Source organism: Achromobacter sp., from assembly GCF_032102605.1.
GTDB lineage: Bacteria > Pseudomonadota > Gammaproteobacteria > Burkholderiales > Burkholderiaceae_B > Achromobacter.
Genome location: NZ_DAMDGT010000009.1, coordinates 225,940 through 281,273, shown reverse-complemented (window position 1 = coordinate 281,273; position 55,334 = coordinate 225,940). Strand labels below are relative to the sequence as shown.

The following is a 55,334-nucleotide window of genomic DNA, read 5'->3' as shown; positions in this document are numbered from 1 at the left end:
CGGATTGGGGGTCGGGTGCGTAGTTGGGGTTGGGGTTGGGGCGGGCGTTGTGAGGTTGCTGGTGGAGGTTGGAGTTCTTCTTGAGACGCCCGGCGCGGGAGTGTCCGGATTTTTGTGTGCAGGCCTATGATGGTTTTCAAGGAGACCGACCATGGCACGCAACCCGAAGTCCGCGAAGCAGTCCAGCAAGCCGGCGCTACCGGCCAGTGCTGAGCAGTTACTCGATGAACTTGTAACGGGGCCGATGACGGCTGAGGCGGTCCAGGACACGTTCATGCTGTTGAAGAAGGCGCTGATCGAGCGCGCGCTAGGCGCCGAGCTGGGCCAGCACCTGGGCTATCCCGCTGGACAGGCCCGGCCCGAGGCGTCCAGCAACCAGCGCAACGGCAAGAGCAGCAAGACGGTGTTGACCGATGACGGCCCGCTCAAGCTCGATATCCCGCGTGATCGGGACGGCAGCTTTGCCCCGATCCTGATCCCCAAGCATGCCAGGCGGTTTACCGGGTTCGATGACAAGATCATCGCGATGTACGCCCGTGGCATGAGCGTGCGCGAGATCCGGGCATTTCTGGACGAGCAGTACGGCACCGACGTGTCGCCGGAGTTCATCAGCTCGGTCACCGATGAGGTCATGGAAGAGGTGCAGGCCTGGCAGAACCGGCCGCTCGATCCGATGTTGCCGGTGGTGTTCTTCGACGCGCTACGGGTCAAGATCCGGGATGAAGGCCTCGTGCAGAACAAGGCGGTCTACCTGGCACTGGGCGTGCTGCCCGATGGCAGCCGCGAGGTTCTGGGCCTGTGGATCGAGACCACCGAAGGCGCCAAGTTCTGGATGCGGGTGTTCAATGACCTTAAAACGCGAGGCGTGCAGGACATCCTGATCGCGGTGACCGACGGCTTAAAAGGGATGCCGCAGGCGCTTGAAATCGTGTTCCCGGCCACTACGCTGCAGACGTGCATCGTGCACCTGATCCGCAACAGTCTGAGCTACGCCGGCTGGAAGGAGCGCCGCGCCGTCGCCGCGGCACTGCGCCCGATCTACGCCGCCTTGAATGCTCAGGCCGCGCAACAGGCGCTCGATGAGTTCGCCGCGAGCCCATGGGGTCTGAAGTACCCCATGATCGTCAAGGCCTGGAAAGACGCGTGGGAGCAGGTCATCCCATTCTTCGTGTTCCCGCCGGCGATCCGACGCGTGATCTACACGACCAATGCGATAGAGAGCGTAAACGCGCAGCTTCGCAAGATCATCAAAACGCGCGGCCACTTCCCCACCGACGATGCAGCCATTAAGCTGCTCTGGCTGGCGCTGCGAAACATCGCCGTCAAATGGGGATCGGCCACACACCATTGGACCGAGGCGATGCAACAGTTCGCCGTCCTCTATGAGGAGCGATTTACCCGGCCCCGTATCGACTCACAGCCGGCTGGCTAGCTAATGAGGCAACGTCAGTGCAAATGCCTAGAACACAAAAATTCTGACACTCCCCCTACGGACTAGTAGGCTATTTCCGCCGCCGCTTCTGGAACACACAGATGCCCACTTCACCCGCTGACGATGTGATTTCGCTGTACCAGAACCATGCCGACGCCTTTGCCCGGCTGCGCGGCACCACCCTGATCGAGCGCGCCTGGCTGACCGAATTCCTGGCGCGGCTTCCCGTTCCGAGTCCGCGGGTGCTGGACATTGGCTGCGGCTTTGGTGTGCCCATAGCCCGCCATCTCATCGAACACGGCTGCCGCACCACCGGCGTGGACACCTCGCTGCCACTGCTGGCCCGGGCGCAAGCGGCCTTTCCCGATCACCAGTGGATCGCTGCGGACATGCGGCGATTGCCGTTGATGGAACCGTTCCACGGCTTGATCGCGTGGCACAGCTTCTTTCATCTGTCGCCGGAAGACCAACGCCCCATGTTCAATGAATTCCGCCGCCTGGCCGCGTCGGGGGCGGTGTTGATATTTACCAGCGGGACGGGGCTGGGGGAGGCGATTGGGGAGTTTGAAGGCAGGCCGCTGTACCACGGGAGTCTGGATGGCGCCGAGTACCGCGATCTGCTGGAGGCGAATGGATTTCAGGTGCTGCGACATGTGAAGGAAGATCCGGCTTGCGGCGGGGCGACGATTTGGCTGGCTAAGCGTGTGGAAAACTAGGTAGGCCTTCGCAAGAAATCGGGCGCTCGAGCGCGCTGATCAGCGACCGACACAGCGTTCGGTGAAAACATCGCAGGGAGACTGTCGAGCTGCGTGTCAGGCTTCGTGCGCTGATGTCTCCATCCAAATTGTCTCTCCGGGGTGATGCTCTCGGATTACGTCTAGCGCGTGCGAAACAGCCTGGGTATCCGTCGGGTGAATTTGCGCCGTAAACACCGACACCGCAGCTCCGGTCGCGCGTAGCGCACTAATTTCTTCCTGCGTCAGTACGGCATTTCCCACCCATAGTTCGAGGCGGTCGATGCGGGGCTGCAGACGCTCATACTCCAGGACACCGCTTTTGGATAACGCGAAGAACACCATGGTGAGTCCCAGAAAAATAGATTGGGTTGATGTGATGGAGGCATCCGGGCCTTGCCTTGTGCTTATGGCAGTGAGATCGCGCAAGTCGGGCGAAGCGGAGCATTATGAACCTGCGTGTACGCAACGGCGGCGACGTGCCTCGTACCAGCCTTGCTGGCACCCAAGACTAGGCTATTCCCGCCCCCGCTTCTGGGGAGAGGTGTCCTATCGTCCGATATCGACGCCTACGAACTCATCAATGAAGAATGGCTCCCACAATGAGCGGCTCATTGCCGCGCGTGGGACCTGAACATGTTTCGCAAGATGGGCTTGCGAGCACTCGGCAGGTCCAAACATGGGGCTAACCTTCTCGCAGTTGCTATTTATACGCAACTTACGTACATTGATGAAAGCCCTGTTCATAGAATTGCCTGCGTTCTCCCGCTACCGAGCCGAGTACTTGGATGACGACGACTATCTCGTCCTGCAGTGCACGATGATGAAGCACCCTGCGGCGGGTGACGTCATTGAGGGCACAGGTGGACTGCGCAAGCTGCGCCACGGCGATTCCCGACGCGGCAAAGGTAAGCGAGGCGGTCTGAGAGTGATTTACTACTGGTGGGACGGCGGGTCCCAGTTTTGGTTGTTTACCCTGTTCGACAAGGACGAAATGAACGATTTGTCGGCTAAAGCGAAGCAGGGGCTTAAGGGCATGCTTGAGCACGAAAGGAAGATTAGGCGATGAAGAAGCGGGATTTATATGCGGAGATTGCCGAAGGGTTTGAGGCGCTGGCGGAGGCGCGGGAAGGCAAACGGACTCTGCGCACCCATAAGGTTGAAATCAAGCCCGCTCCCGAAGTGACTGCAGAAGACCTGTTGGCTTTGCGTGAGCGCTTGAAATTGTCGCGGCAGGTATTTGCGCACTATCTACGAACGAATCCTCGGACCGTCGAGAACTGGGAGCAAGGCCGCGCAAAGCCGAACGCCCAGGCGGCATTGTTAATTCGCTTGGTGGAGAAGTTTCCTGATACGGTTGAGCGATTGGCGGAGGTCTAGTGCCCTGGGGGGGCGTCCAACGCTAAGTGCTTTGGACCAACCGATTCAGGCGAAATGTGGCAACCGATTCTCTCCAATTTAGGTGGCAGCGATTGAGGGTCGAGTGCCTCCACAGATCGGAAACGCGCCCCGATGGGATCTATCCCCATCGTTGAAAAACCTATCATTGTGGTGCGCAGCCCCATGCAATGCATTTGCAGAGCGACCTGTGTTTTTCATCTACTGCTTGGAAATGGATCTTGACGGCGCGTTAGCCTATCGGGGAGAGTCCAAATGTCTTCGACACAGCTGAGGACAACGTTGACAGGAAGTTCGCTCTGAATGACTAGGTGAGCCTTTGAGGGACGAGCAACAGTAATCCGGATGGCGAGGCAAGTCCCGCCTCCTAGCTGCTTCAAAGGGCTTCTTAGATGGTGAAAAGGGGCTTACGTAATGGCACTCTTTATGCTGTATGAACATACAGCTGCCAAATTTGTTTCATTTGTGTAACATCGAATGCTCTACTGAATAGACGGGCAATTCGATGGATCCGCAGCGGCAGAAAGAGGAATTCAACTACGCATATATCTGCGCCCTCGCTGCGCGCGCAGGGGTGAATCGAGGCGAATTCCGAGTGGATGACGACAGCATCGACGTAACCTTTCAGGCCAAAGGAAATTTTGGCCCGGGGCGGCGGCGCAGCCCGATTATTCAATTGCAGTTGAAGTGCACGAGTCGGGATCTGATTGTTGACGACAGTATTAGATTTCCTCTGCCGGTCAAGAACTACAACGACTTACGTGGCGATGATTTCGTGGCACCGCGTTACCTTGCAGTGATGGTGGTGCCCGACAACGTCGAAGAATGGATTGCTCACAATCCGACTCATATAGCGCTTCACCACGTATGCTATTGGGCATCATTGCGATACGCCGAGGCGACGGAGAACGAAAGGACCGTTACTGTCCCAGTACCGCTAGCGCAGCGTCTGACACATGAAACCCTTCTTCAAATGATGGAACGCGCGAGCGCAGGAGACTCGTTGTGATCTCGGACAACAACGTGGGTACCCGCGTCGTCCGAGTCACGGCCGAACAACTGCGGTCGTACCTAGAGCTGAAGGACTGGTTCGAAGACGGCAAGATAAAAAGTGTGGCGACAATTTGGCATCGGCACGATGATTTAGATGCAGAGGTCGTACTTCCGTTTCCCTCCGCGAAGGATCACGAGCAACGCCTTAAAGAAGCGATTGCCGCCATCGCGGCCGCTGAAAACAGGTTCGCTCAACAGGTGGAAGAGGACGTAGGACGCATCTTCGCAAATGTGGTGAGCGTGCGCGTCATTCATCCGGACACGTGTGACGGCAATATTCCGATCAACGACGGCGTCCTCTTGATTGAAAATGCCAAGGAACTGCTTCTTTCTGCCGCCCAGTCCCTACGCGCGAAGCGTAAGCAGTTCATCGGTAAGGTGGCTGCGGATGCTAAAGCGTACATCGATACTCTGCTTCTCGGGCAGACAGAGATCGGAAGCTATGTAGTCAACGTGATTGCGCCTATTAATGAGAATCCGGAGCCTGATAACCAGACCGCGGAGTCCGTGCCACATGCACAAGCCGTCACGCAAAGTTTGGTTGCTGGGCTCGAAGCGCTTGAAAAAGCTAGTACAGAGTTTGAAGGAAATCAGAATCTCCGTGTGTTCGACAATGCAATTCTCAGCGGAGTAAGCGCCAACATGTGTGATGCGCTGTTGGGTCTGAGTGGAATAAATCGGAACCGTAGCTTCGAGATTAAGATTACGTTCCAAGTAGGAAGGCTGTTTGCGACCGAGCCTCGGACCTTCGCGTACGACGCAAATCAGGTAGAGACTCTGAAGAAGGCCTCAGCCTACTATAAGGAAGACTACGTTCTTGAGAACCGGAAAATTACGGGTTTCGTCAAAAATCTCAGCAGGCTTCAGGGCGAAAGGCTTGGTACAGCAACCATCCAGTGCAAGGTCGACGATATCGATAGGTTGGTTAAAGTCGACCTTGAGGGCGACGACTATCACAATGCCGTTCGAGCTCATGACCAGGAGCTATACGTTCGCGTAAGTGGAGACGTTCATATCATGAGCCGCAGCGCTCGACTATTGCGTCCCCACGAGTTCATGGTAATAGATCAGCCCGACCTGCTTTAAGCATCATGCGTAGCACCAAGAACGGCTCGTTTGGCATTCCGCGTCAGAAGTAATTTGAAGTTTGTGTGAACAATTGGGCGCCATGCCCGAGCCGTCAGCTTTCGACGAACACGCACGCGTCCCGAACGCCTTCAAAACCACCCGTCACGATTCACCCACCGGCACCGCCTGACCACTCCCTTCCCCCGTCGTCACCAACGCATAGTTGTACCCCTGCCCCGACCAATACCTTGCCAGCAGCTCCCCATCACGCCGGCTCCCTTGCGCCAGAAACTGCCCGCCCGGCCCCGGCGGCCGGATATAAAACGTCGCACGCCGTCCGTCGTTCTCATAAATGACGAGCGCAGCGGGCCCCTGGTCGGTAGCCAACAGACGCGCAGCCACCGGCTTGAACCCACTGTCACTCAAATTGGGCAAGCGCTCGGCATGAGCAAAGTACTCATCCAGCCAGCCTTGCAGATCGTTGGCGCTGGCGCGCACGTCTGGTTGCGGTGCGTCCGCGGACGCGAAGAGGCGGTAGGCTTGCATCGCGTCCTGCATGGGCAGCACACGGCTTGCCAGGGTTGTGTCGCGCGCGCTCCAGCCCGTGGCGCCGCCTATCGCCAGCGCCACGACCAGGCTGGCCGCCATCGCCATGCGGCGCCTTGAGCGCGTGCGTAGGCCGGCGCGTACCGCGGTGGGGTCCAGCGCGGGATTGCCGGGCAGGCTGTCCCGGCCGGCTTGTTCGCGCAGGCGCTGGGCGTCGCGCTGCCAGGCGTCAAGCTCCTTTGCCTCGTCGGGATGCTCGCGCAGATAGGCCTGAATCTCTTGCAGTTGCGACGGGTCGAGCTGTCCGTCCACGAACGCGTTGCGCGCCAGGTCGTCCATAGAGCGTTTATTCATTTCAGTATCCTCAGGCGGGCCTCGCCGGCCTGGCCCTCATGCAATTCGCGCAGGGCGCTGCGCGCGCGGGACAGGCGTGACATTACGGTGCCCAGCGGAACGTCGAAGAGATCGGCGACGGCCTTGTAGCTCATGCCTTCCACGCTGACGAGCCACAGCAGCGTGCGCTGGGCCTCGGGCAGGCGTTCGAAGACATCCAGCGAGGATCGGGCGATTACCTCGCGCTCGGCCGACGGCGCGGCCGCGTCGGATCCGGCGAACCAGGAAAGGAGTCGCGCGTAGCGGCGCGACCGGCGTTGGGAATCCAGAAACTGGCGATACAGGATGGTGAACAGCCAGGCGCGAACGTCGCCCTGCGGGCGCCGGCCGGGCCAGCGCGTCAGCGCCCTTTCCAGGGTGGACTGCACCAGGTCGTCGGCCGATACCGGGTCGCGCGCGAGGCGCAAAGCGAATCGCCGCAGGCGCGGCAATAGCAGGCGCAGCACGGCGTCGGACAATTCTTCCGCGTGGATCGCGTCGTCGTCGGGGATTTCCGGACCTTCTGTCGGCAAGCGTACCGGTTGAATCATGTCGGGGTTCCTGTACAGACCTGCACCCGTGTTGTCCCCAGCTTACAGGGCAATCCAGTAAGACGCCGCCCGGACGAAGTTATTCCCTGCCGGAATAACTTTTTTTGCCCGGCGTCCTACAGGGGTATTCATCTCCCCATGGGCAAGGAGCCTTATGCAACAGGGACCTGACCGCAACCGCCGGCCTTCCGACAGGCCGCCATTCAATCCCCGCCCGCTGGATGCCCGGCAAATCGCCCTGCGCCTGGCTGCGATAGGCGCCATCGTGCTGGTCTCGGGCACCGCTTTCGCGTACGTGGGGGGCTGGCTGGATCCGCAACGGCTGACGCCGGACAGGATCGTGAACGCGTTGGAGGCCAACAGCGGCGTCCACGAGGGCTTTCGCCGCAATCATGCAAAAGGGGTCTGTGTCGTGGGCCGCTTTGAAAGCAGCGGCGCGGCGCACGACTTATCCACCGCCGCGGTGTTCGCGCCGGGCAGCACGCCGGTGGTGGGACGGCTGGCCCTTCCAGGCGGCAATCCTTACGCCCCGGATTCCAGCGTGCCAATCCGGAGCTTTGCCTTGATGTTCACGTCGGCCAACGGCGAACAGTGGCGCACCGGCATGAACAGCATGCCGGTGTTTCCGCTGGCGACGCCTCAGGCGTTCTATGACCAGCAGCTAGCCGGCCGGCCCGATCCCAAGACGGGAAAGCCCGATCCGAAGCGCATGCAGGCGTTCTTCGGGGCGCATCCGGAAGCGTCAGCGTTCCTGGCCTGGGTCAAGACCGCCAAGCCTTCGGCCAGTTACGCGACGGAAAGCTATTACGGCTTGAATGCGTTCTATCTGATCGATGCGAAGGGCGCGCGGCAGCCGGTGCGCTGGCAGTTGGCGCCGCTGGATGCGACGGCGGCCCCGGCCGCGCAGCCGGGACACGATGCCGACTATCTGCAATCCGATCTGCAACAACGTCTGGCGCAAGGGCCGTTGCGTTGGCGCCTGCTGCTGACGCTGGGCCAGCCCGGCGATCCCACGAACGACGCAACCCGCCAGTGGCCGGCGGACCGGCCGACCATCGATGCCGGCACCGTGGTGATATCAAGCAGCGCGCCCCAAAGCGATGGCCCGTGCCGCGACGTGAACTACGACCCGACTGTGCTGCCGCAAGGCATCGCCGTGTCCGACGATCCGCTGCTGGCGGCGCGGTCCGCCGCCTATGCGGCCTCTTATGAACGCCGCACGGGCGAAGGGCCGCCTCAAGGCGTCTCGGCGTCATCCCAATCGACCAAACCGGAGCGCGCCCAATGAACATGCCGTCCCATCAAACCCGTCGGTCTCCCGCTACGTTCAGCTTGCTTGCCCGCGTGCTGCATTGGTCGATGGCGGCCGGCATTATTGCGATGCTCTTCATCGGCGTAGGCATGGTGGCCTCGGTGTCCGAGCGGCATGAGTGGCTGGTGCAGATTCATAAGCCACTGGGCCTCGCATTGCTGGCGCTGGTGTGCATACGCCTGGCCAGGCGCCTGTTCAAGGGCGCGCCCGCCTTGCCGGCTGATCTGCCGGACTGGCAACGCCATGCGGCGTTGGCTTCTCACGTCCTGCTGTACGCGCTGATGTTCGCCATGCCGCTGATCGGCTGGGCCATGCTGTCGGCCGGCGGCTATCCCGTCGTGGCGGCCGGCTGGCAGCTGCCGCCCATCGCGCCCGCCGACGCGTCCTTGTTCGCCTGGCTGCGCGGCGCGCATCGCTATCTGGCCTTTCTGATGTTCGCGACGGTGCTGCTGCATCTGGCCGCCGCACTGTTCCACGGCTGGATACGCCGCGACGGCGTGCTGGAATCGATGACGCGCGGTCGTCCAACTCCAGTGCAGAGCCTGCCGCCAGACTGATCACCCACATCGGATTATCAACATGTGGAATCCGCGTTGCGCAACGCCTTGGCGGTCGATTGGCCGCCGCTTAAGGTGAAGACGCGACGTGACCAAATCCCGGTCCGTACGGAATTACAACCATGATTCTGAGGAGACCGAGATGCGACTGGCAGCACGCTTGGCAGTAATGGGCGTCATCGCCCTGACCTGGGGAGTGGGCCATGCGGAACCGCCGCAATGGCCCACGCGACCCGTACGCTGGATCGTCCCTTTTGGCGCGGGAGGCACCGCCGACGCGGCGGCGCGCCATATCAGCCAGAAGCTGACCGAACGCTGGGGACAGCAGGTCGTCGTCGAAAACAAACCTGGCGCGAACACGACGATTGCGGCATCTGAAGTGGCGCGTTCGGCGCCCGACGGCTATACGCTTTTTCAGCCGTTGAGTTCCACGCTGACCGTGAATCCGTTTGTCTTCGCGAAGCTTTCCTACGATCCGATGAAGGACTTCACGCCGATCGGGCTGATGGCCGTGGCGCCGATGTTGATCGTGGCGAACGACACCTTGCCGGCCAAGACGCTGGTCGATTATGTCGCGCTGGCGAAGCAGTCTCCGAACACGCTGACGCTGGGCGGCGGCGACATCAGCATGCAGCTCATCGCCGGACAGTTCGTGAAGTCCGCGGGCATAGAGCTTCGCTACGTGCCCTACAAATCGGGCCCGGACGTCATGCGCGGCTTGCTGTCGGGCGAGATTCAGACCGGCCTGGATGGCTATCCCGCGTATCCCTCTTTCTTCAAGACGGGCAAGCTGCGCGCCTTGGGGGTGGCCAGCCCGATGCGCCTGGCGGCGCTGCCGGATGTTCCCACGCTCAGCGAGGCCGGCTTCAAGAATTCGGGTTCTCCGGTGTGGCACGGCGTGATGGCGCCCCGCGGCCTGCCCGTCGCGCTGCAGGAGAAGATCAGCGCGGATCTCAAGGCGGTCCTGGAACTGCCCGACTTGCGCGCACGCCTGCAAGAGCTTGGGCTGGAGCCGGCATGGATGTCGAAGGATGATTTCGTTGCGTTGATCCAGCGGGACACGCAGGCCATGGAGCCGCTAGTCAAAGAGCTGGGCATTCGAGTCACGAACTAGGGAGACAGGCATGTACGAAGCACCACCGCGCAGAAAGCTGGAGATCTACGCCTCGATTCCTGAACGTTTCCACGTGTCGAACCGGCGCTCGATATGGAGCGAGGTGCAGCATGGCGGGCAGGACCCGGTCTTTCTGGAGGGACCGTCGTTCGACGCCGCCGGGAATCTTTGGGTTGTGGATATCCCGTGGGGCAGGCTTTTCAAGATCGATGACCGTGGCCAGGTCAGTTGCGAGCTGGAGTACGACGGAGAACCCAACGGGATGGTGTTTCATCCCGACGGCCACGCGATCATCGCGGACAACAAGAACGGCCTGATGCGTTTCGATCCCGCCACGGGCGCGATAACGCCCTTGCTTGAACGCGCGTTGGTCCAGCGCTTCAAGGGGCCCAATGATCTGGTGCTGGCGTCCAATGGCGATCTGTACTTTACCGACCAGGGGCAGACGGGATTGCATGATCCGACCGGACGCCTGTATCGCCTGACTGCGGCGGGGCAGCTCGATTGCCTGCTGTCCAACGTGCCCAGCCCGAATGGGCTGGTGCTGGGGCTGAAGGAAGACGTCGTCTACCTGGCCGTCACGCGGGCCAATGCCGTCTGGCGGGTGCCGCTGGTGAAGCAGCACGGCCTGGTCACGAAGGTGGGCACGTACATCCAGCTCTCGGGAGGAAGCGGGCCCGACGGCATGGCGCTGGATGAACATGGCGGACTCGCGGTCTGCCATGTCGGGGCCGGCATCGTCTGGCTGTTCGATGAGATCGGGCAACCGCTGTTGCGCCTGGATTCGCCGTCGGGCTTGAAGACGACCAACTGCGCCTTTGGCGGCCCAGATGGCAAGCGCCTGTATGTGACGGCCGGCGCCAATGTCCTGGTCGCCCATGTCGACCGTGCGGGCGCGCCGCTCGCGGGCCGGCGCAGCGTAGGCTTATCGTGAGCGCTTCAGTAGGCGGGGCGGCCTTGCCGCTCCCGTTTCAATAGCGGCCCGCAGGCAGGACGTCATCCAGCCAGGCCTCTGCATCGGGCCTGTCCGTCAGCATATGCCGCACCCATGCGTCGCGCTCGTGCGCAATGACGGCCAGTTCCCAGACGCAGGCCAGCGCGGGCTGCGTGACCGGCGTGAACGACTCCGGCTGCGCAAGCGGCGCCGACAACATGCGCTGGCACACGATGCCGCCGGTGATCCACCAGTCCAGCAGCAGCCAGATGGCTTCTTCGCCGACATGCACGATGCAGAAGCCGAGCCCGTGGCAGCGCTCGTTGCCCGCCTCTTTCTCAAGCACCGCACGCGCTGCGGCGCGCGCGGCCGCGACCGCCGCGTCGGTAAGCATGGGACCGGCCAGGTCCGGATCGCGGTGGATGCCATATACCTTGATCGCGTGATCCGCCTCGCGCCAGGTGTCGATGGGAGCGATGCGGCGGGGGAGGTAGGGTTCGGGCGGCTGCGTCATGGAAATGTCTGTGGGTAGCGGCGGTGGAATGTTCAGGGGCGGCGAAGCTGCTGGCGTCGGCGCTCTGTCACGTTCAATGTTCAGGCTCGCGCTGCGCGGCTTGCTCACGCAACCATTGCGCAACCGCCTGGACCTGCGCCGATGGTGCGCGGTCGGCGTGCATGGCCAGGTGATAGGTATACCCGTCGATCACCGGCCCGAAGGGCTGCACGAGATGACCGGCTTCCAGTTCGTCCGTGATCAATGCCAGGCTGACCAACGCGATGCCATGGCCGGCGACGGCCGCCTGGATTGCGTGTCCTTCGTCGGAAAAGCGCAACTGGCTGGCCTGCCGCGGCAAGGGCCGCCGCGCCACGGTGAACCAGCGTTCCCAGGTGGGGTTTTCCGGGCGGGGGCGCTTCCAGTCGAATCGGATCAAGGGTACGCGCGCCAGGTCTTTGGGCGACGTGACGCCCAGGCGCGGATTCGCCACGGGCGCGAACCGGTCGGTGAACAGGGGCTGGGTGACAAGGCCAGGATAGGGTCCACGTCCATAGCGTATGGCGATGTCGACGGCGGTGGATCGCAGGTCGACGAGGTCGTCGGTGGCTTGCAGCTGCAAGTCGATGTCGGGATGCGCACGGCGGAAGTCCGCCATGCGCGGCACCAGCCACTTCACGGTGAAGGCGTTCGTCGCCGATATGCTGACCTGCACGCGCAAGCGTTGTTGCGCCAACCGAACCAGCGTGGTTTCGAACGCATCGAAGCCGTCGCGCAGCACCGGGTAAAGCTGCGCGCCGGCATCGGTCAGCGACACCTTGCGCACCTGGCGGTCGAACAACGCAAGCTCGGTCTGCGCCTCTAGCGCACGGATCTGGTGGCTGACCGCGGTGGGTGTGACACCCAATTCCTGGGCGGCGGCTTTGAAGCTGCCCAGTCGCGCGGCGGCCTCGAATGCGCGTAGCGCGGATAGCGGAAGGGTTCGACGGTCCATGGGCCTGTATTGGCTTATAGATGAATTTATCTCTTCTTATAGCTGACAAATGAACCTTTGTCATGAATGCGGAGAATTCCTACATTGAAGCCATGGATCGGCAACATAACGCCTGATCCACCGACCAACAATAAGTGAAGGAATTCGCACCATGCTTCAACGTGTCATCACCCAGCCCGACAACTACGCGCCCTATCTGCTTTCGCAGGGCATCCAGTTTGGCAACCTGCTTTTCATCTCGGGCCAGGCGGGCGCCAACGACGATGGAAAGATCGTCGACGGCGGCTTTCTTGCGCAAGGCGAGCAAGCGTTTTCGAATCTGCGTCGCGCCCTGGAAGCCGGCGGTTCCAGTTTGAAGGACGTCATCAAGGTCACCATCTTCGTCACGGACATGGGGCATTTCCAGGACGTGGTGACGCTGCGCCGCCGCTTCTTTTCGGAACCCTATCCGGCCGACACCATCGCGGAAATCAAGGCGCTGTATGACCCTGCTGCGATGATCGAGATCGAGGCGATCGCGGCAGTGCGTCAACCGGAGGGCCGCTGACATGGACACGCTCGTTGATCGCCCTGACGTCGACATGCAAAGGTTGTTCGCACCATTGCGGTTGGGAACGACGCTGACCCTGTCCAACCGGCTTTCCGTCGCACCCATGACGCGCGTCAGCGCCACCGCGGACGGCCACGCGACGGAGCAGATGGCGGATTACTACGAGGCCTTTGCCGCCGGCGGATTCGGCCTGGTGATCACCGAAGGCATCTACACGGACAAGGCGCATGCGCAGGGTTACCTGTTTCAGCCGGGTATTGCCGATGACGCGCAGCGCGATGCGTGGCGGACCGTCGTGGATCGCGTCCATGCGAAGGGTGGCCGCATCATCGCGCAACTCATGCACGCGGGTGCGCTGTCGCAAGGCAATCCGCATCGCACCACGACGAAGGGGCCTTCGGCCGTGTTGCCGAAGGGACAGCAGATGGCGTTCTATCGCGGCGACGGGCCGTATCGGATGCCTGAAGCCATGTCGATCGATGACATCGCCGCCGTGGTCGATGGTTTTGCGCAAGCCGCGCGCAGGGCGCAAGAGGCGGGATTCGATGGCGTGGAGATACATGGCGCCAACGGCTATCTGCTGGACCAATTCCTGACCACCCACACCAATCTGCGCGATGACCGCTACGGCGGAAGCCTGGACAACCGGCTGCGTTTGACGGTCGAAGTCATCCAGGCCGTCCGGGCTGCGACGGGGGCAGGCTTTGTCGTGGGGGTTCGCAGTTCACAAGGCAAGGTCAACGACTTCACGCACAAGTGGGAAGGCGGCGAGGCGGACGCGGTGCGTATCTTCGACACGCTGGGCGCGCTGCCCATCGACTACCTGCACACGACGGAGTTCGAGGCTTGGCGCCCGGCCTTCAGCGAGCACGGCCCCAGTCTCGCAGCGCTGGCGCGCCGGCACGTTTCGGTGCCCGTGCTGGCAAATGGGTCGTTGCATGACGCGACCTGCGCAGACGGCATGCTGCGTAGAGAAGAGGCCGACTTCGTTTCGCTGGGTCGAGGTGCGCTCACCCATTCGGACTGGCCCGCAAGACTGTGCGCCGGAACTCCGCACGACTCATTCGACCGCGGGTTGCTGGCGCCGATCGCCGACTTGGACAACGCAGTCCGGCATCGTGCGCAGGTCAACACGCTAGCCGTTGAAGGCGCCAGTGCGGGGGATCGCTGATTTGGGGCCGGCCATGCGTGGCCGGCGTTATTCGCACTGTTGTCAGCGCGGCTTCCAGTTCAGGCCATCGGTGGAGCGGTACTCGGGACTTCCGACGCAGCACCCTCCCGCTCCAAGCGCCTGGCGGCCGATGAACGCCGTCACGTAGCCTTCGCCCGCCGTGAGCGTCTGGCGCACGCACGAGGTCGGCAGCAGATAGGGATCGCCCTCCAGGACCTTTGTCCAGCGCACGTTGTCGCCTTGGTCGGCGTCCACGCGATAGACCTTGCACTCGTGTACCAGCAGGTGAATGGGCTTGCCGGCCAGGATGCCTTTGAACTGCTGCTCTGCGGGCGTTTCGCGTGTCGCCAGGGTTTCGGCGGAGAGGCTGGATCCGGCTGTCGGCTGCGGCAGCGACGGCTCGCATCCTGCCAGCAGAACTGCGGCGCACACAGCGATCGACAGTCGGGCAGGATGCTTCATGCCGAACGAATCCGGTCAGGCCACGTTGGCGAAGCGTTGTTCCAGGTAGGCGATGATGTCGCTGGATTCGTACATCCAGCGCGTGCCGCCCGCTTCCTCGATACGCAGGCAGGGCACCTTCACCTTGCCGCCGCCGGCCAGCAGCGCTTCGCGCGCGGCGGGATCGCCCTTGGCGTCACGCAGCGAGATCGGCACGTTGAGCCGGTGCGCGGCGCGGCGCGTCTTGACGCAAAAGGGGCAGGCGTGAAATTGATAGAGCGAGAGCGCGGCGGCTTCAGCGTTGACGGTGGCCTGGCCTTGCGGCGAACGCTTCTGCGGGCGCGGGCGGGTCAGCGCGTCGCCCAGGACAATCATTTGACCCAAACCGACACGCAGGGCTTTAACGAACATAAATGCGGACTCAAAACGTATGGAGAGGCGGCCAGTCTACCCCGAGTGGGATATGTCCCTCAGGGGCCCTCGACCAGCCGCAGGGTGTTGACCAGCAGGCTGTACAGGCTGTCCACCGCCTTTGATCCGCGAGACCCCTTGCTTCGATAGACGGCAACCTGCATGGGTTCCAGCGGACCCAGCCCATGCTGGCTGCCCAGTATCTGCAAATGCGGGGGGACGCTGCATTGGGTCAACACCGCGACCGCCAGGCCGCTTTCCACCGCGGCGATCTGTCCGGCAAGGCTTGAGCTGTTGTAGACAAGCCTGTGCTTGCGGCCTTGCAGCGCCAATGCGTTCAGTGCGCTGCGACGCGCCAGGCTCGCTTCTTCGTACATGGCGATGGGCAAGGGATCGCGGCGCCACAGCGCAAACTCCTCTGATCCGATCCACACCATGGGTTCATGGAACAGCAAGGTGCCGCGGCGCGCGTGGTCGCGCGACACAAGCGCCAGGTCCAGGTCGCCCGAGGACACGCGCGGAATCAGCGACGTTGACTGCTCGCAGCTCAAGACGATTTCCACGCCGCTGTGGCGCGGCGCAAAGCGCTTCAGCACGGGCGTCAGGTATTTCGCTGCATAGTCGTCGGGAACACCCAGGCGCACGACGCCGCGCAGTTCTTCCCCGCTCAGCGCGACGTGGGCCTCGGCCTGCAGGTCCAGAATGCGGCGGGCGTAGCCCAGCAGTTTCTGACCCTCGGTGGTGAGTTCAAGCGTGCGGGTGTCGCGCTCGATCAGCCTGTGGCCCAGCGCTGCTTCGAGTTTCTTGAGCTGCATGCTGACTGCCGACTGGGAGCGGTTCACTTCACCTGCCGCTCGCGAAAGCGACCCCGCATCGATTACGGCGACAAAGGACCGCAGCCAGTCGATCTGGAGATCACGCGCGGAAAAGCTCATGGAGTTTCGATTTTCGAATGGAAGATAGAAGAATTATGCGCTTTTCGCTTGCGGGCCTGAACGGCAAACTGGCTGCATGAATACCGATCAACCCTTGAACGCCGCCTTCACAGAGAAGGCGGCCCCTGCCCCATCCGCCGGCACATTCACGGGCGCTCTGCCCTTTCTGCTGGGCTCGGGCCTGCTCGGGACCATCGGTGTGTTTGTGCACATGGCGGGCGCCGGCGCGCTGACCACTGCCTGGTTCCGGTGCGCGTTCGGCCTGGCCGGCCTGACGGTGTGGCTGGTGGTGCGCCGGCGAGTGCGAGTCTTGAGGTTGGGGTGGTCGATCGCGCCGATGGTGCTGGGTGCGGGCTCACTGATGGTGTTGAGCTGGGTGCTGTTCTTTGCCGCAATCGAACGTACGTCGGCGGGCATGGCGGTGGTGCTGTTCCACATGCAACCGATGTGGGTGCTGCTGCTGGGCGCAGTGTGGCTGCAAGAGCGCAGCAGCAGGCAGCGTCTTGTATCGGTCTTCGTCGCGATGATCGGGCTGGTGATGGCGACAGGCGTGCTGACGCACGATGCATCGGCGTCGTCGCAGGCCGGCTACTGGTGGGGCGTCGTCTTCTGCCTCCTCGGTTCTGTCTGCACCGCTTGCGCGACCGTCATGACGCGGCGCTTGGGGCCGATGCCGGCGGGTGTCCTGGCGTGGTGGCAATGCGCCTTGGGAACGGCCGTGCTGTGGGTGTGGCCCATGCAGCAGGGTTGGCCCGCGTGGGGATCTTCATGGCTTTGGCTGGCAGGTCTTGGACTGATCCACACCGCCGCCGCCTACACGCTGATTTATGCGGGAATGGCCCGCCTGGCCACGGGCCGGATTGCTGTCTTTCAGTTCGTCTATCCGGGTGTGGCGATCCTGATCGACTGGCTGTACTTCGACCGGCGCTTTGACACGCTGCAACTGGCGGGAATCGCAATCATGGCTGTGGCGATCTGGAGCGCCGAGCGCGGCGGCAGGGCTGGACGCGCGCGGGGCGGCCAGCGGGCAGGCCGGCAATCACGGCAGGAAACGTAGGCGGCGGCTGACAGACCAGGCGCTTCTACGGCTGCGGGACCTCGTTCCCCTGCAGGGTCCGCAGCTTTCTCAATTCCGGGAACCAGCGCATCCACAGTCCGGCCACCGCGATGGTCCCGATGCCGCCGATCACCACGGCCGGCACCGCGCCAAAGAGCTGCGCCGTCAGCCCGGACTCGAATTCGCCCAGCTGGTTGGAAGCCCCGATGAACAGGGTGTTCACTGCGCTGACGCGTCCAAGCATGTGATCCGGCGTATTCAACTGCACCAGCGACGAGCGCACCACCACGCTGACCGCGTCCGCCGCGCCCAGCACGACCAGCGCGGCGACCGACAGCGGGATTGACGTGGACAGGCCGAAGACGGTGGTCGCCAGTCCGAACACGATCAGCGAGCCGAACAGCAGCCGCCCGACGTTTTCGCCCAGGCTCAGGCGGGCCAGCGTCAGCGACATCAGCGCCGCGCCGCAGGCGGGCGCGGCGCGCAGCGCGCCCAGCGCCCAGGGACCGGCGTCAAGGATGTCCTTGGCGAAGATGGGTAGCAAGGCGGTTGCCCCGCCCAGCAGCACGGCAAACAGGTCCAGCGACAGCGTGCCCAGCAGCAGGCGGCGCTGGAAGATGAAGGTGATGCCGCCGAACAGCGTGCGCCACGTCGTGGGTTCCTTGCGCGGCGGCGCGCGGTCGATGACAAGGGTGGCGATGGAGATGAAGGCGGTCAGGTAGAGCGCCGCCGCCACGCAGTAGATCCACCCCGCGCCCAGGCTGTAGCCGACGCCGCCCAGCGCCGGGCCGGCGATCTGCGCGATCTGCCCGCCCGACGATGACAGAGCCGTGGCGCGCGGCAGCCATTCCCGCGGCACGACGGCCGGGATCAGCGTGGACAGGGTCGGCGCTTCGAAGGCGCGCGCGGAACTCATGACGATGATCGTCGCGTAGATCAGCGTCTTGCCGCCCACGCCGTGCAGCGCCGCGATGGCCAGCACCAGCGTGGCCAGGGCCTCCAGCGCCATGCAGGCGGCGACGATCTTGCGGCGGTCATAGCGGTCCGCCACGTGTCCCACCACCAGGGTCAGCGCCGCCATCGGCAGGAACTGCGCCAGGCCGATCAGGCCCAGGTCCATGGCGCTGCCCGACAGCGCGTAGATCTGCCAGCCCACCGCCACGGACACGATCTGGAACGCCAGCGACGCGGCGACGCGGCCACAGAGAAAATGCAGGAATGGGGGACGGGAAAGCGGACTGGCGGAGTCAGGGGCGGACATGGGGGAGTGCGGGCGCGCGGGGGGAGTCCGATTCTAGGGGCCGGGGGCTGACGGACAGCTAAACCTCGGATCCTGGCGCGCTTCGGGCATTCGGGGCCCTGCGATCAGCTATGCGCCCGACAGAGTTGCCTCGCTGGGGCGGCTCCGGGCGAGGATGCCCGGAGCCGCCGGGAAAGCGGCGTTGCGCCGCCTCCCCTATTCGATCGACACCAGCTCGGCGCCTTCCGTCACCTGGTCGCCCACGGCGTAGAACACTTCCGCCACGGTGCCATCCGCGGTGGCGGAGATGGTGTGTTCCATCTTCATCGCTTCCATGACCAGCAGGGGCTGGCCCTTTTCCACGGTGTCGCCCGCCTTGACCGAGATCGAGATGATCTTGCCGGGCATGGGCGCGGCCAGTCCGGCCCCGTGGTCACCCTGCGTGTCCTGCGAGTGCGTCAGCGCGTCGTAGAGGTCCAGGACGTGCGCGCCGTCTTCGCGGAAGACGTAGGCGCGGTCGCCATGCAGAACGACCGTGCCGGCGCTCTCGTGGCCTTCCAGGGTGATGCGCAGGCCGTAGGCGAGGTTCGGGTTGGCGCTGGCGTGGGAGCGCCACAGGAACGGCCGCGGACCGTCGCCGGTGTCCAGCGTCCACGCGCCGCCCTGCCGGGCCACGGTGACGCGGCGGGTCTCGCCGTTGTCGACCCATTGCAGATGGCGCTGGTACTGGCCGCCCAGCCGCCAGCCGTCGCGCGCGTCCCAGGGGTCAGCGGGGCCCTTGCCGGCGCTGGGCGTGCCGGCCGGCTGGGCCAGGCCCTGGCGCACCAGCACGGCGGCCGAGGCCAGCGCCAGGACGGCGCCGTCGGCAGCCGCCGGTTCGGGCAGCAGCGTTGCGCGCTGGCGCTCGAGCAGGCCGGTGTCCAGGTCCGCCGCGGCAAAGGCGCTGTCCTTCATCAGGCGGGACAGGAAGGCCACGTTGGTCTGCACGCCCACCGCCTGCGTCTGCGCCAGGGCTTGCAGCATGCGGGCGCGGGCTTGGTCACGGTCGGCGCCGTGCACGATGAGCTTGGCGATCATCGGGTCATAGAAAGGCGTGATGGTGTCGCCCATGCGCACGCCGCCGTCGACGCGGATATCGCCGTTGGTGAAAGCGGTGTGCGGCGGCAGGCCCAGGTACGCCAGGGTGCCGATGGACGGCAGGAAGCCTTTCTCGGGGTTTTCGGCGTAGATGCGGGCTTCGATGGCATGGCCATTGATGCGCAGGTCTTCCTGGCGCGCCGGCAGCGGCTGGCCCGCGGCGACGCGAAGCTGCCATTCGACCAAGTCGTGTCCCGTGATCATTTCGGTCACCGGATGCTCGACCTGCAGGCGCGTGTTCATTTCCATGAAGTAGAAGCGGCCGTCGGGTTCGGCGATGAATTCCACCGTGCCCGCGCCCACGTAACCGACGGCGCGCGCGGCGGCCACGGCGGCTTCACCCATGGCGCGCCGGCGCTCTTCGGTCATGCCGGGGGCCGGCGCTTCTTCGATGACTTTCTGGTGGCGGCGCTGCACCGAGCAATCGCGCTCGAACAGGTAGACGCAGTTGCCGTGCGTGTCGGCGAACACCTGGATTTCGATGTGACGCGGCTTTTGCAGGTAGCGTTCGATCAGCACGCGGTCGTCGCCGAAGCTGGATGCCGCTTCCCGCTGGCAGGACGCCAGCGCGTCCAGGAAGGCGCCCGTCGATTCGACGATGCGCATGCCCTTGCCGCCGCCGCCGGCGCTGGCCTTGATCAGCACGGGATAGCCGATGGCGTCGGCCTGCGACTTGAGGAATTGCGGATCCTGGTTGTCGCCGTGGTAGCCGGGCACCAGCGGCACGCCGGCTTTTTCCATCAGCGTCTTCGCGGCAGACTTGCTGCCCATCGCGGCGATGGCGGACGCGGGCGGGCCAACGAAGGCGATGCCGGCATCCTGGGCGGCCTGCGCGAAGGCCTCGTTCTCCGACAGGAAGCCGTAACCGGGGTGAATGGCGCCGGCGCCTGTGTCGCGCGCGGCCTGCAGAATGGCATCGGCGCGCAGGTAACTGGCGCGCGGCTCCGAGCCGCCGATATACACGGCCTGGTCGCAGGCGGCGACGTGACGCGCGTTGGCGTCCGCATCCGAATACACCGCGACGGTGCGCAGTCCCATGCGGCGGGCGGTGGCCGCGACGCGGCAGGCGATTTCGCCGCGGTTGGCAATCAGCAAAGTATCGAACATAGCGTTATCCAGGCTGAGGTGTTCGTTGACGCGGTGCCGAACAAGGACACAGCGAATTTATCTCTAACAACTGCCTCTATCAGCGCCGGCCCCATCGGGGGCACCGCGGATCCGGCTCCGCCGGTCCGCCAGTGCCGCCCCCTTGAGGGGGCGCGCGAAGCGCGTAGGGGGTGGGCTCTACATCCGGAACACGCCGAACTTCGTGTCTTCGATCGGCGCGTTCAACGCCGCCGACAGCGCCAGGCCCAGCACGCGGCGCGTGTCGGCCGGCGCGATGATGCCGTCGTCCCACAGCCGCGCGGTCGCGTAATACGGATGGCCTTCGCGCTCGTACTGTTCGCGGATCGGCGCCTTGAAGGCGTTTTCCTCATCGGCGGACCACTGGCCGTCGCGGGCCTCGATGCCGTCGCGCTTGACGGTGGCCAGCACGCTCGCGGCTTGCTCGCCGCCCATCACCGAGATGCGGGCGTTGGGCCACATGAACAGCATGCGCGGCGAATAGGCGCGGCCGCACATCCCGTAGTTGCCGGCGCCGAACGAGCCGCCGATCAGCACGGTGAACTTCGGCACCGCCGCGGTGGCGACAGCCGTGACCATCTTCGCGCCGTGGCGCGCGATGCCTTCGTTTTCGTACTTGCGGCCCACCATGAAGCCGGTGATGTTCTGCAGGAACACCAGCGGGATCTTGCGCTGCGCGCACAGTTCGATGAAGTGCGCGCCCTTCTGCGCGGATTCGGAGAACAGGATGCCGTTGTTCGCGACGATGCCGACGGGCATGCCGTGGATGTGCGCAAAGCCGGTCACCAGCGTGGGGCCGAAGCGGGCCTTGAACTCGTCGAATTCAGAGCCGTCCACGATGCGCGCGATGACTTCGCGCACGTCATAGGGCTTGCGCGTGTCGGCGGGGATGATGCCGTTCAGCTCGTTGGTGTCGTAGCGCGGCTCGCGCACGGGTAGCGTGGCCAGCGGCTGGGGCTTCTTGCGGTTCAGGCGCGCCACGGCGTTGCGCGCCAGTTGCAGCGCGTGCATGTCGTTGGCGGCCAGATGGTCCACCACACCGGACAGGCGCGTGTGCACGTCGCCGCCGCCCAGGTCTTCGGCGCTGACTTCTTCGCCCGTCGCGGCCTTTACCAGCGGGGGGCCGCCCAGGAAGATGGTGCCCTGGTTCTTGACGATGATGGACTCGTCGCTCATGGCGGGCACGTACGCGCCGCCGGCGGTGCAAGACCCCATCACCACGGCGATCTGCGAGATGCCTTGCGACGACATCTGCGCCTGGTTGTAGAAGATGCGGCCGAAGTGCTCGCGGTCGGGAAAGACCTCGTCCTGCTGCGGCAGGTTGGCGCCGCCCGAGTCCACCAGGTACACGCAGGGCAGATGGTTCTGCGCGGCGATCTCCTGGGCGCGCAGGTGCTTCTTGACCGTCATCGGATAGTAGGTGCCGCCCTTGACCGTGGCGTCATTGCACACGATCACGCATTCGGTGCCGGACACGCGGCCGATGCCGGTGATGACGCCCGCGCCGGGCGCATCGCCGTCGTACATGTCGTGCGCCGCCATGGGCGACAGTTCCAGGAACGGCGTACCCGGATCGATCAGGTTTTCCACGCGTTCGCGCGGCAGCAGCTTGCCGCGCGCCACGTGCTTGGCGCGTGCGGATTCGCTGCCGCCCAAAGCGGTTTGCGCCAGTTTCTGATTCAGGTCATCCAGCTGCGCCTGCATGGCGCGAGCGTTGTCGGTGTAGTCCTGCGACCGCGGATTGATGCGGGATTCGATGATGGGCATGGGGTACCACCCGTCCTGCTTGATTGGAATTTGAAGGCGCTCGGAAGAGCGGTTTGTCTCGTTGCCCGGTGGGCCGGGTGTTCTTATCGATCTTGGATCATGGATTTCGTTGCGCCTTTCCTGCATGGCCCGCGACCGACCCGTCGCGGTGGATGCAATGCCGAAAAGGCGCAGCGGAATCCCGCTCGTGCTGCGGGCCGGAGCCCGCTGCACGATCAAGCGCTTAGACCATTTCGATGGCCATCGCGACGGCTTCGCCGCCGCCGATGCACAGCGTGGCCACGCCGCGCTTGCCGCCCGTCTTGCGCAGCGCGCCGATCAGGGTGGCCATCAGGCGGGCGCCCGATGCGCCGATGGGGTGCCCCAGCGCCGTGGCGCCGCCGTGGACGTTGACCTTGTCATGCGGAAGCTTGAAGTCGGTCATGGCGGCCATGGTGACCACCGCGAAGGCTTCGTTGATCTCGTACAGATCCACGTCCTCGGCCTTCCAGCCGGTCTTGTTGAACAGGTTCTTCAACGCGCCGACGGGGGCGGTGGTGAACCAGTTCGGCTCTTGCGAGTGCTGGGTGTGGGCGACGATGCGGGCCAGCGGCTTCACGCCGAGCTTTTCGGCGGTGGACGCGCGCATCAGCACCATGGCGGCCGCGCCATCGGAAATCGACGACGAGTTGGCGGCCGTGACCGTGCCGTCTTTCTTGAAGGCGGGCTTCAGGGTGGGGATCTTTTCCGGCATGGCCTTGGTGGGGGCTTCGTCGGTGTCGATCACGGTGTCGCCCTTGCGGCCAGCGACGGTGACCGGCGCGATTTCCCACTTGAAGCTGCCGTCTTCCGACGCGGCGCGGGCGCGGCGCAGCGATTCCAGCGAGAACTCATCCTGCTGTTCGCGCGTGAACGAATACTTGGAGGCGCAGTCTTCGGCAAACACGCCCATGGCCTTGCCCTTGTCGTAGGCGTCTTCCAGGCCGTCCAGCGCCATGTGGTCGTACACGGTGTTGTGGCCGTAGCGGTAGCCCTGGCGGCCCTTGAGCAGCAGGTAGGGTGCGTTGCTCATGCTTTCCTGGCCGCCGGCGACGACGATGTCGGCGCTGCCGGAGGCCAGCAGGTCATGGCCGAACATGGCGGCCTTCAGGCCCGAACCGCAGACTTTGTGGATCGTCGTGCATGCGACGCCCAGCGGCAGGCCGGCGCCCAGCGCGGCCTGGCGCGCGGGGGCCTGGCCCTGGCCGGCCTGCAGCACGTTGCCCATGATGACTTCGTCGACCTGTTCCGGCTTGATACCGGCGCGCTCGACGGCGGCCTTGATGGCCACCGAGCCGAGTTCGTGCGCGGCCAGGCCGGACAGGTTGCCCAGCATGCCGCCCATGGGCGTGCGGGCGACGGAAACGATAACGATGGGATCTGACATGACTAGCTCCTGTGAGGGTCGGGACAGCGTTTCGGTTACAACACCGCGTTGCCGCTTGAATGGCGTTCTGAGCGCAGGCGTCTGTCCGTATCGTAAGGGAAAAATTCTTCAATCCGGCCCTGCGCCACCTGGGCGCGACAGGCCTGCCACCACTCCGGTTCCAGCAGGTCGGAATGGTGACGCATGAAGGCGCCGCGCACCCGCGCGTCGCCCAGCAGGAAGCGGCCGAACTCTTCGGGAAATACGTCGTTCGGCCCGATGGCGTACCAGGGTTCGGACGCCATTTCGGCCTCTTCGTTCGGGGCCGGCGGAATGCGCCGGAAGTTCATCTCGGTCATGCGCTGGATTTCGTCGTAGTCATAAAAGACGACCCGGCCCAGGCGCGTTACGCCGAAATTCTTGTAAAGCATGTCGCCGGGGAAGATATTGGCCGCGGCAAGCTGCCGGATGGCGTCCCCGTATTCGCGCACCGCGGCATCCAGCAGCGCGTCGGGCGCCTGCTGCAGATACAGGTTCAGCGGCGTCATCCGGCGTTCGATGTAGACATGACGGATGACGACCGTGTCGGCGGTTTCCTCGATGAGGCTGGGCACCCGCCGGCGCAGTTCTTCCAGCAGCGCGGGCGCGAACCGGGCGCGCGGCAGGGCCACCTGCGAATACTCCCAGGTGTCGGCCATGCGGCCCACGCGGTCATGCAGCTTCACCATCTGGTATTTGCGCCGCACGGTGGCGTGGTCCATGCCGTCCTTGTCGATGTGGTCCTTGATGAGCTTGAACACATAGGGATAGGACGGCAGCGTGAAGACGCACATCACCATGCCCTTGATGCCGGGCGCGATGTCGAAGGCATCGCGCGAATGCGCCAGGTGGTGCAGGAAATCGCGGTAGAACAGCGTCTTGCCCTGCTTCTGCAGGCCGATCATGGTGTAGAGCTCGGCCTTGGGCTTGCGCGGCAGCAGGCTGGACAGGAAATTGACCACCGCGGCCGGCGTTTCCATGTCCACCAGGAAATAGGCGCGCGTAAAGCTGAACAGCGTGCTCAGGTCGTCCGCGCCCAGCAGCAGCGCATCCAGGACGACCTGCCCGGCCGGATTGCGCGTCAGCGCCACGGCGAACGGATAGACGGTGGTCTGGTTGATCAGCCGGCCGACGATGTAGGCGCCCTTGTTCCGAAAGAACAGCGAGCCCAGCGCGTGGATCTGGCAGTCGGTGGCGATGCGCCGGCCGACGTGGCGAGGCAGCAGCTTCCTCAGCGTGGATACCGCCGTGCGGGCCAGCAGCCGGGTGTCGCGGGGCAGGTCCTCGAACGGCAGCGCCAGGCCGAAGTCCGCCACCATGCGGATCAGGCTGGGCTCCAGCCCGTCGGTGGCGGGGTAGTAAACGCGGTACGACGGCGTGCTGCTGTCCAGGTAGTCGGTGGCGACAGCCGGCCGGACAAACAGGAAATCGTTGTGGAAGTAGTCCCGGTGCAGCAGCCGGCACGACACCGAATTGAAGAATGTCTCGGCGCATTCGGGCTGGCGGTGGTCGCCCAAGAGGCCGACGAATTCCTGCTTGATGTGTTGCCAGTACGCGGTCTGCGCGTCGGTCAGGGACGGCGCGGCGGCGCGGCTCGTGCCGTTGCCGCCGCCGTCCGTGGCGCCATTTGTCGGGCCGACGGCGCCTTCAGGCCTCCCGCGCAGCACGCCCTCGAGCTGGGCCGCGCATTCGCGCACGCGCATGTCGTAGTACTCGATGCGCTCGCGCGACAGGTGCTGGATGCCGTGCCAGTCGCCCGATTCGAACAGCGCCTTGGCGCGCTGGGCGCTGTAGCGGAACAGCGAATAGTGGCGGTCGAAGCCCGCCAGCATCAGGCGCGCGACGTCCAGCGGCGAGGGTCCCGGCGCGGGAGCCTGCTCGATATGCTGGACGTCGGACATGCGGATCATGGCGCGGCCTGTGGATAACCCGGTCAGGCGGTTTCGTTGAAGAGTTCGCGGCCGATCAGCATGCGGCGGATTTCGCTGGTGCCGGCGCCGATTTCATACAGCTTGGCGTCGCGCCACAGGCGGCCCACCGGATATTCGTTGATGTAGCCGTTGCCGCCCAGGATCTGCACGCCCTCGCCCGCCATCCACGTGGCCTTTTCGGCCGTGTAGAGGATTAGCGCCGCGCAGTCCTTGCGCACCTGGCGCACGTGGTCCGAGCCCAGCTTGTCCAGGTTCTTGCCCACCTGGTAGCAGAAGGCGCGGCTGGCCTGCAGCGTCGTGTACAGGTCGGCGACCTTGCCCTGGATGAGCTGGAATTCGCCGATGGCCTGGCCGAACTGCTTGCGGTCGTGGATGTAGGGCACCACGACGTCCATGACGGCCTGCATGATGCCCAGGGGGCCGCCGGACAGCACGGCGCGTTCGTAGTCCAGGCCGCTCATCAGCACCTTCACGCCGCCGTTGACCTGGCCCAGCACGTTTTCCTCGGGGATTTCGCAGTCCTGGAACACCAGTTCGCCGGTGTGGCTGCCGCGCATGCCCAGCTTGTCCAGCTTCTGTGCGACCGAAAAGCCCTTGAAGCCCTTTTCCACCAGGAAGGCGGTGATGCCGCGCTGATGGGCTTCGGGGTCGGTCTTGGCGTAGACGACAAGCGTGTCGGCGTCGGGGCCGTTGGTGATCCACATCTTGGTGCCGTTCAGCACGTAGCGGTCGCCCTTTTTGTCCGCGCGCAGCTTCATGCTGACGACGTCGGAACCCGCGCCCGGTTCGCTCATGGCCAGGGCGCCCACGTGTTCGCCGGAGATCAGCTTGGGCAGGTACTTGGCCTTCTGGGCCGCCGTGCCGTTGCGGTTGATCTGGTTCACGCACAGGTTGGAGTGCGCGCCGTAGGACAGGCCGATGGAGGCGCTGGCGCGGGAGATTTCCTCCATCACGACCATGTGGGCCAGGTAGCCCATGTTGGCGCCGCCGTATTCCTCGTCGGCGGTCATGCCCAGCACGCCGAGATCACCGAATTTGCGCCAGAGGTCCATGGGGAACTGGTCGCTGCGATCGACTTCCGCGGCGCGCGGCGCGATCTCGGCCTGCGCGAAGTTGCGTACGGCATCGCGCAGCATGTCCAGGTCTTCGCCCAAGTCGAAGTTCAGGCCGGGAAGATTCATCGAGGTCTCCGTGATAGTAGGTACTTACATTCTTATGGGCGCCCCGCGATCGCGGCGTGCTGCCCCTCGCGGGGTCATGATGCGCCGATCGATCACCGCCACGCAATGATGCAGTGCAAATATTACGTTTACGTAAACGTAAATTGGATTCGGGTTATCCCTAGCGCGTTGTCGCCATCCCGCTAGGTAACGGTGAGTAAGATTTCAACCGATCCTTGAACCCTGAATTACCGAGACTGGAGTTGCCGTGCTTGAACTATCCAACCTGGACGAAATTGTTGCGCTGCGCCGCGACATCCACATGCATCCGGAGCTTTGCTACGAAGAGCACCGGACGGCCCAGGTGGTGGCGGACGCGCTGCGCAACTGGGGCATCGAAACGCATACCGGCATCGCCAAGACCGGCGTGGTCGGCGTGATCAAGCGCGGGACGTCGGACCGGGCCATCATGCTGCGCGCCGACATGGACGCGCTGCCCATGCAGGAGGAAAACCAGTTCGAGCACCGCTCGCGCCACGACGGCAAGATGCACGGCTGCGGCCATGACGGCCACACCGCGATGCTGCTGGCTGCGGCGCAGCATCTGCAGACCGCGGGCGGGTTCGACGGCACGGTGTACCTGTGCTTCCAGCCGGCCGAGGAAGGCGGCGCCGGCGGCCGCGCCATGATCCAGGACGGCCTGTTCACGCGCTTCCCGTGCGAAGCCGTCTTCGGCATGCACAACTGGCCGGGCCTGCCCGCCGGCTCGTTCGGCGTCTGTTCCGGCCCCATGATGGCGGCGGCGAACGGCTTCAAGATCACCGTCAAGGGCAAGGGCGGCCACGCCGCCGCGCCCCAGGACTGCAACGACCCCGTGCCCGCGCTGTTCGCCATCGGCCAGTCGCTGCAGACCATCCTGACCCGCAGCAAGCGTCCCCTGGACGCCGCCGTGCTGTCGATCACCCAGGTGCAGGCCGGCGGCAGCGTCATCAACGTGATCCCGAACACGGCGTGGCTGGGCGGATCGGTGCGCGCCTACAGCACCGACGTGGTCGACCTGATCGAGCGGCGCATGAAGGAAATCGCCGGCAATATCGCCGCCGCGCACGGCTGCGAGGCCGACGTGTTCTTCGAACGCCGCTACCCGGCGCTGGTCAACACCGTGGCCGAGACCGAGTTCTGCATGAACGTCATGCGCGACGTCGTGGGCGAGGACCGCGCCCTGACGATCGAACCGGCGATGGCGTCGGAAGACTTTGCCTTCCTGCTGCAGGAAAAGCCGGGCTGCTACGTGTTCCTGGGCAATGGCGACGGCGAGCACCGCATGGCGGGCCACGGGCTGGGCCCCTGCATGCTGCACAACGCCAGCTATGACTTCAACGATTCTTTGATTCCGGCGGGCGCGTCGTACTGGGTTCGCCTGGCGCAACGCTACCTCGCCTGATGTGCTTTACCGCAGTTCGTTTCACCAACGCAGTGCTACGCAACATCACTAGGACGATATGAAAAAGAAGACATTGCTGATCAAGGCCGCGGGGGCGGCCCTGGCAATCATGGCAAGCGGCGCGATGGCCCAGACCTGGCCGGCCAAGCCGGTCACCGTGGTCGTGCCGTATACCGCGGGCGGCAGCGCCGACGCGATCGGCCGCCGCCTTGGCGACGCGCTGCGCAAGGAAGCCAACGTGACGGTCATCGTTGAAAACAAGCCCGGCGCGGGCGCTTCCGTCGGCACCGATTACGTGGCGCGCGCGCAGCCGGACGGCACCACCCTGCTGCTGGCCTCGACCAGCCCGCTGACGATCTTCCCGCACCTGGCCAAGACCAACTACGACCCGATGAAGGACCTGACGCCGGTCGCCAGCGTTGCCGTGGCGCCCGTCGCCATCGTGGCGACGAAGGCGCTGCCCGTGAAGGATTTTGCAGGCCTCATCGACTACGCGAAGTCGCATCCGGAAGGCGTGCGCTACGGCACGCCGGGCCAGGGCACCGTGGCCCACATCGGCATGGCGGCCGTGACCACGCAGACCGGCACCAAGATGCTGCACGTGCCCTACCGCGGCAACAGCCAGGCATTGACCGACGGCCTGGGCGGCGTGGTGGAACTGCTGGTGGTGAATAGCGATGTCGTGTTGCCGCACGTGGCCAACGGCGCGCTCAAGCCGCTGGCCGTGATGGCGCCGCAACGCCTGGCCGCCTGGCCCGACGTGCCGACGATGGCGGAGCTGAAGCTGCCGCAGGCGCAGTATTACTCGAACTTCGGCATCTTCGCGCCGGCGAACCTGCCGCCGACGGTGTCGCAGCCGCTGCAGGCCGCGCTGGCCAAGGCGGTCGCCAGCGCCGAGTTCCAGGAACTGCTGGCCAAGTCGTTCCTGCAGCCGGGCACGGCGACGGGCGATGCGTTCGCCAAGCAGGTGCAGGCGGAATTCACGAACAACGCCCGCATCATCAAGGAAGGCAACATCAAGGCCGAGTAATCCGCGGCATATGAAAAAGCGCGCGGCCCCTGGGGCTCGCGCGCTTTTTTTTTTGATGGGGCGGGGTGGACGCTACGAGCCGCGCGGCCCGAACATGATCACCAGCATGCCGGCCAGGCACAGGCCCACGCCGATCCAGTCGCTGGAGCTGGGCCGCACGCCGTCCACGGCCCACAGCCACAGCAACGCCATGCCGATATAGACGCCGCCGTAGGCGGCATAGACGCGGCCCGAGGCGGTGGGATGCAACGTCAGCAGCCACGCGAACAACGCCAGGCTGAGCGCCGCTGGCGCCAGCAGCCAGATGGAATGGCCCTTGCGCAGCCACAGGTAGGGCAGATAGCAGCCGACGATTTCGGCCAGCGCGGTCAGGATGAAGAGCGCGACGGTTTGCAGGGCAGCCATGCGCGCGGCCTACGGCTTTTGCGCCAGCAGCGCCTGGCACTGGCGCTCTTGTTCGGCGATTTCCTGCAGCGTGTCGTCGATGTCGCGACGCTGTTGTTCCAGCGTGACGCGGTGTTGTTCCAGCACGGTCAGGTACTGGCGCAGCTGGACCGTGGTGTCGCCCGGACCGTCGTACATGTCGATCAGGGTGAGGATCTCGGACAGCTGCAGGCCCAGCCGCTTGCCGCGCAGGGCCAGTTTCAGGCGCGTGCGGTCGCGCGGGCCGAAGATGCGGTTGCGGCCCTCGCGCGCCGGGCTGACGATACCCTGGTCTTCATAGAAGCGGATCGTGCGGGGCGTGACATCGAACTCGCGGGCGAGTTCGGAGATGGTCCAGGTTGACGAGGGCATGCGACGTGTGGCAGTTTACGTAAACGTAAATTATGATGACTTGACCAGATCGTCAAGCGTGGAGCAAGAGGCAATGAACCCCAACGAACAGAAGCTGCAGTACCCCTGGGCTGATTTTCAGCCGGAAGCCGGCCACGCGCATGTCGTGGCGGAAGGCGTCAAATGGATCCGCATGCCGCTGCCGTTCGCGCTGGATCATATCAACCTCTGGCTGCTGCGCGACAACATCGACGGCCAGGACGGCTGGACCATCGTCGACTGCGGCATCTCGCGCGACGAAGTGAAGACGCTGTGGGAAGAGGTGTTCAAGAACGAACTTGAGGGCCTGCCCGTGCTGCGTGTGCTGGTCACGCACATGCATCCGGATCACATCGGCCTGGCGTACTGGCTGTGCGAACGCTGGAACGCGCGCCTGTGGATGACGATGACCGACTTCATGGTGGCCTCGCTATGGTCGTCGCGTCGCAACGATGCCGGCGCGGGTCCGGGGGGACAGTCGGCGGTCGAACACTTCGCCCGCCACGGCCTGACCGATCCGGACGCGCAGGAACAGATCCGCCAGCGCGCCAGCTACTACCCCAACCTGGTCCCCGCCGTACCGTCCCGCTACACCCGCATCATGGACGGCGACCAGATCCGCATCGGCGGCCGCGACTGGCGCGTCATCGTGGGCTACGGCCACGCGCCGGAACACGCGTCGCTGTTTTCGCCCGACCTGGGCGTGCTGATTTCCGGCGACATGGTGCTGCCGCGCATCTCCACCAACGTCAGCGTGTTCGACTACGAACCCGACGCCAATTCCCTGCCCCTGTATCTGCGGTCGCTGGATGGCTACGACGGCCTGCCGGATGACACGCTGGTGCTGCCGTCGCACGGCCGCCCCTTCAAGGGTCTGCACGAACGCATCGCGCAGCAGCACGAGCATCACCGCGACCGGCTGGCCGAAGTACTCGAAGCCTGTGCCGTCCGCCCGCAATCTACCTCCGACATCGTGCCCGTGCTCTTCAAGCGCAAGCTGGACCTGCACCAGCTGACCTTCGCCATGGGCGAAGCGCTGGCGCATCTGCATGCGCTGTACTTTGAAGGAAAGCTGACGCGCGCCCAGGACGCCGACGGCATCGTGCGGTTCAAGGCCGCCTGATCGGCGCCTTGGTGCAGACGGCGCCGTGCGTCAGCGCGTCGCCGTCGCCAGTCTTACCGCCAGCCCCACGAACACCAGCGCGGCGATGCGATTCAGCCAGCGCTTGGCCGTCACCGATCGCTGCAGCAGTTCGCCGAACGCGCCGGAGAAGAACGCGATCGCGCCGAACACCAGCAGGGTCGACACCATGAAGACCGCGCCCAGCTGCATGGTCTGCAAGCCCACCGGGCCCAGCCGCGGGGACGTGAACTGTGGCAGGAACGCGAAGAAGAACAGCAGCACCTTGGGGTTGGTCAGGTTCATCACGATGCCCCGGCGGTACAGGGCGCCGGGCCGCATGGGCTCGGGCGGCTTGCCGGTGTCGCCGCCGACCGGCGCGCGCAAAATCTGCCACGCCAGCCAGGTCAGATAGGCCGCGCCCGCCAGCTTCAGCACCGTGAACGCCATGGGCGACGCGGCGAAGACCGCGGCCAGTCCAACCGCCACCGCGGCAGTGTGCCCCAGCAGGCCCGTGCACAGTCCCAGCACCACGAACATGCCGGCCTTGCGGCCCCAGATGGCGGACTGCATCAGGACGAACAGGTTGTCCGGCCCCGGCGTAAGAGCCAGCAGCACGGCAATGCCGAAGAACGCGATCAGGGTGTCGAAGGGCAGCATGGGATCTCTTCAGAGGCGGGCGGGCCGGACGGTGGCATCCGGTCAGTGGCATCATAAAGGCAAAGCCGACCACGACAGGAGACAGACCGACCATGACCGCCGCACCCCTTGACGTCACGGAAACCGGAAGCGCGCGCGACGACGCCAGCCTCGAAGCCTGGCTGCTGGCGCGGCACAGCTGCCGCGCCTTTTTGTCCGACCCCGTGCCGCGCGCCACCATCGAGCGCATCCTGACCCTGGCGCAGCGCACGGCGTCCTGGTGCAACTGCCAGCCCTGGCAAGTCGCCATCACCGAAGGCGCGGGCACGCGCCGGCTGCGCGACGCCTTGCAGCACCGGGCGCAGATCGAGGGATTCGAGCCGGACTTTCCGTTTCCGCGCGAATACCGCGGCGATTACCTCGCCCGCCGCCGCGAATCCGGATTCCAGCTCTACGGCGCGGTGGGCGTTCCTCGCGGGGACCGCGACGCCTACCGCCGCCAGGAAATGCGCAACTTCGCGCTGTTCGACGCGCCGCATGTCGCCATCGTCACGACGGACGAGGCGCTTGGCGAATATGGCGCCATGGACTGCGGCGGCTATGTCGCCAATTTCCTGCTGGCGGCCCAGGCCAATGGCGTGGCTACCGTGGCGCAGGCGTCGCTGGCGATGTACCCGGAAGTGCTGCGCGACGTGCTGGGCATCGGCCCCGACCGGCGCGTGGTCTGCGGCATCTCTTTCGGCTATGCGGACACGGCGCATCCGGCCAACAGTTACCGCACCCGGCGAGCGGATTTGGCGGAGACGGTCAGCTGGATAGGCTGAAATTCTTGCCGCCTCCTGATATGGTTTGATTTTCCCGGTTTTGTCGCACCCCAAGAAGATGCCTACCAAACACATCGATACGGTTCTCCAGCACGCGGGCACGGCCCCGTTCAATCCCGAGACCGGCACGGCCCCGGTGCCGCTGCCGCCCATGCGGGCCAGCACGGTGCGCTTCGCCAACATCGCCGCCCTGGAAAATGCCCAGCGCAGCAAGGCGGCCGGCGGTCGCGCCACCACCTACGGTCGCATGGGCATGGATACCCACGCCGCGCTCGAAGAGGTGTTCACGCAGCTGGAAGGCGGCACGCATTGCTACCTGGCGTCTTCGGGCCTGTCGGCGATGACGATGGTCATGATGGCCCTGTGTTCGGCGGGCGACCACGCGTTGATCTCCGACTGCGTGTATGGCCCGATGCGCGAGCTGGACGATGCCGTGCTCAAGCGCATGAACATCGAGATCACGTACTTCGCCGCGGGCGAAGACCTCGAAGCGCTGGTGCGTCCCAACACCAGGCTGCTGTACGTCGAATCCCCCGGATCCCTGTTGTTCGAAATGCTGGACATGGGCGCCATGGCCGCGTTCGCCAAGCGCCACGGCCTGGTGCTGGCCACCGACAACACCTGGGGCTCGGGCTACATCTATCGCCCGCTGACGCTGGGCGCGCAGGTCTCCGTCATCGCCGGCACCAAATACGTGGGCGGCCATTCCGACCTGATGCTGGGCGCGGTGGTCACCAACGACGAAGCCATCGCGCGCAAGCTGAACCGCACCCAGTACGCGATGGGCTATTCCGTTAGCGCGGACGATGCCTGGCTGGCCTTGCGCGGCGTGCGGACCATGCCGATCCGCATGGCCCAGCATGCGCGCCATGCCCTGCAGGTGTGCGAATTCCTCAAGGGCCGCGCCGAGACCGTGCGCCTGTTCCATCCCGCGTGGCCCGAGGATCCCGGCCACGCGCTGTGGCAACGCGATTGCACCGGCTCCAACGGCATGCTGTCCGTGGAACTGCGACTGTCGCCGGATGCGGCGCGCACCTTCGTGGATGCGCTGACCCTCTTCGGCATCGGCTTTTCATGGGGCGGCTATGAAAGCCTGGTGCAGCTCGTGTCGCCCAAGGACCTGTCCAAGCACAAGTATTGGGGCGAAGGCGACAATGCGCTGGTCCGCCTGCATATCGGGCTGGAATCGCCGGAAGACATCATTGCCGACTTGACCCAGGCGCTGGACAAGGCCGCGGCGTTCCAGAAGCAGGCGCAAGTCCAGGCCCAGCCCTGAGGCCATTGCGGCGCGGCGTCTTCAGGCTGCCGCGCCGCGTATCCAGGCGCCGATGCGCGCGGCGATGTCATCGCTGTTGTCGTCCATCATCGGCATATGGGAATTGCCCATGACGCCCATGTCGGCCAGGCGCCACGTTTCCACGCGGGCGCCATGGCGCGTCAATTCATCGGCGTAGGCGGCGCCGCTTGCGCACAGCTTCTGCCATAGCGGCGTGGCGTCCAGGTAGTCGCCATACACGAACAGGAACGGCTTGCCCGCCACGCTGGCCGTCGCGACCTCGTTCGTGAACCCCGACGGTTCCACGCCGATCACTCCTCGCACCAGATCCGGACGCGCATGCAGCGCGCGGTAGGCCACCTCTCCGCCATGGCTGTGCGCCAGCACCAGGCAAGGGCCCACGCGGTCCAGCACCGCGCAGAAGCCCTGCAAGGCCGCGTCGTTGTTGCCCAGCCAGCGCGGCACCGCGTGGCGGATGAAGGCGTCGAAGGCGGACACCGGGAAGCGCTGGCCCGCGAAGGCGCGCCGCGCCGCGAAATCCTCGGCCCGTCCGAAGCGGAACAACGACCAGCTTTCCTCGGCGTTGCGGATGATGGGCGGTTCCGGCCAGACCTGCTCGAACGGCGCCCACCCGGCGCGTCCGCGCTCGACGTTGTCCACGACGTACACCGCATGCCCCTGGCGCAGGAAATGCTGCACCCAGCCCGACCGGCCGTCCGGCGTCTGTTCCCACATCGCGCCCGTCATCCCGCCGCCGTGCAGCAGCACGATGGGCAGCGGATGCGACCGCCGCGCCGGAATGAAATACTGCACGTAGGCCTGCTCGAAGTGATACAGGCCATTGGGGTCGTAGGCCAGCGAAGCCGTCTGCGTGAAGGCGATGTCGCGCTTGGGCAGGCCTTCCACGCGCACGGCCCTGCCGCCCGCGTAGAAGCTGCCGAAGTCCGCCAGGGCGATTTCCTGCGTCATTGCTTGACCAGCGGGCACTGGCTGTCGGACAGCGGCCAGGCCAGCGTGTCGCCGGGGATGGTGCGCACGATGTTGTAGTAGTCCCAGGGCGCCTTGGATTGCTCGGGCGTCTTCACCTGCGCCAGCATCATGTCGCGCACCACCAGGCCGTCTGCGCGGATGTGCGCGTTCAGGCTGAAGGGGTCGTCGATGGGCAGCGATTTCATCTTGGTCATCACCGCGTCGGAATCCACCGTGCCCGCCGCCTTCACCGCCTGCAGGTAATGGCGCACCGAACTGTAGACGCCGGCCTGCAGGAAGGTGGGCGGCCGGCCCACGCGGGCTTCGAACTTCTTGGTGAACGCGCGCGTGCCGTCGTTCATGTCCCAGTACGAGGGCACGGTCAGGTAGGTTTTCTGCGCAGCCGCAAGGCCCAGGCTGTGCACGTCGGTCAGGAGCAGCAGCATGGCCGCCAGCTGCTGCGTGCCGCCGATGCCGAATTCGGCCGCCTGCTTGATGGCCGATATGGTGTCGCCGCCGGCATTGGCGATGGCGATGATCTGCGCCTTGGAACCCTGCGCCTGCAGCAGGAAGGACGCAAAGTCCGACGCATTCAGCGGATGGAAAACGGTGCCGGCCACTTCGCCGCCGTTCGCCTTGACGACGGTCTCGGTGTCTGCGGCAAGCTGCTTGCCGAAGGCGTAGTCGGACGCCAGGATGAACCAGCGCTTGCCGCCTTCTTTGACCACGGCGGTGGCGGTGCCGCGCGACAGCGCATAAGTGGTGTAGGTCCATTGCACGCCATACGGCGAGCATTGCGCCTGCGTCAGCGCCGTCGTGCCGGGGCTGGAGAACAGCACCAGCTTTTTCTTTTCCCGCGCGATGCCCTGCACCGCCAGCGCGACCGACGAGTTCGGCACGTCCACCACGACGTCCACGCCGTCCGTGTCGTACCACTTGCGGACCATGCTGCTGCCGATGTCGGGGCGATGCTGGTGATCGCCGGAGACCAGCGTGATGGGCTTGCCCAGCACGGAGCCGCCCATTTCCTCGATGGCCAGCCGGGCGGCTTCCACCGAGCCCTTGCCGGTGGCGTCGGCGGTGACGCCCGCCATGTCCGTCAGCACGCCGATCTTCACGCCGTCGGCGGCGTTCGCGTGGGCCAGGCCGGCGGCCAGCGACAGGCACAAGCCCAGCGCTGCGCGGCTGCGCAGGAGTTGATTCTTCATTTGTCTTCCACCCTTTTGGCGCCGCGGGCGCGGCGAATTTTTATGGCGAAAGTGTATCGCGGCGCATCGGACTCGCACCTGAATGATCGACTCAAAACAAGGCCACAAAACTAAACGCCCCGGCCTTGCGGCTCGGGGCGTTTGGAATCAGCCTGGCGTGGCTTACTTGGCGCGCGCCATGGGGATGAGCTGGTTCACTTCCTTCAGGGCGCCTTCGTAGCTGTTGCCCGCCATGACCGGCGAGGTCATGAACTTGCCGCCCACGGCGAACGAGGGCGTGCCTTCGATGCGGTAGGCGTCGGCCAACTGGTTGGCGCGCTGCACCTGGGCCTGGACGCTGAACGAGTCGAACACGGAATCGAACTTGGCGCGGTCCACGCCCTGGGTGGCGATCCATTCGCCCATCGCCTTCTTGTCGAACAGGCGCTTGTGCTCGCCGTGGATGGCCGTGAAGACCTTCGGGTGCAGGTCCGGACGGTCCAGGGCCAGCAGCGTGTAGTAAAGCTGCTGAAGGGGCTTCATGCCGGCGTTGAAGGCGATAGGCACCTGCTTCAGCACCACATCCGACGGCGCGGTCTTGGCCCAGTCTTCGACCATGGGCTCCATGGCGGCGCAGTGCGGGCAGGTGTAGGCGAAGAATTCCAGGACCTCGACCTTGCCCGGGGTGTCCGAAGGCAGCGGCGGATTGATCGGCACGTACTGCTGGGCGCCTTGCGCGTGGCTGACCGGGCTGAAGAACGCCGTGGCGGTCAGCGCGGCGGCTGCCAGGATGCGAATGAGCTTGGGGGACAGCATGGATGAGGTTCCTGAATAAAAGGCTACAGACAGGCCCGGGGCCGGATTAGTTCAATGCAAAACCACCCGCCGGGCGCCCTTACTGGCGCACCACGGCGGTTTCGATCTTGTTCTCGCCCAGCCGGCCGCGCGCCCGGTTCATGTCGTCCAGACGGGCGAAAGGCCCCACGCGAACGCGGTTGATGGGCTTGCCGTTGAGTTCGGCCTTCTGCACCGCCACCGGCAGCCCCAGCAGGATGATGCGGGCTTTCAGCGATTCCGCGTCGTTTTCGCCGCGGAACGCGCCTGCTTGCAGGTAATACGTTCCGTTGGCGGCGGGGGCGGACTTGGCGGGGGCCGTGGCCGCCGGCGCAGGCTTCGATATGGGGGTCGGCGCCGTCCCGGGGGCGGCCGCGGCCGGCGTGGACGGAGCAGCGGCGGGCGCCCGGGTGGTGGGCAGCGTGGCGATCAGCGCGCCCAGATCGTCCATCCGGGAGGGCGTTTCGTCGCCCTTCGGCGGCGTGCCGGCGCCCGGCAGCGGAGCCGGCGCGGTGGCAGTGGGGCCGGTGGGCGGAGCCCCCGCCGCGCCGTCCCGGCCGTAGAGGCCCGCGTTGGGATCCGGCGCCTGGCGGGGATCGGGCAGCTTGCCCGAATCACCCTGGCGGCTGGCCCGGTCCACGAATGGCACGGGGGCCTTGGTGACGTAAAACGCGACGACGGCGGCGACGATCAGCCCGAGGAGCAGACCGGCCAGCGCCCCGTACAGGGTGCTGCCGCTTTCGCCGGAGGAACGGCTGGTAGGTTTGCGCTTTGTTGCCATGAACCGATGTTACATCCGCTCGGGCGCGGAAACGCCCAAGAGTTGCAGGCCGTTGGCCAGCACCTGGCGGGTCGTCGCGGCAAGGCGCAGGCGGGCCAGTTTCAGGGCCGTGTCGTCGACCAGGACGCGTTCGGCGTTGTACCAGGCGTGGAAGTCCGAGGCGCAATCGCGCAGCCAGAACGCGATATGGTGCGGCGACAGATCCTGGGCGGCCAGCGCCACCACTTGCGGAAACTCGGCCAGGCGCTGCATCAGCGCGAATTCGGTCGGCGCGGTCAGCTGCGCGGCGTCGGCCTTGGCCACGTCGTCGGCCGGCATGCCGGCGTTGTTGATGACCGAGCAGATGCGCGCGTGCGCGTACTGGATGTAATAGACGGGGTTTTCGTCGCTCTTGGACAGGGCCAGGTCCACGTCGAACACGAATTCCGTGTCGGCGCGGCGCTGGATCAGGAAGTAGCGCACGGCGTCGCGGCCGACCCAGTCGATCAGGTCGCGCATGGTGACGTAGCTGCCGGCGCGCTTGGAGATCTTGACCTCCTCGCCGCCGCGCATCACCTTGACCATCTTGTGCAGCACGTAGGACGGATAGTCCTTCGGGATGCCCTCTTCCAGCGCCTGCAGGCCGGCGCGCACACGCGCCACGGTGCCGTGGTGGTCGCTGCCCTGGATGTTCACGGCGCGGTGAAAGCCGCGCTCCCATTTGGCCTTGTGGTAGGCCACGTCCGGCACGAAATAGGTGTAGCCGCCTTCGCTCTTGCGCATGACGCGGTCTTTGTCGTCGCCCGTGCCGAGTTCGGTGGTGCGCAGCCACAGCGCGCCGCCTTCTTCGTAGGTGTGGCCGCCGGCGATCAGCGCCTTGACCGTGGCTTCGACGCGCCCGGACGTGTAGAGCGAGCTTTCGAGGTAATAGTTGTCGAACGCCAGGCCGAAGGCTTGCAGGTCCAGGTCCTGTTCGCGGCGCAGGTAGGCCACGGCGAAGACGCGGATGTCGTCCAGGCTGTCGATGTTGCCCGTGGCGGTGACGGGTTCGCCGTCGGAGGCCTGCAGCGTCTTGCCGGCCTGGAAGTCGCGGGCGATGTCGGCGATGTAGTCGCCCTTGTAGCCGTCGGCGGGCCAGTCGGGGGATTCGGTGGTCAGGCCGCGGGCGCGGGCTTGCACGCTGATGGCCAGGTTATGGATCTGGTTGCCCGCGTCGTTGTAATAGAACTCGCGGGTCACGTCCCAGCCGCTGGCGTCGTAGAGCCGGCACAGGGCGTCGCCCAGGGCGGCCTGGCGGGCATGGCCCACGTGCAGCGGGCCCGTGGGGTTGGCCGACACGAATTCGACCAGGATCTTCTCGCCGGTGCGGGCCGCGCGGCCGAAGTCGGCGCCTTGCTCGGACACCGCGGCGATCACGGCCTGGCGGGCAGCCGGGGTGATGCGCAGGTTGATGAACCCGGGGCCCGCCACTTCGGCGCTTTCGACCAGCGCGGCGGCATCGGGATTCGCCATCACGGCGTCGACGATGGCCTGCGCCAGTTCACGGGGATTGCGGCGCGCGGGCTTGGCGAGCTGCATGGCCACGTTGGTGGCGACGTCGCCGTGGGCGGCAACCTTGGGGCGCTCCAGCAGCACGTTGGCTTGAGCGTCGGGCAGGCTTTGCGCAACGGCGGCCTGGATCAGGGAGATAAGCTGTTTCTGTTGCTCGAGGAGCATGGGCGTCTGGCGTAGTTCTGAGTGAGTGACTTAGGCGGCGGCTTGCCGGCGATGCGCGCCGCGTCCGCAGGCTGGTCGCGTGGACCGGGCCGGGCGGGCCCCAGGGGGGGCTGGCGCGGTCATGCAGGATTCAGGGCCGCCGCAGGTCCGGCTGTCACGGGAATCCCCTGAATCATAGTTGATTTGAGGGCGCCAGTTGGCATCCCCGGGGCGTTGCGGTAGTGTATGTAAGTAAGGTAATCAATGTCGGAGACCCAAATATGCTGATCACTTTTCACTCAAAGGTCGTTGCTGAAGTCCTGATGCTGACCGACCACGCGGGCGCCCTGCTGCAGGCGGCTGGCAAGCCGATCGGCGACAAGATCCCCGAGCGCGGCGTATTCACCGTGGAACAGCTCGGACCGGCCATCAGCGGTATCGAGCGCGCGATCGACGAGTACCAGCATGCCCATGACGGCGCTGACGACGAAGACGAGGACAAGGCGCCGGCGGCCCCGATGGCGCGCGCGGTCGGCCTGAAGGAACGCGCCTTCCCCTTGCTGGACATGATGCGCCAATCGCAGGCGGCGGGCGCCGAGGTCACCTGGGAAGTGTCGCGGGGCTGGTAGCGATATGTCGCCGGACGGACAATCTGTCCGGCATTTTTTGCCTACCCTACTGGCCTGACGCCATCTGACGGAGCCTTCCCCATGCGCAGCGACATCACCATTGTTTTCGACGCCCGGCGTTCGCTGGACCTTTCCGCCAGCGTCGACCCCTCCCCGCAGCGCCAGGCCGGAGCGCGCGACTGGTTCGACGGCGCCTGGGAAACCCTGGGATGCGAGCCGCTGCGTCCCAGCGGCAAGGTCCTCTTGTTGGACAAGGTGCTTGGCGTGGCAGACGCGCTGGGCTACGACACGTTGTCCACCGACGAAAAAGAAGCCCGCGAATTTGCCGAGCACCTGGCGCTGGCGCTGGAACGGCCGCGCATCACGGTGGATCTGCCTGGGCTCACCGTGGGGTATTGACGCCCTGCCTCGCCTTCGACCATGAATGAAAAACCCCGCCAGAGCGGGGTTTTTTGTGCGCTGCGACAGCCCGGCGGGTGCTTACCGGATGCCCGCCCGCATGAACGACTGCACGAACTGGCGCTGGAACAGCAGGAACGCGATCAGAAGCGGCGCCGCCGACATCAGGGTGGCGGCGGTGATGACGGACCAGTCGATGCCCTGGTCCGTCGACGAGAACACCTGCAGGCCCACCGTCAGCGGACGGGATTCCACCGAGTTGGTGATGATCAGCGGCCACAGGAAGTTGTTCCAGTGGTGACTGACCGACACCAGCCCGTAGGCCACGTAGATCGGCTTGGCGAGCGGCACGTACACCTTCCAGAGCACTTGCAGCGCGTTCGCGCCTTCCATCCGCGCGGCCTCTTCCAGTTCGCGCGGGACCGTCTTGAAGGTCTGGCGCAGCAGGAAGATGCCGAATGCCGACGCGAAATACGGCAGGCCGATGGCGAACACCGTATCGCGCACCCCGAGCATGCTCATCGAACGGTAGTTCTCGACCAGCAGCACGTCCGGCATGATCATCAGCTGCAACAGCACCAGCATGAAGACGAAATCCCGGCCGCGGAACTCGAAGCGGGCGAACGCGTATCCCGCCAGCGTGGACAGCACCAGCTGAGCCGCCAGCACCATCGTGACCAGCACGAACGTGTTCAGGAAGTAGCGCGGAAACGGCGCCGCGTTCCAGGCGCGCGCGAAGTTGTCCAGCGTCAACGGCGCGAACAGGTCAAAGCGGGTCGCGTAGGCGGGCGGATGGAAGGCCGCCCACATGGCATAGGCCAGCGGCAGGATCCACAGAAGGCCCAGCGCCCACGCGCCCAGGGTATCGAGCTTGTCTTTCATTGGTAGTGCGTCCTGCGGTCCAGCCAGCGGAACTTGATCAGCGCCGTCAGCGCCAGCACCACCAGCAACACGACGGTCAGGGTTGCGGCGTACGCCGTGTCCCAGAAACTGAATCCCACCTGGTAGATGTAGTACAGCAGCAATGTGCTGGCGTTGTCCGGCCCGCCGCGCGTCATGACGACCACATGGTCGACCAGCCGGAACGCATTGATCAACGCGTTGATCAGCACGAAGAGCGTCGTGGGCATCAGCAGCGGCCAGAGGATGCGGCGGAAATACTGCCAGCGCGATGCGCCTTCCAGCATGGCTGCTTCACGCAGCGACGGCGACACCGTCTGCAGCGCGGCCAGGTAGAAGATCATGAAGAAGCCCGCTTCCTTCCATACGGTCACCAGCATCAGCGCGGGCAGCGCGGTTTCGCGATTGCCCAGCCAGTTGGGGCCGGGCGAGCCGAACCATCCCATCACCTGCGCGATCAGCCCGTATTGCGGCGTATAGAAGAACAGCCAGATGTTGGCCACCGCCACCATGGGCAGCACGGTAGGCGTGAAGTACGCCATGCGCAGGAACCCGCGCCCGCGCAGGTTGCGGTTCACCCACAGCGCCATGATCAGCGCGATGCCGATGGACGTGGGGATGGTGCCCAGCGCAAACCACAGGTTGTTCCACAACGACTGCCAGAAGACGGGGTCGTCGCGCATGACGGCGTAGTTTTCCAGCCCGACGAATCGGGCCGGGCGCGCGCCCTTGGGTGTGGAAAAGAAGCTGTGCCATAGCGTCGCCACCGCCGGGTAATGCGTGAAGGCGGCGAGCAGCACGATGGCTGGCAGCAGAAGCAGCCAGCCATAAAGCGCATTCAAAGAGCGGCTCATCGTGCTTGGGTCGGTTTACTTGTAGGAACGCAGTATGCGGTCAGACTCGCGCTGCGCGTCGGTCAGGGCCTGCTGCGGCGTCTTCGATCCCGTCAGGGCCGCCTGCAGGGCGTCGTTCAGGGTCTTGGTGACGCGCTGGTTTTCATGCGTGGAGAATTCCGCCACACTGACTTCCAGCTGGTCGCGCGCGACCGCCGCGGCCGGCACTTCCTGCGCGTACTTCTTCATCTTCTCGGTCTGCCAGGCGGCCGGCGTCACGGCCACATAGCCCGTGGCGATGCTCCAGTCGGCAGCGCGCTCCGGCGTGGTGGCCCACTGCGCGAACTTCAGCGCAGCCTGTTGCTGCTCCGGCGTGCCGCTCTTGAAAATATAGAAGTTGCCGCCGCCGGTGGGGCTGCCGCCGCGCTTTTGCTGCGGCATCATGGCCACGCCGAACGGGAAGTCGGCGTTCTTGCGGATGTTGGTCAGGTTGCCCGTGGTGGTCCACACCATGGCGGCCTTCTTTTCCAGGAAGTCCTTCGGCGTGGTGCCCCAGTCGATCGTGCCCGTCGGCATGATCTTGTGCTTGGCCGACAGATCGCGCCAGAACTGGGCGGCTTCCACCACCGCCGGCTTGTCCAGGTAGACCTCGTTGCCGGCTTCGTTCATCAGGATCGCGCCGTTGGGCGTGGTCAGCGCCTGGAACAGCCAGTAGGCGAACGCGCCGCCCGACGGGATCTCGATGCCCCACTGCGTCGTGTTGCCGGAAGCGTCCTGCTTGGTCAGCTTCTTGCCGTACTCGACCAGTTCGGCCCAGGTCTTGGGCGGCTGCTCGGGGTTCAGGCCGGCGGCCTTGAACAGGTCCTTGTTGTAGTACATGACGATGGTCGAACGCTGGAACGGAACGCCCCAGGTGTGGCCGCCGGTGCGGCTGTTCTGCATGAAGGCGTCGTAGAACCCGCCCAGCCACTTCTTGTCGGCGTCGCTCTTGGCCAGGCCGTCGATCGGCACGATGGCGTCTTCGTCGATCAGCGTGAACATGTCGGTGGACAGCAGTACCGCCAGTTGCGGGGGCGTGCCGCCCTTGAGTGCGGTCAGCGCCTTGGCGATCGAGTCCTGGTACGAGCCGGCGTAGATCGGCTTGATCTTGATGTCGGGATTTTCCTTTTGGAAATCCGCCACCATGTCGTCCACGATCTTGGTGATGGGGCCGCCGACCGCGACCGGGTAATAGAACTCCACCTCGACGGGCTTGTTCTGCGCCTGCGCAGGCAAAGAAAGGCAGGCGGCGGCCAGGCTGGCGGCCAGGGTCTTCAGTACGATGCGTCGCATGTTGTGTTTCCTTTCCTGTGGGTAGGGCGTCTTTTAGCGCCCGTCGATGTTGATGACCGCCGAATCGGCGGCAAAAAAATGCTGTTGCCCGTCCGGCCAGGACAGGCGCAGCGATTCGCCCGCGCTCGCGCGCAGATGGCCGCCGACCCGCACGGCGACGCCGCTGGTGTCGCCGATGCGACACACCACGATGGAGTCCGCGCCGAAGTACTCGACGCTTTCCACGGTGGCGGCAATGCCGTCGGCATCGATGCGGATGTGTTCCGGACGCACGCCCAGCTTCACGGCGCCGGCGGGCGCGCCCGCGACGACGGGGCCCTGCGTGCCGGCGATCACCGTGGAGCCCTGTTGCGGCGCAAGGTTGATCAAATTCATTGGGGGCGTGCCGATGAAGCGCGCCGCGAATTCGCTGGCCGGACGCGCATACAGGCCGTCAGGCGTGTCGTGCTGTTCGATCTGGCCGCCGCGCAACAGCACCACCTGGTCAGCCATGCTCATGGCCTCTGTCTGGTCGTGTGTCACGTAGACCATGGTGATGCCCAGGCTCTGCTGCAGCGCGCGGATCTCGCGCCGCATTTCGTGGCGCAACTGCGCGTCCAGGTTGGACAGCGGTTCATCCATCAGGCAGACCGGCGCCTCGGAGATCACGGCGCGGCCCAGCGCCACGCGCTGCTGCTGTCCTCCGGACAGTTGCGACGGCTTGCGGTCCAGCAGGTGGGAGAGTCCCAGCAGGCCGGCCACGCGCTGCAACCGGCGGTCGAAGTCGCGCGCGGGTTCCTTGCGCACCTTCAGGCCGAAGAGGATGTTCTCGCGCACCGACAAGTGCGGAAACAGCGCGTACGACTGGAACACCATGGAGATGCGGCGCTTGGCCGGCGGAAGCTGGGTGACGTCGCGGTCGCCGATGCGGATGGTGCCCGACGTCGGCGTATCCAGGCCGGCGATCATGCGCAGCGTGGTGGACTTGCCGCAACCCGACGGGCCCAACAGCACGGTGAAGCTGCCGGCCGGGACCGTGAAGCTCACGCCTTGGATCGCGGCAGCGCCGGCGTACTGTTTGGTGAGGTTATCCAGAACGATGGATGACATGCTGTCTCGAAGATCTATTTGTTAGATCCGCATTGTTGCCTGTTATGAAAACCTTTTCATTGTGCAGCGCAAACATGACGGATATGTGGCAATGCGGGGTTTCGTAGTCCAGGTTCAACCGAACGGATACGGGCCGGGGTAATCCCCAATGACGGCGTGATGCGTGACCAGGTTGCCATTGTTCCACCAATGAAGCTGATACCCGGGCGGCTCCATGATGTATTGCAGCGTCGGGCGCGGGCCGAGCTCCAGCGCAAGCTGGTGGGCCGTGCCGGGACAGGTCGATGCGATCGTGCCGCCGAAACGCTGGAAGATCGTGCGGTGCAAGTGGCCGCAAAGCACGCGTTCGACGTTCGGGTAGCGCGCCACGATGCTCTCCAGCTGCTGCGCGCCGGCCAACAGGCCGATGTCGTCCATGTGTTCGATGCCCGTCAGGAAAGGCGGATGGTGCATCAGCACCAACGTCGGCCGGCCGGGCTGTTCGGCCAGACGGTCGGCCAGCCAGTCCAGGCGGGTCTGGCACAGTTCGCCGTGGCTGTTCATCGGCACCACCGTGTCCAGCGCCAGCAGGCGCAGCGGGTAGGTGTCGACGGCGTACTGGATGAACGGACCGTCGCCTTGCAGGTACGCATGGTCGGGAAACGCCGCGCGCAATTGGGCGCGGTCGTCATGGTTGCCGGGCAGCAGGAAATACGGAATCTCCAGCGCCTGAAGGTGCTCGCGCAGCGTCTGGTATTCGATGGGCTTGCCCAGATCGGTAAGGTCGCCCGTGATCAGCACGCAGTCGGGCCGCGGCGTCAGGGCATTCAGGGCGCGCACGGCGGGCGCCAGGAAGGCCGCCGGATCGATGATGCCGTAAGCCTTGTCGCCCGGGGTGCGCATGTGCAGGTCGGTGATTTGTGCGATGAGCATGGCGGTGGAAATCTGGAATCGGTTGGAATGAGGAAACGCGCCGGCTACCGGCGCACGGACGCCGCGGTGCCGCCCACGACGATGCAATGCGGCAGGCGGTTCGATTGCGGGGGCTGGCCATGGATCTGCGCCAGCAGGTTGGAGCACGCCGTCTGGCCGATGCCGTCGCTGGGTTGGGCGACGGTCGTCAGGGGCGGGGTCAGCAAGGCGCCGAAGCGCATGCCGTCAAAACCGCACACCGAGATGTCCGCGGGCACGGACAGCCCCAGTCCGACAAGGTCCGCGATGACGGCGGTGGCCAGCAGATCGTTCGAGCAGAACAGCGCGGTGGGCGCCTGTTTGCCGCGCAATGCGGCCTTCAGGGCGTCCACGTCGCTGCCCGTGTGGGAACTCATCGAGATGTGTTGTATGGGTTCCAGGCCCAGCTTCTTGGCGCAGGCCCGGGCGCCTACCAGACGCCGCCGCGCGCGGTCGGATGCCGTCAACGGGCCCGTCACCAAGGCGATGCGCTTATGCCCCATCGCGGCCAGATGAGCCACCATGTCGCTTGCGGCGGCGCGATTGTCGACCGACGCGAAGGGGTGTTCGGATGATTCGTTGTAGACCAGCACGTACGGAATGCCCGAGCGGTCCAGGTCGTCCAGCGTGGCGCTTTTGCTGACGTCCGCCACCGTCAGGATCAGGCCATCGACCTGGTGGTCGATCAAGCCCTGCACGGCCGCGGATTCGACCGCCGGGTCATAACCGGTGGCTGTCAGCATGACGCTGTAGCCGGATTCCCGTGCGCGCCGTTCGGCGCCTTCGAAGCATTCCGCGAATACCGGGTTGGACAACGTGGGCAGGATCAGCCCGATGGTGCGCGTGCTGCCGGACCGCAGACTGCGACCCACGCGATTCGGACGGAAGCCCGCCCGCTTGGCAATGTTGCGGATGTGCGCCAGGGTGTCTGGATGCACGATCTCCGGCTGGTTGAACGCGCGCGACACCGTCGCCGGCGACACTCCCGCCTTGCGAGCCACTTCGATGATGGAAAAGCGGGGCGACGGGCGCGTAGCCATGAATGAATCGCTGCAAATTTGCTGAAAACGATTTCATCTTACTGTACGAATATGACCTTTGTATTGCACGGGTTTGCGCTATGCTGGCAGGGACGCAACAACACGAAGCCATGGCGCGGCTGCGTGCATTCAGGGTAATCCAGGGTTTTCGGTGTTTATCCCAATTGACGCGAAGCGCACAATGGCAAGGATCGGTTTGCTCGGGCACGGCGCTTGCCGCCACGCGCCCGTCAGCAAACCCTCGGTCAAGGGGACCGGGTGCGCATTAGTTACCGCGCTTGGCGCGCGGCACCGGCAAAGAGGAAAGTGAACATGTCTACTGCCTTGAACAGACTTGGCGCGCTTGAAGCCGCGCACAAGCTGCAGCGGCGCGAATTGACCGCAGTGCAGTTGGTGCGCGCCTCGTTCGCGCGCATCGAGCAACGCGAAAACACCGTTCATGCCTGGACCGCCCTGCAAAAGCAGGCCGCGCTTGATCGCGCGGAAGAACTCGATCGCGGCCCCATGCGCGGCCCCCTGCACGGCCTGCCCATCGGGGTCAAGGACCTGTTCGACACCTCTGACCTCCCCACCCGTTACGGCTCGCCCATCTACGACCGCCATCGTCCCGGCCTGGACGCCGCGTCGGTGGCGCTGTGCCGCGGCGCGGGCGCCATCGTCATCGGCAAGACCGTCACCACCGAATTCGCAACCTACCAGGCGGGCCCCACCCGCAATCCGCGCAACGAGGCCTATACGCCAGGCGGCTCCTCCAGCGGTTCGGCAGCCGCCGTCGCCGACGACATGGTGCCGTTCGCACTGGGGTCGCAGACGGCGGGCTCCATCATCCGGCCCGCCTCTTATTGCGGCGTGGTTGGCTACAAGCCCACTTTCGGCGGTATCTCTCGCGCGGGGGTGAAAAGCCTGGCGGAGTCTCTGGACACCGTGGGCGGCTTTGCCCGTTCGGTCCCCGACGTGGCGCTGTTTGCATCGGTCCTGATGCGCGACCCGCGCATGCTGGATCTTTCCTACGAAGACAAGCCGCGCGTCGGCATGTATCGCAGCCTGCAATGGCGCCATGCCCAGACCGAGACCAAAGAAGCCTTCGCCCAGGCCGCCGCGATACTGTCCCGCGCGGGGGCCAAGGTTGAAGAGGTGCCGTTGCCGCCCGAGCATTGCGTGCTGGTGCAGCTGCATTCGGACATCATGGCGTTCGAGGCCTCGCAGGCGCTTGCCTACGAAAGGCTGGAGCACGCGCAGCAGCTCAGTCCCAAGCTCCAGGCCATTCTCGAAGCCGGGGCGCAGATCAGCGCCGAACAGCACATCACGAATCTTGCGCGCGCCGCCGAGTCGCGTGCGCGCGTGGACACCTGGTTCGAGCAATACGACGTGCTGCTTGCGCCCAGCGCCAGCGGCGAGGCGCCCTTTGCCGATCTGGGCACGGGCGATCCCCAGTTCTCGCGCGCCTGGACGCTGTTCGGCCTGCCTTGCCTGAACCTGCCTTTCGCGACCGGTCCGCAAGGCCTGCCCGTCGGACTGCAACTGGTTGGTCCGCGCCATGAAGACCACCGCATGCTGGCCATTGGCGCGTGGGTCCATGCGCGTCTGCTGGCCGCCCACGCGCCGGATATCGGCGCCTCGGACATGTGGCCGCGCGGCTGACGGCGCAATGCACAATGAGAAAGCCCGCCGGTAGGCGGGCTTCTTTTTGCCCCTAGGGGCATTCAGGCCGGAACGTGGATCACACGGCTTCGGCGGCTTCCTGTTCGGCGGCCGTGACGGCGCCCGAATTGATGTGGCGGTTCACCGCGCTGAGCACGGCCTGGAACGAGGCGGTCACGATGTCGCGGTCGATGCCCACGCCAAAGCCCGTGGCGGACTCGCCGACGCGCAGTTCAACGTAGGACGCCGCGCGCGTGCCGGTGCCGGTGCCGATGGCGTGCTCGTGGTAATCCATGATGCGCACGGGCACGTCCAGCGCAGCCACGAAGGCCGAGATCGCGCCGTCGCCCTTGCCGCTGACGATGCGGCGTTCGCCGTTGAATTCCAGTTCGGCTTCGATGCTGAAGTGCTGGCCTTCGCCGGCGGACGGATCGCCGTCGATGCGGTGACGGATCAGCTTCCAGGGCGCCTTTTGTTCCAGGTATTCGCTGTTGAAGATCGAATGCACGTCGTCGGCGGTGACTTCGCGGCCGGTTTCGTCGGTGACGCGCTGGATGGCGCGGCTGAATTCGATCTGCAGACGGCGCGGCAAGACCAGGCCGTGTTCCTGTTCAAGCAGGTACGACACGCCGCCCTTGCCCGATTGGCTGTTCACGCGAATCACGGCGTCATAGCTGCGGCCGAGATCGGCGGGGTCGATCGGCAGGTACGGCACTTCCCAGATGGCGTCGGACTTCTGCAAGGCAAAGCCCTTCTTGATCGCGTCCTGGTGCGAACCCGAGAACGCGGTGAAGACCAGGTCGCCGGCGTACGGGTGGCGCGGGTGGACGGGAAGCTGGTTGCAGTATTCGGCGCAGCGGCGCACTTCGTCGATGTCCGAGAAGTCCAGGCCGGGGTGCACGCCTTGCGTATAGAGGTTCAAGGCCAACGTGACGAGGTCGACGTTGCCGGTGCGCTCGCCGCTGCCGAACAGGCAGCCTTCGATGCGGTCCGCGCCGGCCATCACCGCAAACTCCGCGGCGGCGACAGCGGTGCCGCGGTCGTTGTGCGGGTGGACGCTGAGCACGATGCTGTCGCGGCGCGCCAGGTTCTTGTGCATCCACTCGATCTGGTCGGCGTACAGGTTGGGCGTGGTGGCCTCGATCGTGGCGGGCAGGTTGAGCACCATCTTGGCGTCGGGCGTGGGTTGCCAGACGTCGGCCACGGCGTTGGAGACCTCGAGCGCGAATTCGGGTTCGGTCGTGCTGAAGACTTCGGGCGAGTACTCGTAGCCCCACTTGGTTTCGGGACGCTGCGAGGTGTATTGCTTGATCAGGCGCGTGCCGGTCGTGGCGATGTCCTTGATCTCGTCCTTGGACATGTTGAACACGACCTTGCGGAAGGCCGGCGCGCAGGCGTTGTACATGTGGACGATGGCCTGCTTGGCGCCCGCGGCGGCTTCCACGGTGCGGCTGATCAGGTCTTCACGCGACTGCGTCAGCACGATGATGGTCACGTCGTCGGGAATGCGCTTTTCTTCGATGAGCAGGCGCACGAAATCGAAGTCGGTCTGCGAGGCGGACGGGAAGCCCACTTCGATTTCCTTGAAGCCGATCTTGACGAGCTGTTCGAAGAAGCGGACCTTGCGTTCCACGCTCATCGGCTCGATCAGGGCCTGGTTGCCATCGCGCAGGTCCGTGCTCATCCAGATAGGCGCCTTCGTGATGCGGCGGCTGGGCCAGGTGCGTTCGGAAAAGTCGCGGGCAAAGGGCGCGAAGGGGACGTATTTGGTGGCGGGGTTGGCAAGCATCATTACTACACCTCGATCGGTTTCTTTTGAATCCCGGCGCTGTCTGCGCTCGTCGGCATCGCGACCGGATGACGGTCTTGTGCCAGGGTTTGCCGGGTTGTCCGGCAGGATTCAGGGATAAACGGGGGAAATCGCGTGTGGCAAGCGTGGCTGCCGAGCTACCACGGGGACACTAGGCCCGGCAACCGATCGGTAGGACTAGCGATAGCGATAGCGCGATGGAGGAGGAACGAACGCGCAGGCCGGCGACCGGAGCGGCGGAGCGTCCGGTGGCAATCGCGAGGGGGGTGCGGTAAGCGGCCATAAGTTGCTAGTCAAACATACTTTCGCAGCAAGCGCAAACGAAAAAGGCAGGGACGGATCGGGTTTCCGATCGTCCCGCCCATGCCCATCTCGCGGCTTACTGCGTCTGCATATGGCCGTTCTCGACCACCTTTCCGAGGCGTTCGCGTTCGTTCACGGTGAATTCGACGAAGCTTGCGCGCGAGCCGCCGCCAGGCTCGATGCTGCTCTGGCGCAACGCATCCTGCACTTCACGGGTGTGCAGCGATTCCTCGACGGCTGCGTTCATCTTGTCCAGCACATCGGCGGGCGTGCCGCTGGGTGCGTACAGGCCGGCCCAATGTCCGATCCGGATGGCGGGAAAGCCCAGTTCCGCGGTGGTCGGAATGTCCGGTGCGCTGGCCATGCGCTTGTCCCACGTGGTGGCCAGGGCCTTGAGCTTGCCGCTCTGGATCAGCGGCAGCGTCACGATGCTGGCTTCCGACGTGGCGTCGACCTGGTTGCCGACCACCGCGGTGACGCCTTCGGAGCCGCTTTTGTAGGCGATGGGCTCGATCGGCAGGCCGGTGGCTTCCTTGGCCATTTCGGCCACGAAGTGCGGCGTGCTGCCATTGCCGGCGGTGGAAAAGGTGATGCGGTCGGTCTTGCGCGCCTGGGCGCGCTGCACGAATTCCTTCAGATCCTTCGCCGGGTTGGAGGGGCTGGCCACGATGACCGACGGGGTGATGGTCAACAGCGCAACCGGCGTCAGTTCCTCGTCCTTGTAGGGCTGGTCCGGCCGGATCAGGCTGTTGGTAACGGTGCCGTTGCTGCCCACCAGGTAGGTGTACCCGTCGGCGGCGCTGCGCGCGACATGGGCTGCGCCCACGACGCCGCCTGCGCCCGGGCGGTTTTCCACGATGACGGGCTGGTTGAGCGTCTTGCCCACCGCTTTGGCGATGATGCGCGCAACAAGGTCATTGGCGCCGCCCGCGCTGAACGGGGCGACCAGGGTGATCGGCTTGTCGGGCCAGGCGGCCATGGCGGGCGAGGCGGCAAAGGCAGCGGCCGAACAGGCCACCAGCAGGCCGGCGGCGCGCCGGATGGGGGTGCGGAACATGTGTACAACTCCAGGAACTGGCCGCGCATCCGGCAGGTCTCGGCTGCCGGTAGGTGTTGTTGGCTGTGTGCGCGGCGCGCGGTTTTGCGAGCCTGGAGGGCCAGTATAGGACGGGCCGGCTGGCCGCGGACTGAAACAAAAAGGCCGCCTCGCGGCGGCCTCGTGCGGCAATGCGGCGGGCAGGCCTAGCGGGCCGGGCCGATGCGAGGTTCGACGTAGCGGTCGGCGCGAGGCTCGCGGCGGGCGTCGTCACGACGACCGTCGTCACGGGGATCGCGGGTGGGACGGTTGGCGGAGGCCTCGAGGATCCGGGCTTGCTCGGCCACCATGTCGATCTTGCCGATGCGGTTGTGCCGCAGTTCCGACAGGGAGCGGCGCAGGTCGCCCACCGTAAAGGGTTCCTGGCGGTCGCCCCAGGTCCAGCGCAGCACGCCCAGCGATTCATCGGACAGGTTGGGCGCCAGTTCGGCCAGCGTGTCGGTGCCCACGGGCGTCGCGGCGCCGGCGGCCAGGCTGGCGTAGAACCAGGCGCGCACCACGAAAAAGACGATGAGCGACCAGATGGCGGCGATCACCCACCAGAGGTAGGGATTGATCCGCTGCGCCATGTCCATGGTGGGCTGGCCCAGCGTGTGCAGGAAGTCGTAGTTCATGCGCTTGCCGAAATCAAGCAGCCAGGAGGCAACCAGATACCAGACAACAAGGGCCACGGCGATGACGATCGCGCGCAAAACGAGTCGGGGAAGCGCCAGTTTGAGCAGGGTCTGGCCGATGAGGCGGCAGTCCTGGCGGACGCTTGCGGGCGAAGTCAGATTCATCATGCAAAATATTGTACCTATGACCCGTCCAATTTTAGAACTGCGACCTGGCCAGCACCTGACGCTGACCCCTCAATTGCAGCAATCGATACGATTGTTGCAGTTGTCCACGCTCGACCTCGAAGCCGAGATCTCGCAAGTGCTGGCCGAGAATCCCCTTCTGGATCGCGAGGACGAATCGCCATCCGCCGAAGCGCAGGCCGAGTCCGAGCGTGAATCGTCGGTGCAGGACGACGAGCCCGCGGCCGAGCGCGAAACTCCCGTCGACGAAATGCCGGGTTCGGGCGGGGTGTACCCGGACGACGATTCGGGCGTTCCCGAGGCGGCGCGGCCGGACACGTTGCGCGAGCACCTGCTTGGTCAGCTTGCGCTGACGCGGGCGGCGCCGCGCGACATGGCGCTGGCGTCTCTGCTGATCGACGAATTGGACGAAAACGGCTACCTGGGGTCGCCGCTGGACGAAATCCTGGGTTGGTTGCCGGCCGAGATGGAGCCCGACATCGACGAACTGCGCGCGGCGCTGTCGCTGCTGCAGTCGTTCGACCCCGTGGGCATCGGCGCGCGCGACATGGCCGAATGCCTGCAGCTTCAGCTACGCAATCCCGACATCGCCCGTCTACCGGAAGCAGCGGATGCCGCGGTGCTGGCCTGTGCGCGGCGGATCTGCGCCGAACACCTGCCGCTGCTCGCCACGGGCAATGCCGCCCGCCTGTGCGCGGCGGTGGGCTGCGACGAGCCGACGTTCCGGGCGGCGCACTCGCTGATACTGCGCCTGGAACCCCGCCCTGGGCGCGCCTGGACCGTGCCGGCCGCCGAATACGCCGTGCCGGACGTCATCGTGCGCAAGACCCGGCGCGGCTGGCAGGCCATGCTCAACAGCGCGGCGGTGCCGCGATTGCAGATCAACGGGCTGTACGCGCAGATGCTGGGCAACCAGAAGGAGTCCGCCCACGCCGGCCTGCAGGCCCAGCTGCAGCAGGCCAAATGGATGATCCGGAACGTCGAGCAGCGCTTCGACACCATCCTGCGGGTGTCGCAGGCCATCGTGGAACGTCAGACCGCCTTCTTCAGCCAAGGCCCGGCCGCCATGCGTCCCTTGATCCTAAAGGACATCGCCGGCGAGCTCGGTTTGCACGAATCCACGATTTCACGCGCCACAACGCAGAAGTACATGCTCACTCCGTTTGGCACGCTCGAGCTCAAACGCTTCTTCGGCACGGGGGTATCTACGGAAGGTGGCGATGCCACGTCCGCGACCGCCGTGCAGACCTACATCCGCCAAATGGTGGCCGACGAAAACCGGGCCAAGCCCTTGTCGGACAGCCAGATCATGCAAAAACTGGCCGACCAGGGGATAGTGATCGCCCGCCGGACGGTGGCAAAGTACCGCGAAGCGCTGCGGATTGCCCCTGCGGCGCTGCGCAAGGCGCAAGCGTCGGCCCGGTGAAATAAGGGACGCGCTCGGCGAAATTCGTCCCTGTTTTCAAGGGCTTGCGTGACATTTCCGTTGCAAATTTATTTATGCAAAGGGCTTGTCATCGCGGGAATATTTTTCGATAATCATTCGCATGTACATTTGCGTATGTAATGCCATCACCGAACGCCAAGTCCGCGCCAGCGTGGACGGAGGCGCGACGACGCTGTCCGACCTGCAATTCGAGCTGGGCGTAGCCACGTGCTGCGGCTGCTGCGCGGCAACCGCCGCCGAATACCTGCCAGGCGGCCGCTGCTCCAGCGTTTGCGACGTCCGCTCCATCGCGGTTCCGGTCAATGCTCCCGCCGCCATGGTGGAATCGGACACGCCCGCTGCCAACAGCAGCTTCCCGATTCCGCTGGTCGCCATCGCCTGAGCATTGGTGTCTCTTTCCGGCTCGCTGCCTTCATGCGGCGAGCCGCGTCATTTCCTTCTCGCAAAAATCCCTGATATCCAGCGCAAGCTGACGCGCCGCATCGCGCGCCGATCCGGCTACGCATAGCGCCAGTTCCGACGGCGGCACGGCCGGCAAGCCCACGTCCAGGATCCGGTGGCCGGCCTCGAGGCAGCGCCGTTCCAGCAGGGCGATTCCCAGTCCGCCAGCCAGCGCCGCCTGCACCCCCGCCAGATTCGGGCTTTCATAGGCAATGCGCCATCGCCGCCCGGCGGATTCAAGGGCGTGGATGGCGCGATTGCGATAAATGCATCCCTGCGGGAACGCCACCAACGGCACCGGCGCGTCCGGCGGCAACCGCACCGGGACGCTGGCGCTTCCGATCCAGTGCAGCCGTTCAGGCCAGACCGCCAGCGCGGCGCCCGCGCCGGGTTCCCGTTTGAGCAGCGCCACGTCCAGATCGCCGCGCTCCAGGCTGCGGGTCAGGACAGCGGTGAGATCGCAACGCACGGAAAGCTGCACCGCCGGGCGGGCCTGGGCGAACGCGGCCACGACGCCGGTCAGGGCGTCCACGGCAAAATCGTCGGGGATACCCAGCCGGATCACATCCACGCGCTTGCGTCCGCTGACCGCTTCCCGGACTTCCGTGGACAGCGCCAGCATTCGGCGCGCATACCCCAGCAGCCGCTCGCCTTCCTCGGTCAAAAGAACCTGGCGACCTTCGCGCAGGAACAGCGGACATTCCAGGGTTTCTTCAAGCTTGCGGATCTGCTGGCTGACGGTGGACTGACTGCGGTGCACGCGTTCGCCGGCCGCCGTGAATCCCCCCGCGTCGACCACCGATACAAAGCTGTGCAATAAGTCGAGATCAAGCATGAGGGTCGCCAATCCATTCGGTTTTCAAATACTTTCGATCCGAATAAAGAGTTTGTCAATGGATGAGGCGCCAAGGAGAATCACCACATCCCGCCGCAATCGCGGCTGCAGGCTTCCTCTCCGGACTGCTCATGAAGGCCCTCTCGACCCCTGCTTCCGCTTTGCCCGCGATGGACTCCCCGGGGATCAGCCTCGTGCCCATCGCCGCATTCTGCTTCTTGTGGAGTTCGGCGTTCGCCGCCGCGAAGATCGCCGTCCGCGATTGCCCGCCGCTGACGCTGCTGACCATACGCTTCCTGATCGCGGGGGTGC

General features: G+C 65.2%; 55 protein-coding genes (1 of these 55 running past the window's edge). 24 read left to right on the top strand and 31 right to left on the bottom strand.

Annotated features, from left to right (window positions below):
* Positions 1 to 151 precede the first annotated feature (151 nt).
* The 6 genes from RT614_RS20945 to RT614_RS20920 all read left to right on the top strand — a co-directional run bounded on the left by RT614_RS20945 (position 152) and on the right by RT614_RS20920 (position 5,703).
* Positions 152 to 1,432 (top strand): IS256 family transposase, encoded by a 1,281-nt coding sequence (locus RT614_RS20945; protein ID WP_313624040.1) that lies wholly within the window; start codon positions 152 to 154, stop codon positions 1,430 to 1,432.
* Positions 1,433 to 1,533: 101 nt separating this feature from the next.
* Complete coding sequence (locus RT614_RS20940) at positions 1,534 to 2,148, top strand: class I SAM-dependent DNA methyltransferase (protein WP_313624039.1); 615 nt, start codon at positions 1,534 to 1,536, stop codon at positions 2,146 to 2,148.
* A gap of 748 nt (positions 2,149 to 2,896) precedes the next feature.
* Entirely contained in the window at positions 2,897 to 3,235 is a 339-nt protein-coding gene (locus RT614_RS20935) for a toxin (protein ID WP_313624038.1), read from the top strand.
* On the top strand, positions 3,232 to 3,546 hold the full coding sequence (locus RT614_RS20930; protein WP_313624037.1) for a transcriptional regulator: 315 nt from the start codon (positions 3,232 to 3,234) through the stop codon (positions 3,544 to 3,546). The genes RT614_RS20935 and RT614_RS20930 overlap by 4 nt, the downstream gene beginning before the upstream one ends.
* A 523-nt stretch (positions 3,547 to 4,069) precedes the next feature.
* Positions 4,070 to 4,573 carry a DUF4365 domain-containing protein gene (locus RT614_RS20925; RefSeq protein WP_313624036.1) on the top strand — a complete coding sequence of 168 codons (504 nt, stop codon included), beginning with the start codon at positions 4,070 to 4,072 and terminating at the stop codon, positions 4,571 to 4,573.
* Positions 4,570 to 5,703 (top strand): hypothetical protein, encoded by a 1,134-nt coding sequence (locus RT614_RS20920; protein WP_313624035.1) that lies wholly within the window; start codon positions 4,570 to 4,572, stop codon positions 5,701 to 5,703. The genes RT614_RS20925 and RT614_RS20920 overlap by 4 nt, the downstream gene beginning before the upstream one ends.
* A 144-nt stretch (positions 5,704 to 5,847) precedes the next feature.
* Here RT614_RS20920 and RT614_RS20915 read toward each other — a convergent pair whose 3' ends face one another.
* Together RT614_RS20915 and RT614_RS20910 are read right to left on the bottom strand one after the other, a co-directional pair.
* A complete protein-coding gene (locus RT614_RS20915) occupies positions 5,848 to 6,585 on the bottom strand; it encodes an anti-sigma factor (protein ID WP_313624034.1) in 738 nt (245 codons plus the stop codon).
* Positions 6,582 to 7,154, bottom strand: a complete 573-nt coding sequence (locus tag RT614_RS20910; protein ID WP_409558500.1) for a sigma-70 family RNA polymerase sigma factor — start codon at positions 7,152 to 7,154, stop codon at positions 6,582 to 6,584. Before RT614_RS20910 ends, RT614_RS20915 begins: the two co-directional genes overlap by 4 nt.
* A gap of 154 nt (positions 7,155 to 7,308) precedes the next feature.
* Between RT614_RS20910 and RT614_RS20905 the strand changes: the two genes are divergently transcribed.
* The 4 genes from RT614_RS20905 to RT614_RS20890 all read left to right on the top strand — a co-directional run bounded on the left by RT614_RS20905 (position 7,309) and on the right by RT614_RS20890 (position 11,071).
* Positions 7,309 to 8,442 (top strand): catalase family peroxidase, encoded by a 1,134-nt coding sequence (locus RT614_RS20905; RefSeq protein WP_313624033.1) that lies wholly within the window; start codon positions 7,309 to 7,311, stop codon positions 8,440 to 8,442.
* A 2-nt stretch (positions 8,443 to 8,444) separates the two neighbouring features.
* A complete protein-coding gene (locus RT614_RS20900; RefSeq protein ID WP_313624064.1) occupies positions 8,445 to 9,023 on the top strand; it encodes a cytochrome b in 579 nt (192 codons plus the stop codon).
* Positions 9,024 to 9,165: 142 nt separating this feature from the next.
* Positions 9,166 to 10,137, top strand: a complete 972-nt coding sequence (locus RT614_RS20895; RefSeq protein WP_313624032.1) for a tripartite tricarboxylate transporter substrate binding protein — start codon at positions 9,166 to 9,168, stop codon at positions 10,135 to 10,137.
* Between the two features lie 10 nt (positions 10,138 to 10,147).
* Positions 10,148 to 11,071: an SMP-30/gluconolactonase/LRE family protein gene (locus tag RT614_RS20890; protein ID WP_313624031.1), complete on the top strand. Its 924-nt coding sequence runs from the start codon at positions 10,148 to 10,150 to the stop codon at positions 11,069 to 11,071.
* A 37-nt stretch (positions 11,072 to 11,108) separates the two neighbouring features.
* On the opposite strand, the gene RT614_RS20885 is transcribed toward RT614_RS20890, so the two are convergent.
* Both RT614_RS20885 and RT614_RS20880 read right to left on the bottom strand, forming a co-directional pair.
* Entirely contained in the window at positions 11,109 to 11,585 is a 477-nt protein-coding gene (locus tag RT614_RS20885; RefSeq protein ID WP_313624030.1) for a hypothetical protein, read from the bottom strand.
* A gap of 73 nt (positions 11,586 to 11,658) precedes the next feature.
* Entirely contained in the window at positions 11,659 to 12,558 is a 900-nt protein-coding gene (locus RT614_RS20880; protein WP_313624029.1) for a LysR substrate-binding domain-containing protein, read from the bottom strand.
* A gap of 151 nt (positions 12,559 to 12,709) precedes the next feature.
* Between RT614_RS20880 and RT614_RS20875 the strand changes: the two genes are divergently transcribed.
* Positions 12,710 to 13,105, top strand: coding sequence for a RidA family protein (locus tag RT614_RS20875; RefSeq protein WP_313624028.1), 396 nt, complete (start codon positions 12,710 to 12,712; stop codon positions 13,103 to 13,105).
* Between the two features lies 1 nt (position 13,106).
* Complete coding sequence (locus tag RT614_RS20870) at positions 13,107 to 14,279, top strand: NADH:flavin oxidoreductase (protein ID WP_313624027.1); 1,173 nt, start codon at positions 13,107 to 13,109, stop codon at positions 14,277 to 14,279.
* A 42-nt stretch (positions 14,280 to 14,321) separates the two neighbouring features.
* Here the strand turns inward: RT614_RS20870 and RT614_RS20865 are convergent, their stop codons facing one another.
* From RT614_RS20865 to RT614_RS20855, 3 genes are read right to left on the bottom strand one after another with little or no spacing between them, the layout of a single operon-like run.
* On the bottom strand, positions 14,322 to 14,741 hold the full coding sequence (locus RT614_RS20865; RefSeq protein WP_313624026.1) for a hypothetical protein: 420 nt from the start codon (positions 14,739 to 14,741) through the stop codon (positions 14,322 to 14,324).
* Positions 14,742 to 14,756: 15 nt separating this feature from the next.
* Positions 14,757 to 15,131, bottom strand: coding sequence for a glutaredoxin (locus RT614_RS20860; RefSeq protein WP_313624025.1), 375 nt, complete (start codon positions 15,129 to 15,131; stop codon positions 14,757 to 14,759).
* A gap of 59 nt (positions 15,132 to 15,190) precedes the next feature.
* Complete coding sequence (locus RT614_RS20855) at positions 15,191 to 16,066, bottom strand: LysR family transcriptional regulator (RefSeq protein WP_313624024.1); 876 nt, start codon at positions 16,064 to 16,066, stop codon at positions 15,191 to 15,193.
* Positions 16,067 to 16,142: 76 nt separating this feature from the next.
* Here RT614_RS20855 and RT614_RS20850 point away from each other — a divergent pair, with 76 nt between their 5' ends.
* On the top strand, positions 16,143 to 17,123 hold the full coding sequence (locus RT614_RS20850; protein WP_313624023.1) for a DMT family transporter: 981 nt from the start codon (positions 16,143 to 16,145) through the stop codon (positions 17,121 to 17,123).
* Positions 17,124 to 17,148: 25 nt separating this feature from the next.
* On the opposite strand, the gene RT614_RS20845 is transcribed toward RT614_RS20850, so the two are convergent.
* The 6 genes from RT614_RS20845 to RT614_RS20820 form a co-directional block, all read right to left on the bottom strand.
* Positions 17,149 to 18,384: an MFS transporter gene (locus RT614_RS20845; protein WP_313624022.1), complete on the bottom strand. Its 1,236-nt coding sequence runs from the start codon at positions 18,382 to 18,384 to the stop codon at positions 17,149 to 17,151.
* 195 nt (positions 18,385 to 18,579) lie between these two features.
* Positions 18,580 to 20,607, bottom strand: a complete 2,028-nt coding sequence (locus RT614_RS20840) for an acetyl/propionyl/methylcrotonyl-CoA carboxylase subunit alpha (RefSeq protein ID WP_313624021.1) — start codon at positions 20,605 to 20,607, stop codon at positions 18,580 to 18,582.
* A 177-nt stretch (positions 20,608 to 20,784) separates the two neighbouring features.
* Entirely contained in the window at positions 20,785 to 22,392 is a 1,608-nt protein-coding gene (locus RT614_RS20835) for a carboxyl transferase domain-containing protein (RefSeq protein ID WP_313624020.1), read from the bottom strand.
* 223 nt (positions 22,393 to 22,615) lie between these two features.
* Positions 22,616 to 23,797, bottom strand: coding sequence for an acetyl-CoA C-acetyltransferase (locus RT614_RS20830; protein ID WP_313624019.1), 1,182 nt, complete (start codon positions 23,795 to 23,797; stop codon positions 22,616 to 22,618).
* A 35-nt stretch (positions 23,798 to 23,832) separates the two neighbouring features.
* Positions 23,833 to 25,725 (bottom strand): bifunctional isocitrate dehydrogenase kinase/phosphatase, encoded by a 1,893-nt coding sequence (gene aceK, locus RT614_RS20825; protein WP_313624018.1) that lies wholly within the window; start codon positions 25,723 to 25,725, stop codon positions 23,833 to 23,835.
* Positions 25,726 to 25,748: 23 nt separating this feature from the next.
* On the bottom strand, positions 25,749 to 26,927 hold the full coding sequence (locus RT614_RS20820; RefSeq protein WP_056327730.1) for an isovaleryl-CoA dehydrogenase: 1,179 nt from the start codon (positions 26,925 to 26,927) through the stop codon (positions 25,749 to 25,751).
* A gap of 247 nt (positions 26,928 to 27,174) precedes the next feature.
* On the opposite strand from RT614_RS20820, the gene RT614_RS20815 reads away from it, so the two are divergent.
* Positions 27,175 to 28,350: a M20 aminoacylase family protein gene (locus RT614_RS20815; protein ID WP_313624017.1), complete on the top strand. Its 1,176-nt coding sequence runs from the start codon at positions 27,175 to 27,177 to the stop codon at positions 28,348 to 28,350.
* A gap of 58 nt (positions 28,351 to 28,408) precedes the next feature.
* Positions 28,409 to 29,380, top strand: a complete 972-nt coding sequence (locus RT614_RS20810; RefSeq protein ID WP_313624016.1) for a tripartite tricarboxylate transporter substrate binding protein — start codon at positions 28,409 to 28,411, stop codon at positions 29,378 to 29,380.
* Positions 29,381 to 29,452: 72 nt separating this feature from the next.
* Here the strand turns inward: RT614_RS20810 and RT614_RS20805 are convergent, their stop codons facing one another.
* Entirely contained in the window at positions 29,453 to 29,785 is a 333-nt protein-coding gene (locus RT614_RS20805; protein ID WP_313624015.1) for a YnfA family protein, read from the bottom strand.
* Positions 29,786 to 29,794: 9 nt separating this feature from the next.
* On the bottom strand, positions 29,795 to 30,175 hold the full coding sequence (locus RT614_RS20800) for a MerR family DNA-binding transcriptional regulator (protein WP_313624014.1): 381 nt from the start codon (positions 30,173 to 30,175) through the stop codon (positions 29,795 to 29,797).
* A 73-nt stretch (positions 30,176 to 30,248) separates the two neighbouring features.
* Here RT614_RS20800 and RT614_RS20795 point away from each other — a divergent pair, with 73 nt between their 5' ends.
* Positions 30,249 to 31,316, top strand: coding sequence for an MBL fold metallo-hydrolase (locus RT614_RS20795; RefSeq protein ID WP_313624013.1), 1,068 nt, complete (start codon positions 30,249 to 30,251; stop codon positions 31,314 to 31,316).
* A gap of 30 nt (positions 31,317 to 31,346) precedes the next feature.
* Here RT614_RS20795 and RT614_RS20790 read toward each other — a convergent pair whose 3' ends face one another.
* Positions 31,347 to 31,973 (bottom strand): LysE family translocator, encoded by a 627-nt coding sequence (locus tag RT614_RS20790; protein WP_313624012.1) that lies wholly within the window; start codon positions 31,971 to 31,973, stop codon positions 31,347 to 31,349.
* Between the two features lie 92 nt (positions 31,974 to 32,065).
* Here RT614_RS20790 and RT614_RS20785 point away from each other — a divergent pair, with 92 nt between their 5' ends.
* Positions 32,066 to 32,776 (top strand): nitroreductase, encoded by a 711-nt coding sequence (locus RT614_RS20785; RefSeq protein ID WP_313624011.1) that lies wholly within the window; start codon positions 32,066 to 32,068, stop codon positions 32,774 to 32,776.
* 58 nt (positions 32,777 to 32,834) lie between these two features.
* On the top strand, positions 32,835 to 34,052 hold the full coding sequence (gene metC / locus RT614_RS20780; protein WP_313624010.1) for a cystathionine beta-lyase: 1,218 nt from the start codon (positions 32,835 to 32,837) through the stop codon (positions 34,050 to 34,052).
* Between the two features lie 21 nt (positions 34,053 to 34,073).
* Here metC and RT614_RS20775 read toward each other — a convergent pair whose 3' ends face one another.
* The 5 genes from RT614_RS20775 to argS form a co-directional block, all read right to left on the bottom strand.
* Positions 34,074 to 35,021 (bottom strand): alpha/beta fold hydrolase, encoded by a 948-nt coding sequence (locus tag RT614_RS20775; RefSeq protein ID WP_313624009.1) that lies wholly within the window; start codon positions 35,019 to 35,021, stop codon positions 34,074 to 34,076.
* Complete coding sequence (locus tag RT614_RS20770) at positions 35,018 to 36,229, bottom strand: ABC transporter substrate-binding protein (RefSeq protein WP_313624008.1); 1,212 nt, start codon at positions 36,227 to 36,229, stop codon at positions 35,018 to 35,020. Before RT614_RS20770 ends, RT614_RS20775 begins: the two co-directional genes overlap by 4 nt.
* A gap of 162 nt (positions 36,230 to 36,391) precedes the next feature.
* The gene (locus tag RT614_RS20765) at positions 36,392 to 37,024 is read right to left on the bottom strand and encodes a thiol:disulfide interchange protein DsbA/DsbL (protein WP_313624007.1); all 633 of its coding nucleotides are present in this window, start codon (positions 37,022 to 37,024) and stop codon (positions 36,392 to 36,394) included.
* 79 nt (positions 37,025 to 37,103) lie between these two features.
* Positions 37,104 to 37,823, bottom strand: a complete 720-nt coding sequence (locus tag RT614_RS20760; RefSeq protein WP_313624006.1) for an SPOR domain-containing protein — start codon at positions 37,821 to 37,823, stop codon at positions 37,104 to 37,106.
* A gap of 9 nt (positions 37,824 to 37,832) precedes the next feature.
* Complete coding sequence (gene argS / locus RT614_RS20755; protein WP_313624005.1) at positions 37,833 to 39,518, bottom strand: arginine--tRNA ligase; 1,686 nt, start codon at positions 39,516 to 39,518, stop codon at positions 37,833 to 37,835.
* 260 nt (positions 39,519 to 39,778) lie between these two features.
* Between argS and RT614_RS20750 the strand changes: the two genes are divergently transcribed.
* Positions 39,779 to 40,126: a DUF1840 domain-containing protein gene (locus tag RT614_RS20750; protein ID WP_313624004.1), complete on the top strand. Its 348-nt coding sequence runs from the start codon at positions 39,779 to 39,781 to the stop codon at positions 40,124 to 40,126.
* Between the two features lie 81 nt (positions 40,127 to 40,207).
* Complete coding sequence (locus tag RT614_RS20745) at positions 40,208 to 40,525, top strand: hypothetical protein (protein WP_313624003.1); 318 nt, start codon at positions 40,208 to 40,210, stop codon at positions 40,523 to 40,525.
* Between the two features lie 81 nt (positions 40,526 to 40,606).
* Here RT614_RS20745 and RT614_RS20740 read toward each other — a convergent pair whose 3' ends face one another.
* From RT614_RS20740 to RT614_RS20715, 6 genes are all read right to left on the bottom strand, one after another.
* Positions 40,607 to 41,407 (bottom strand): carbohydrate ABC transporter permease, encoded by an 801-nt coding sequence (locus tag RT614_RS20740; RefSeq protein WP_313624002.1) that lies wholly within the window; start codon positions 41,405 to 41,407, stop codon positions 40,607 to 40,609.
* Positions 41,404 to 42,279: a sugar ABC transporter permease gene (locus RT614_RS20735; RefSeq protein WP_313624001.1), complete on the bottom strand. Its 876-nt coding sequence runs from the start codon at positions 42,277 to 42,279 to the stop codon at positions 41,404 to 41,406. Before RT614_RS20735 ends, RT614_RS20740 begins: the two co-directional genes overlap by 4 nt.
* Before the next feature lie 15 nt (positions 42,280 to 42,294).
* Positions 42,295 to 43,590 (bottom strand): ABC transporter substrate-binding protein, encoded by a 1,296-nt coding sequence (locus RT614_RS20730; protein ID WP_313624000.1) that lies wholly within the window; start codon positions 43,588 to 43,590, stop codon positions 42,295 to 42,297.
* Between the two features lie 33 nt (positions 43,591 to 43,623).
* Entirely contained in the window at positions 43,624 to 44,679 is a 1,056-nt protein-coding gene (locus tag RT614_RS20725) for an ABC transporter ATP-binding protein (RefSeq protein WP_313623999.1), read from the bottom strand.
* A 114-nt stretch (positions 44,680 to 44,793) separates the two neighbouring features.
* Positions 44,794 to 45,591: a phosphodiesterase gene (locus RT614_RS20720; protein WP_313623998.1), complete on the bottom strand. Its 798-nt coding sequence runs from the start codon at positions 45,589 to 45,591 to the stop codon at positions 44,794 to 44,796.
* Between the two features lie 44 nt (positions 45,592 to 45,635).
* Positions 45,636 to 46,649 carry a LacI family DNA-binding transcriptional regulator gene (locus RT614_RS20715; RefSeq protein WP_313623997.1) on the bottom strand — a complete coding sequence of 338 codons (1,014 nt, stop codon included), beginning with the start codon at positions 46,647 to 46,649 and terminating at the stop codon, positions 45,636 to 45,638.
* A 312-nt stretch (positions 46,650 to 46,961) separates the two neighbouring features.
* Between RT614_RS20715 and RT614_RS20710 the strand changes: the two genes are divergently transcribed.
* On the top strand, positions 46,962 to 48,290 hold the full coding sequence (locus RT614_RS20710) for an amidase (RefSeq protein WP_313623996.1): 1,329 nt from the start codon (positions 46,962 to 46,964) through the stop codon (positions 48,288 to 48,290).
* Between the two features lie 79 nt (positions 48,291 to 48,369).
* Here RT614_RS20710 and leuA read toward each other — a convergent pair whose 3' ends face one another.
* The 3 genes from leuA to RT614_RS20695 all read right to left on the bottom strand — a co-directional run bounded on the left by leuA (position 48,370) and on the right by RT614_RS20695 (position 52,281).
* A complete protein-coding gene (gene leuA, locus RT614_RS20705) occupies positions 48,370 to 50,082 on the bottom strand; it encodes a 2-isopropylmalate synthase (protein ID WP_313623995.1) in 1,713 nt (570 codons plus the stop codon).
* Between the two features lie 397 nt (positions 50,083 to 50,479).
* Positions 50,480 to 51,460: a tripartite tricarboxylate transporter substrate binding protein gene (locus RT614_RS20700; RefSeq protein ID WP_313623994.1), complete on the bottom strand. Its 981-nt coding sequence runs from the start codon at positions 51,458 to 51,460 to the stop codon at positions 50,480 to 50,482.
* 185 nt (positions 51,461 to 51,645) lie between these two features.
* On the bottom strand, positions 51,646 to 52,281 hold the full coding sequence (locus tag RT614_RS20695; protein WP_313623993.1) for a hypothetical protein: 636 nt from the start codon (positions 52,279 to 52,281) through the stop codon (positions 51,646 to 51,648).
* On the opposite strand from RT614_RS20695, the gene rpoN reads away from it, so the two are divergent.
* Together rpoN and RT614_RS20685 are read left to right on the top strand one after the other, a co-directional pair.
* The gene (rpoN, locus tag RT614_RS20690; RefSeq protein WP_313623992.1) at positions 52,280 to 53,725 is read left to right on the top strand and encodes an RNA polymerase factor sigma-54; all 1,446 of its coding nucleotides are present in this window, start codon (positions 52,280 to 52,282) and stop codon (positions 53,723 to 53,725) included. The two genes, RT614_RS20695 and rpoN, sit on opposite strands and share 2 nt — an antisense overlap.
* A 121-nt stretch (positions 53,726 to 53,846) precedes the next feature.
* Complete coding sequence (locus tag RT614_RS20685) at positions 53,847 to 54,128, top strand: (2Fe-2S)-binding protein (protein WP_313623991.1); 282 nt, start codon at positions 53,847 to 53,849, stop codon at positions 54,126 to 54,128.
* A 30-nt stretch (positions 54,129 to 54,158) separates the two neighbouring features.
* Here the strand turns inward: RT614_RS20685 and RT614_RS20680 are convergent, their stop codons facing one another.
* The gene (locus RT614_RS20680; protein WP_313623990.1) at positions 54,159 to 55,022 is read right to left on the bottom strand and encodes a LysR substrate-binding domain-containing protein; all 864 of its coding nucleotides are present in this window, start codon (positions 55,020 to 55,022) and stop codon (positions 54,159 to 54,161) included.
* Between the two features lie 131 nt (positions 55,023 to 55,153).
* On the opposite strand from RT614_RS20680, the gene RT614_RS20675 reads away from it, so the two are divergent.
* Positions 55,154 to 55,334 carry the beginning of a DMT family transporter gene (locus RT614_RS20675; RefSeq protein ID WP_409558499.1) on the top strand. It continues 731 nt past the right edge of the window, so 181 of the gene's 912 nt are visible here — the first part of the coding sequence; it begins with the start codon at positions 55,154 to 55,156; the stop codon falls past the right edge of the window.

Bases quoted from the DNA above. Each gene is read 5' to 3' on its own strand.
- RT614_RS20930 (WP_313624037.1), top strand. From the start codon at position 3,232: ATGAAGAAGCGGGATTTATATGCGGAGATTGCCGAAGGGTTTGAGGCG.
- RT614_RS20745 (WP_313624003.1), top strand. From the start codon at position 40,208: ATGCGCAGCGACATCACCATTGTTTTCGACGCCCGGCGTTCGCTGGAC.
- RT614_RS20805 (WP_313624015.1), bottom strand. From the start codon at position 29,785: ATGGCTGCCCTGCAAACCGTCGCGCTCTTCATCCTGACCGCGCTGGCC.
- RT614_RS20790 (WP_313624012.1), bottom strand. From the start codon at position 31,973: ATGCTGCCCTTCGACACCCTGATCGCGTTCTTCGGCATTGCCGTGCTG.
- metC (WP_313624010.1), top strand. From the start codon at position 32,835: ATGCCTACCAAACACATCGATACGGTTCTCCAGCACGCGGGCACGGCC.
- RT614_RS20750 (WP_313624004.1), top strand. From the start codon at position 39,779: ATGCTGATCACTTTTCACTCAAAGGTCGTTGCTGAAGTCCTGATGCTG.
- RT614_RS20945 (WP_313624040.1), top strand. From the start codon at position 152: ATGGCACGCAACCCGAAGTCCGCGAAGCAGTCCAGCAAGCCGGCGCTA.
- RT614_RS20845 (WP_313624022.1), bottom strand. From the start codon at position 18,384: ATGTCCGCCCCTGACTCCGCCAGTCCGCTTTCCCGTCCCCCATTCCTG.
- RT614_RS20880 (WP_313624029.1), bottom strand. From the start codon at position 12,558: ATGGACCGTCGAACCCTTCCGCTATCCGCGCTACGCGCATTCGAGGCC.
- RT614_RS20765 (WP_313624007.1), bottom strand. From the start codon at position 37,024: ATGCTGTCCCCCAAGCTCATTCGCATCCTGGCAGCCGCCGCGCTGACC.
- RT614_RS20910 (WP_409558500.1), bottom strand. From the start codon at position 7,154: ATGATTCAACCGGTACGCTTGCCGACAGAAGGTCCGGAAATCCCCGAC.
- RT614_RS20820 (WP_056327730.1), bottom strand. From the start codon at position 26,927: ATGAATCTTCCCGGCCTGAACTTCGACTTGGGCGAAGACCTGGACATG.
- RT614_RS20710 (WP_313623996.1), top strand. From the start codon at position 46,962: ATGTCTACTGCCTTGAACAGACTTGGCGCGCTTGAAGCCGCGCACAAG.
- RT614_RS20740 (WP_313624002.1), bottom strand. From the start codon at position 41,407: ATGAAAGACAAGCTCGATACCCTGGGCGCGTGGGCGCTGGGCCTTCTG.
- RT614_RS20810 (WP_313624016.1), top strand. From the start codon at position 28,409: ATGAAAAAGAAGACATTGCTGATCAAGGCCGCGGGGGCGGCCCTGGCA.
- RT614_RS20905 (WP_313624033.1), top strand. From the start codon at position 7,309: ATGCAACAGGGACCTGACCGCAACCGCCGGCCTTCCGACAGGCCGCCA.
- RT614_RS20785 (WP_313624011.1), top strand. From the start codon at position 32,066: ATGACCGCCGCACCCCTTGACGTCACGGAAACCGGAAGCGCGCGCGAC.
- RT614_RS20760 (WP_313624006.1), bottom strand. From the start codon at position 37,823: ATGGCAACAAAGCGCAAACCTACCAGCCGTTCCTCCGGCGAAAGCGGC.
- RT614_RS20720 (WP_313623998.1), bottom strand. From the start codon at position 45,591: ATGCTCATCGCACAAATCACCGACCTGCACATGCGCACCCCGGGCGAC.
- argS (WP_313624005.1), bottom strand. From the start codon at position 39,518: ATGCTCCTCGAGCAACAGAAACAGCTTATCTCCCTGATCCAGGCCGCC.
- RT614_RS20735 (WP_313624001.1), bottom strand. From the start codon at position 42,279: ATGAGCCGCTCTTTGAATGCGCTTTATGGCTGGCTGCTTCTGCTGCCA.
- RT614_RS20730 (WP_313624000.1), bottom strand. From the start codon at position 43,590: ATGCGACGCATCGTACTGAAGACCCTGGCCGCCAGCCTGGCCGCCGCC.
- RT614_RS20900 (WP_313624064.1), top strand. From the start codon at position 8,445: ATGCCGTCCCATCAAACCCGTCGGTCTCCCGCTACGTTCAGCTTGCTT.
- RT614_RS20725 (WP_313623999.1), bottom strand. From the start codon at position 44,679: ATGTCATCCATCGTTCTGGATAACCTCACCAAACAGTACGCCGGCGCT.
- RT614_RS20800 (WP_313624014.1), bottom strand. From the start codon at position 30,175: ATGCCCTCGTCAACCTGGACCATCTCCGAACTCGCCCGCGAGTTCGAT.
- RT614_RS20770 (WP_313624008.1), bottom strand. From the start codon at position 36,229: ATGAAGAATCAACTCCTGCGCAGCCGCGCAGCGCTGGGCTTGTGCCTG.
- RT614_RS20715 (WP_313623997.1), bottom strand. From the start codon at position 46,649: ATGGCTACGCGCCCGTCGCCCCGCTTTTCCATCATCGAAGTGGCTCGC.
- RT614_RS20795 (WP_313624013.1), top strand. From the start codon at position 30,249: ATGAACCCCAACGAACAGAAGCTGCAGTACCCCTGGGCTGATTTTCAG.
- RT614_RS20885 (WP_313624030.1), bottom strand. From the start codon at position 11,585: ATGACGCAGCCGCCCGAACCCTACCTCCCCCGCCGCATCGCTCCCATC.
- RT614_RS20860 (WP_313624025.1), bottom strand. From the start codon at position 15,131: ATGTTCGTTAAAGCCCTGCGTGTCGGTTTGGGTCAAATGATTGTCCTG.
- RT614_RS20835 (WP_313624020.1), bottom strand. From the start codon at position 22,392: ATGCCCATCATCGAATCCCGCATCAATCCGCGGTCGCAGGACTACACC.
- RT614_RS20700 (WP_313623994.1), bottom strand. From the start codon at position 51,460: ATGTTCCGCACCCCCATCCGGCGCGCCGCCGGCCTGCTGGTGGCCTGT.
- leuA (WP_313623995.1), bottom strand. From the start codon at position 50,082: ATGATGCTTGCCAACCCCGCCACCAAATACGTCCCCTTCGCGCCCTTT.
- rpoN (WP_313623992.1), top strand. From the start codon at position 52,280: ATGCAAAATATTGTACCTATGACCCGTCCAATTTTAGAACTGCGACCT.
- RT614_RS20890 (WP_313624031.1), top strand. From the start codon at position 10,148: ATGTACGAAGCACCACCGCGCAGAAAGCTGGAGATCTACGCCTCGATT.
- RT614_RS20680 (WP_313623990.1), bottom strand. From the start codon at position 55,022: ATGCTTGATCTCGACTTATTGCACAGCTTTGTATCGGTGGTCGACGCG.
- RT614_RS20865 (WP_313624026.1), bottom strand. From the start codon at position 14,741: ATGAAGCATCCTGCCCGACTGTCGATCGCTGTGTGCGCCGCAGTTCTG.
- RT614_RS20940 (WP_313624039.1), top strand. From the start codon at position 1,534: ATGCCCACTTCACCCGCTGACGATGTGATTTCGCTGTACCAGAACCAT.
- RT614_RS20870 (WP_313624027.1), top strand. From the start codon at position 13,107: ATGGACACGCTCGTTGATCGCCCTGACGTCGACATGCAAAGGTTGTTC.
- RT614_RS20685 (WP_313623991.1), top strand. From the start codon at position 53,847: ATGTACATTTGCGTATGTAATGCCATCACCGAACGCCAAGTCCGCGCC.
- RT614_RS20895 (WP_313624032.1), top strand. From the start codon at position 9,166: ATGCGACTGGCAGCACGCTTGGCAGTAATGGGCGTCATCGCCCTGACC.
- RT614_RS20840 (WP_313624021.1), bottom strand. From the start codon at position 20,607: ATGTTCGATACTTTGCTGATTGCCAACCGCGGCGAAATCGCCTGCCGC.
- RT614_RS20935 (WP_313624038.1), top strand. From the start codon at position 2,897: ATGAAAGCCCTGTTCATAGAATTGCCTGCGTTCTCCCGCTACCGAGCC.
- RT614_RS20850 (WP_313624023.1), top strand. From the start codon at position 16,143: ATGAATACCGATCAACCCTTGAACGCCGCCTTCACAGAGAAGGCGGCC.
- RT614_RS20695 (WP_313623993.1), bottom strand. From the start codon at position 52,281: ATGATGAATCTGACTTCGCCCGCAAGCGTCCGCCAGGACTGCCGCCTC.
- aceK (WP_313624018.1), bottom strand. From the start codon at position 25,725: ATGATCCGCATGTCCGACGTCCAGCATATCGAGCAGGCTCCCGCGCCG.
- RT614_RS20925 (WP_313624036.1), top strand. From the start codon at position 4,070: ATGGATCCGCAGCGGCAGAAAGAGGAATTCAACTACGCATATATCTGC.
- RT614_RS20875 (WP_313624028.1), top strand. From the start codon at position 12,710: ATGCTTCAACGTGTCATCACCCAGCCCGACAACTACGCGCCCTATCTG.
- RT614_RS20915 (WP_313624034.1), bottom strand. From the start codon at position 6,585: ATGAATAAACGCTCTATGGACGACCTGGCGCGCAACGCGTTCGTGGAC.
- RT614_RS20775 (WP_313624009.1), bottom strand. From the start codon at position 35,021: ATGACGCAGGAAATCGCCCTGGCGGACTTCGGCAGCTTCTACGCGGGC.
- RT614_RS20830 (WP_313624019.1), bottom strand. From the start codon at position 23,797: ATGTCAGATCCCATCGTTATCGTTTCCGTCGCCCGCACGCCCATGGGC.
- RT614_RS20855 (WP_313624024.1), bottom strand. From the start codon at position 16,066: ATGAGCTTTTCCGCGCGTGATCTCCAGATCGACTGGCTGCGGTCCTTT.